General features: G+C 67.6%; 48 protein-coding genes (2 of these 48 running past the window's edge). 14 read left to right on the plus strand and 34 right to left on the minus strand.

The window, feature by feature from the left end; genetic code table 11:
* Both ACEU5R_RS01465 and purN read right to left on the minus strand, forming a co-directional pair.
* On the minus strand, positions 1–35 hold the 5' portion of the coding sequence (locus ACEU5R_RS01465) for an RsmB/NOP family class I SAM-dependent RNA methyltransferase (RefSeq protein ID WP_103275109.1). It extends 1,315 nt beyond the left edge of the window; the window shows 35 of its 1,350 coding nt (coding positions 1–35); it begins with the start codon at positions 33–35; its stop codon lies beyond the left edge, outside the window.
* Between the two features lie 997 nt (positions 36–1,032).
* Positions 1,033–1,698, minus strand: coding sequence for a phosphoribosylglycinamide formyltransferase (purN, locus tag ACEU5R_RS01470; protein ID WP_233772484.1), 666 nt, complete (start codon positions 1,696–1,698; stop codon positions 1,033–1,035).
* A 169-nt stretch (positions 1,699–1,867) separates the two neighbouring features.
* Between purN and ACEU5R_RS01475 the strand changes: the two genes are divergently transcribed.
* From ACEU5R_RS01475 to coaBC, 4 genes are all read left to right on the plus strand, one after another.
* Positions 1,868–2,833, plus strand: a complete 966-nt coding sequence (locus ACEU5R_RS01475; RefSeq protein WP_103275112.1) for a bifunctional riboflavin kinase/FAD synthetase — start codon at positions 1,868–1,870, stop codon at positions 2,831–2,833.
* The gene (gene ileS, locus ACEU5R_RS01480; RefSeq protein ID WP_392408887.1) at positions 2,823–5,684 is read left to right on the plus strand and encodes an isoleucine--tRNA ligase; all 2,862 of its coding nucleotides are present in this window, start codon (positions 2,823–2,825) and stop codon (positions 5,682–5,684) included. Before ACEU5R_RS01475 ends, ileS begins: the two co-directional genes overlap by 11 nt.
* Before the next feature lie 2 nt (positions 5,685–5,686).
* The gene (gene lspA / locus ACEU5R_RS01485) at positions 5,687–6,217 is read left to right on the plus strand and encodes a signal peptidase II (RefSeq protein WP_103275114.1); all 531 of its coding nucleotides are present in this window, start codon (positions 5,687–5,689) and stop codon (positions 6,215–6,217) included.
* 61 nt (positions 6,218–6,278) lie between these two features.
* Positions 6,279–7,475 (plus strand): bifunctional phosphopantothenoylcysteine decarboxylase/phosphopantothenate--cysteine ligase CoaBC, encoded by a 1,197-nt coding sequence (gene coaBC, locus ACEU5R_RS01490; protein WP_392408888.1) that lies wholly within the window; start codon positions 6,279–6,281, stop codon positions 7,473–7,475.
* A 55-nt stretch (positions 7,476–7,530) separates the two neighbouring features.
* On the opposite strand, the gene ACEU5R_RS01495 is transcribed toward coaBC, so the two are convergent.
* The 4 genes from ACEU5R_RS01495 to ACEU5R_RS01510 all read right to left on the minus strand — a co-directional run bounded on the left by ACEU5R_RS01495 (position 7,531) and on the right by ACEU5R_RS01510 (position 10,761).
* On the minus strand, positions 7,531–8,451 hold the full coding sequence (locus ACEU5R_RS01495; RefSeq protein ID WP_103275116.1) for a DUF1177 domain-containing protein: 921 nt from the start codon (positions 8,449–8,451) through the stop codon (positions 7,531–7,533).
* Entirely contained in the window at positions 8,448–9,152 is a 705-nt protein-coding gene (gene pepE / locus ACEU5R_RS01500; protein WP_103275117.1) for a dipeptidase PepE, read from the minus strand. The genes ACEU5R_RS01495 and pepE overlap by 4 nt, the downstream gene beginning before the upstream one ends.
* Positions 9,153–9,255: 103 nt before the next feature.
* Positions 9,256–10,023 (minus strand): IclR family transcriptional regulator, encoded by a 768-nt coding sequence (locus ACEU5R_RS01505; RefSeq protein WP_392408889.1) that lies wholly within the window; start codon positions 10,021–10,023, stop codon positions 9,256–9,258.
* Between the two features lie 171 nt (positions 10,024–10,194).
* Positions 10,195–10,761: a response regulator transcription factor gene (locus ACEU5R_RS01510; RefSeq protein WP_233772485.1), complete on the minus strand. Its 567-nt coding sequence runs from the start codon at positions 10,759–10,761 to the stop codon at positions 10,195–10,197.
* Positions 10,762–10,785: 24 nt separating this feature from the next.
* Here ACEU5R_RS01510 and ACEU5R_RS01515 point away from each other — a divergent pair, with 24 nt between their 5' ends.
* The 3 genes from ACEU5R_RS01515 (at position 10,786) to ACEU5R_RS01525 (ending at position 16,259) form a co-directional block, all read left to right on the plus strand.
* Entirely contained in the window at positions 10,786–11,019 is a 234-nt protein-coding gene (locus tag ACEU5R_RS01515; RefSeq protein ID WP_392408890.1) for a hypothetical protein, read from the plus strand.
* A gap of 277 nt (positions 11,020–11,296) precedes the next feature.
* Positions 11,297–13,042 (plus strand): ShlB/FhaC/HecB family hemolysin secretion/activation protein, encoded by a 1,746-nt coding sequence (locus ACEU5R_RS01520; protein ID WP_392408891.1) that lies wholly within the window; start codon positions 11,297–11,299, stop codon positions 13,040–13,042.
* Positions 13,043–13,115: 73 nt separating this feature from the next.
* Positions 13,116–16,259 (plus strand): GLUG motif-containing protein, encoded by a 3,144-nt coding sequence (locus ACEU5R_RS01525; protein WP_392408892.1) that lies wholly within the window; start codon positions 13,116–13,118, stop codon positions 16,257–16,259.
* Positions 16,260–16,403: 144 nt separating this feature from the next.
* On the opposite strand, the gene ACEU5R_RS01530 is transcribed toward ACEU5R_RS01525, so the two are convergent.
* From ACEU5R_RS01530 to ACEU5R_RS01555, 6 genes are all read right to left on the minus strand, one after another.
* Complete coding sequence (locus ACEU5R_RS01530; protein WP_392408893.1) at positions 16,404–17,663, minus strand: fimbrial protein; 1,260 nt, start codon at positions 17,661–17,663, stop codon at positions 16,404–16,406.
* A 51-nt stretch (positions 17,664–17,714) separates the two neighbouring features.
* The gene (locus ACEU5R_RS01535; RefSeq protein WP_392408894.1) at positions 17,715–18,485 is read right to left on the minus strand and encodes a molecular chaperone; all 771 of its coding nucleotides are present in this window, start codon (positions 18,483–18,485) and stop codon (positions 17,715–17,717) included.
* The gene (locus tag ACEU5R_RS01540; RefSeq protein WP_392408895.1) at positions 18,482–21,037 is read right to left on the minus strand and encodes a fimbria/pilus outer membrane usher protein; all 2,556 of its coding nucleotides are present in this window, start codon (positions 21,035–21,037) and stop codon (positions 18,482–18,484) included. Before ACEU5R_RS01540 ends, ACEU5R_RS01535 begins: the two co-directional genes overlap by 4 nt.
* Before the next feature lie 127 nt (positions 21,038–21,164).
* Positions 21,165–21,914 carry a molecular chaperone gene (locus tag ACEU5R_RS01545; RefSeq protein WP_103275123.1) on the minus strand — a complete coding sequence of 250 codons (750 nt, stop codon included), beginning with the start codon at positions 21,912–21,914 and terminating at the stop codon, positions 21,165–21,167.
* 14 nt (positions 21,915–21,928) lie between these two features.
* Entirely contained in the window at positions 21,929–22,591 is a 663-nt protein-coding gene (locus ACEU5R_RS01550) for a fimbrial protein (protein ID WP_392408896.1), read from the minus strand.
* A gap of 355 nt (positions 22,592–22,946) precedes the next feature.
* The gene (locus tag ACEU5R_RS01555) at positions 22,947–23,987 is read right to left on the minus strand and encodes a metal-dependent hydrolase (RefSeq protein WP_392408898.1); all 1,041 of its coding nucleotides are present in this window, start codon (positions 23,985–23,987) and stop codon (positions 22,947–22,949) included.
* A 104-nt stretch (positions 23,988–24,091) separates the two neighbouring features.
* Here ACEU5R_RS01555 and ACEU5R_RS01560 point away from each other — a divergent pair, with 104 nt between their 5' ends.
* From ACEU5R_RS01560 to ACEU5R_RS01570, 3 genes are all read left to right on the plus strand, one after another.
* On the plus strand, positions 24,092–24,742 hold the full coding sequence (locus ACEU5R_RS01560) for a DedA family protein (RefSeq protein ID WP_103275126.1): 651 nt from the start codon (positions 24,092–24,094) through the stop codon (positions 24,740–24,742).
* Between the two features lie 190 nt (positions 24,743–24,932).
* Positions 24,933–25,436 carry a hypothetical protein gene (locus ACEU5R_RS01565; protein ID WP_103275127.1) on the plus strand — a complete coding sequence of 168 codons (504 nt, stop codon included), beginning with the start codon at positions 24,933–24,935 and terminating at the stop codon, positions 25,434–25,436.
* A gap of 231 nt (positions 25,437–25,667) precedes the next feature.
* Positions 25,668–26,318 (plus strand): dUTP diphosphatase, encoded by a 651-nt coding sequence (locus tag ACEU5R_RS01570; RefSeq protein WP_392408930.1) that lies wholly within the window; start codon positions 25,668–25,670, stop codon positions 26,316–26,318.
* Between the two features lie 80 nt (positions 26,319–26,398).
* On the opposite strand, the gene ACEU5R_RS01575 is transcribed toward ACEU5R_RS01570, so the two are convergent.
* The 7 genes from ACEU5R_RS01575 to ACEU5R_RS01605 all read right to left on the minus strand — a co-directional run bounded on the left by ACEU5R_RS01575 (position 26,399) and on the right by ACEU5R_RS01605 (position 33,157).
* Positions 26,399–27,511 carry an NADH:flavin oxidoreductase/NADH oxidase gene (locus ACEU5R_RS01575; protein WP_103275129.1) on the minus strand — a complete coding sequence of 371 codons (1,113 nt, stop codon included), beginning with the start codon at positions 27,509–27,511 and terminating at the stop codon, positions 26,399–26,401.
* 190 nt (positions 27,512–27,701) lie between these two features.
* A complete protein-coding gene (locus tag ACEU5R_RS01580; RefSeq protein WP_103275130.1) occupies positions 27,702–28,472 on the minus strand; it encodes an amino acid ABC transporter ATP-binding protein in 771 nt (256 codons plus the stop codon).
* Entirely contained in the window at positions 28,469–29,140 is a 672-nt protein-coding gene (gene ehuD / locus ACEU5R_RS01585) for an ectoine/hydroxyectoine ABC transporter permease subunit EhuD (RefSeq protein WP_392408899.1), read from the minus strand. The genes ACEU5R_RS01580 and ehuD overlap by 4 nt, the downstream gene beginning before the upstream one ends.
* A complete protein-coding gene (ehuC, locus tag ACEU5R_RS01590; protein WP_392408900.1) occupies positions 29,137–29,790 on the minus strand; it encodes an ectoine/hydroxyectoine ABC transporter permease subunit EhuC in 654 nt (217 codons plus the stop codon). Before ehuC ends, ehuD begins: the two co-directional genes overlap by 4 nt.
* 10 nt (positions 29,791–29,800) lie before the next feature.
* Positions 29,801–30,685: an ectoine/hydroxyectoine ABC transporter substrate-binding protein EhuB gene (gene ehuB, locus ACEU5R_RS01595; protein WP_103276553.1), complete on the minus strand. Its 885-nt coding sequence runs from the start codon at positions 30,683–30,685 to the stop codon at positions 29,801–29,803.
* A 214-nt stretch (positions 30,686–30,899) separates the two neighbouring features.
* On the minus strand, positions 30,900–32,057 hold the full coding sequence (locus ACEU5R_RS01600) for an ABC transporter substrate-binding protein (protein WP_392408901.1): 1,158 nt from the start codon (positions 32,055–32,057) through the stop codon (positions 30,900–30,902).
* 149 nt (positions 32,058–32,206) lie between these two features.
* Entirely contained in the window at positions 32,207–33,157 is a 951-nt protein-coding gene (locus tag ACEU5R_RS01605; RefSeq protein WP_103275134.1) for an ornithine cyclodeaminase family protein, read from the minus strand.
* A gap of 233 nt (positions 33,158–33,390) precedes the next feature.
* On the opposite strand from ACEU5R_RS01605, the gene ACEU5R_RS01610 reads away from it, so the two are divergent.
* Both ACEU5R_RS01610 and ACEU5R_RS01615 read left to right on the plus strand, forming a co-directional pair.
* The gene (locus ACEU5R_RS01610) at positions 33,391–33,816 is read left to right on the plus strand and encodes an OsmC family protein (RefSeq protein WP_103275135.1); all 426 of its coding nucleotides are present in this window, start codon (positions 33,391–33,393) and stop codon (positions 33,814–33,816) included.
* A 148-nt stretch (positions 33,817–33,964) separates the two neighbouring features.
* The gene (locus ACEU5R_RS01615; RefSeq protein WP_392408902.1) at positions 33,965–35,254 is read left to right on the plus strand and encodes an Nramp family divalent metal transporter; all 1,290 of its coding nucleotides are present in this window, start codon (positions 33,965–33,967) and stop codon (positions 35,252–35,254) included.
* Between the two features lie 67 nt (positions 35,255–35,321).
* On the opposite strand, the gene ACEU5R_RS01620 is transcribed toward ACEU5R_RS01615, so the two are convergent.
* Together ACEU5R_RS01620 and ACEU5R_RS01625 are read right to left on the minus strand one after the other, a co-directional pair.
* A complete protein-coding gene (locus tag ACEU5R_RS01620) occupies positions 35,322–35,567 on the minus strand; it encodes an XRE family transcriptional regulator (protein ID WP_103275137.1) in 246 nt (81 codons plus the stop codon).
* 152 nt (positions 35,568–35,719) lie between these two features.
* Positions 35,720–36,388 carry a TetR/AcrR family transcriptional regulator gene (locus ACEU5R_RS01625; RefSeq protein WP_392408904.1) on the minus strand — a complete coding sequence of 223 codons (669 nt, stop codon included), beginning with the start codon at positions 36,386–36,388 and terminating at the stop codon, positions 35,720–35,722.
* A 108-nt stretch (positions 36,389–36,496) separates the two neighbouring features.
* On the opposite strand from ACEU5R_RS01625, the gene ACEU5R_RS01630 reads away from it, so the two are divergent.
* Entirely contained in the window at positions 36,497–37,780 is a 1,284-nt protein-coding gene (locus ACEU5R_RS01630; RefSeq protein ID WP_103275139.1) for an MFS transporter, read from the plus strand.
* Positions 37,781–37,834: 54 nt separating this feature from the next.
* Here ACEU5R_RS01630 and ACEU5R_RS01635 read toward each other — a convergent pair whose 3' ends face one another.
* Positions 37,835–38,932 (minus strand): SDR family oxidoreductase, encoded by a 1,098-nt coding sequence (locus tag ACEU5R_RS01635; protein ID WP_392408906.1) that lies wholly within the window; start codon positions 38,930–38,932, stop codon positions 37,835–37,837.
* A gap of 138 nt (positions 38,933–39,070) precedes the next feature.
* Here ACEU5R_RS01635 and ACEU5R_RS01640 point away from each other — a divergent pair, with 138 nt between their 5' ends.
* On the plus strand, positions 39,071–39,679 hold the full coding sequence (locus ACEU5R_RS01640) for a TetR/AcrR family transcriptional regulator (protein WP_158658448.1): 609 nt from the start codon (positions 39,071–39,073) through the stop codon (positions 39,677–39,679).
* Between the two features lie 91 nt (positions 39,680–39,770).
* Here the strand turns inward: ACEU5R_RS01640 and ACEU5R_RS01645 are convergent, their stop codons facing one another.
* From ACEU5R_RS01645 to ACEU5R_RS01700, 12 genes are all read right to left on the minus strand, one after another.
* Complete coding sequence (locus ACEU5R_RS01645) at positions 39,771–40,511, minus strand: ABC transporter ATP-binding protein (RefSeq protein WP_103275141.1); 741 nt, start codon at positions 40,509–40,511, stop codon at positions 39,771–39,773.
* Complete coding sequence (locus ACEU5R_RS01650; protein ID WP_103275142.1) at positions 40,508–41,308, minus strand: ABC transporter ATP-binding protein; 801 nt, start codon at positions 41,306–41,308, stop codon at positions 40,508–40,510. Before ACEU5R_RS01650 ends, ACEU5R_RS01645 begins: the two co-directional genes overlap by 4 nt.
* Positions 41,305–42,393 carry an ABC transporter ATP-binding protein gene (locus ACEU5R_RS01655; protein ID WP_103275143.1) on the minus strand — a complete coding sequence of 363 codons (1,089 nt, stop codon included), beginning with the start codon at positions 42,391–42,393 and terminating at the stop codon, positions 41,305–41,307. The genes ACEU5R_RS01650 and ACEU5R_RS01655 overlap by 4 nt, the downstream gene beginning before the upstream one ends.
* Positions 42,390–43,469 (minus strand): branched-chain amino acid ABC transporter permease, encoded by a 1,080-nt coding sequence (locus ACEU5R_RS01660; RefSeq protein ID WP_369869698.1) that lies wholly within the window; start codon positions 43,467–43,469, stop codon positions 42,390–42,392. Before ACEU5R_RS01660 ends, ACEU5R_RS01655 begins: the two co-directional genes overlap by 4 nt.
* A gap of 6 nt (positions 43,470–43,475) precedes the next feature.
* Entirely contained in the window at positions 43,476–44,621 is a 1,146-nt protein-coding gene (locus tag ACEU5R_RS01665) for a branched-chain amino acid ABC transporter substrate-binding protein (protein ID WP_103275145.1), read from the minus strand.
* Positions 44,622–44,861: 240 nt separating this feature from the next.
* A complete protein-coding gene (gene putA, locus ACEU5R_RS01670; RefSeq protein ID WP_392408907.1) occupies positions 44,862–48,683 on the minus strand; it encodes a trifunctional transcriptional regulator/proline dehydrogenase/L-glutamate gamma-semialdehyde dehydrogenase in 3,822 nt (1,273 codons plus the stop codon).
* 167 nt (positions 48,684–48,850) lie between these two features.
* Positions 48,851–49,504: a membrane integrity-associated transporter subunit PqiC gene (locus tag ACEU5R_RS01675; RefSeq protein ID WP_392408908.1), complete on the minus strand. Its 654-nt coding sequence runs from the start codon at positions 49,502–49,504 to the stop codon at positions 48,851–48,853.
* Positions 49,505–49,509: 5 nt separating this feature from the next.
* Positions 49,510–51,174 (minus strand): intermembrane transport protein PqiB, encoded by a 1,665-nt coding sequence (locus tag ACEU5R_RS01680; protein WP_392408909.1) that lies wholly within the window; start codon positions 51,172–51,174, stop codon positions 49,510–49,512.
* Between the two features lie 35 nt (positions 51,175–51,209).
* Positions 51,210–52,532: a paraquat-inducible protein A gene (locus tag ACEU5R_RS01685; protein WP_392408910.1), complete on the minus strand. Its 1,323-nt coding sequence runs from the start codon at positions 52,530–52,532 to the stop codon at positions 51,210–51,212.
* Positions 52,532–54,844, minus strand: a complete 2,313-nt coding sequence (gene clpA / locus ACEU5R_RS01690; RefSeq protein WP_103275149.1) for an ATP-dependent Clp protease ATP-binding subunit ClpA — start codon at positions 54,842–54,844, stop codon at positions 52,532–52,534. Before clpA ends, ACEU5R_RS01685 begins: the two co-directional genes overlap by 1 nt.
* Positions 54,845–54,900: 56 nt before the next feature.
* On the minus strand, positions 54,901–57,156 hold the full coding sequence (gene pbpC / locus ACEU5R_RS01695; protein WP_369869700.1) for a penicillin-binding protein 1C: 2,256 nt from the start codon (positions 57,154–57,156) through the stop codon (positions 54,901–54,903).
* Positions 57,111–57,671, minus strand: the end of a protein-coding gene (locus tag ACEU5R_RS01700; RefSeq protein WP_392408912.1) for an alpha-2-macroglobulin. Its footprint extends 4,683 nt past the window's final position; only the last 561 of its 5,244 coding nucleotides appear in the window; the start codon falls outside the window, past its right edge; it ends in the stop codon at positions 57,111–57,113. The genes pbpC and ACEU5R_RS01700 overlap by 46 nt, the downstream gene beginning before the upstream one ends.

The following is a 57,671-nucleotide window of genomic DNA, read 5'->3' on the forward strand; positions in this document are numbered from 1 at the left end:
GCCGGATAGGTCCATTGCAGGATCTCGCCCAGCACGCGCTGCACCTGGTCGATGCGAATGGCGGCATAGGGCTGGCGTGGGCGCGACGGCTGCGATGCGCGGGCCTGCCCGCCTCGCGGACCGCCGTGGCCGGACGTCGGACGGGAATCCTGGCCCGGGCGTCCATCGCGGCGCTCGGCGCCCGGACGGCCATCACGCTCTCCACGGAAATCGCGGTCGTCGCGGCCGCCGTCGAAACGGGGGCCTTGGCGATTCTGGCCGCTCGGCCCGTCCTGATAGGCGCGCTGGCCGTGGCGTTCATCGCCCCGACCGGCATGGCCCTGCTCGCGACGCCCGTCGAAACGGCCATCGCGGCGATCGTCCCGGGCGTATTCCGGGCGCCCCTGCGAACGACTGTCGCGGCTGTTGTAGTTGTATTCACCACGGCGATCCTGCTGGCGATCGTCACGGCCCGGCTCCCGGCGGCCGTCCTGGCGAGCGCCGCCGGCATATTCCCGGCGCGCATCCTGACGATCATCGCGGGAGTATTCCCGGCGTCCTTCCTGGCCGCGCGGAGCCGGAGCCTCGCGACGGCCGGCATCGCCCTGCCGCTCATTGCGACCATAAGCGCGCGCCCCCTCGCGACCGCCGCCTTGCTCGCGGCGATCCTGGCCGGCGTGCTCACGACGGCCTTCGTGTTCGCGACGGCCCTCCTGGCGCTCGTCGCGGCCGTATTCGCGGCGGCTGGCGCCCGCCCCGTCGTCCCGCCGCCCCGCCGGCGCGTCACGGCGGGCGCGCGGCTCGGCATGGCCGCCACGGCCGCCATCAGGCCCCGAGGCCCGGGCGGGCCGCTCGGAACGCTCGACCGTGGCGCGGGCCTCGCCCTTCGGGCGCGAGAAGAAAGACCGTCCGTCGCGCCCTTCGCCCGCCTTGGCGGCGGCCGGACGGGAACGCGGAGATTGGGGTTTGCTCATGGTGTATTCCAAATAAGGCGGCATCGATCCGCCCTGGTAAATGCGATTGCGGGCCTGAAGGCCGGATGATGGCGGGCCGTCAGGCGGCCGGCGACCAGGTGAACAGGCGCTCGGGATCGCCCTGCACGTCCACCCGGTGGTCAGGCGTCAGCGTAACCCGGCCTTCGGCCAGCCAGCGCACGGCGGCCGGAAAAGCCCGGTGCTCGACTTCCAGCACGCGATTGGCCAGCGAATCCGGCGTGTCGCCGGCCAGCACCGGCACGCAGCCCTGGGCAATGATGGGGCCGTGGTCCAGCACCGGGGTGACGAAATGCACGGTGCAGCCGTGCACGCGCACGCCCGTGGCCAGCGCCTGGGCATGGGTGTGCAGGCCAGGAAAGGCCGGCAGCAGCGAGGGATGGATATTCACCAGCCGACCCGCGAAATGGTTGACGAAGCCCGGCGTCAGCACGCGCATGAAGCCGGCCAGGATGACGTAGTCCGGCGCATGGCGGTCGATTTCCTCGGCCAGCGCGGCGTCGAAGGCCTCGCGGCTGGCGTATTCCTTGTGATGCAGGGCCGAGGCGGCGATGCCCTGGGCGCGCGCCCAGTCCAGTCCGGCGGCGTCCGGCCGGCTGGCGATGACGGCGACGACCTCGGCCGGCCAGCCCTGGTCGCGACAGGCCTGGACCAGCGCCTGCATGTTGCTGCCGCGCCCCGAGATCAGGATGACTAGGCGGCGCTTGATAAGAGAAGAATCCGGCAAGATAGCGATTTCCGAGAAAAACCCCGCGCGGCGCCGGGCGCGCATTCCGCTCCGGCGGGCCATTTTTACCCAGGAGCGGCGGCGGGTTGGGGACCGGTCCGCCACCCTCTGGCGCAAGAATGCGCGGGGTGCGGACTGATCCTGAATCCAAAATTGTAAACTCTCGTCCGTGAAACCTACGCTGCGCATCCACCGATCCCTGCCCCCGCCCGCTCAACGCGCGCCCAGCGCCTTGACCATCGGCAATTTCGACGGCGTCCATCGCGGACACCAGGCCATGCTCGCGCGCGTCTGCCAGGTCGCGCGCGAACGCGGCCTGACGCCCGCCGTGATGACCTTCGAACCGCATCCGCGGGAGTACTTTGCCGCCCTGAACCGCCGGCCTGAACTGGCGCCCACCCGCATCTCCGGCCTGCGCGACAAGCTGGCCGCGCTGGCCCGCTATGGCATTTCCCAGGTGGTGGTGGAGCGCTTCAATTCCCGGCTGGCCGAAATGTCGGCCAACGCCTTCATCGAGAACCTGCTGGTCCAGGGCCTGCAGACGCGCTGGCTGCTGGTGGGCGAGGACTTCCGCTTCGGCCACAAGCGCAGCGGCGACATCGACCTGCTGCGCGAGGCCGGCCTGCGGCACGGCTTCGAGGTGCAGACCCTGGCCGACGTGACCGACCAGCACGGCCATCGCATTTCCAGCTCCGAAGTCCGCACCGCGCTGGCGGTCGGCGACCTGGAGCGCGCGCGCCATCTGCTGGGTCACCCGTTCCATATCAGCGGGCACGTGATCCACGGCCAGAAGCTGGGCCGCACGCTGGGCTTTCCCACGATGAACCTGCGCGTGGCGCCGCGTTGTGCGGCGCGCTCGGGCATTTACGTGGTCCAGGTCTACGGCCTGGGCGACCGCGCCCTGCCGGCCGTGGCCAGCCTGGGCGTGCGCCCGACGGTCGAGGACCACGGCCGGGTGCTGCTGGAGGCCCACCTGCTCGACGAGACCGTCAATGCTTACGGTAAACTCGTGCGAGTCGAATTCCTGCACAAGCTGCGGGACGAAGAAAAATTTCCCGATCTCCCTTCCCTGACTGCCGCCATCGCCGAAGACGCGCGAAACGCGCGCGCCTATTTTGCCGTTCATGGACTATAAAAAATCCCTCAACCTGCCCGACACTCCCTTCCCCATGCGGGGCGACCTCGCCAAGCGCGAGCCCGCCTGGATCACGCAGTGGGAGGAAAACCACGTCTACCAGGCGATCCGCGCCGCCAGCCGCGGCCGTCCGCGCTTCGTGCTGCATGACGGCCCGCCCTACGCGAACGGCGACATCCACATCGGCCACGCGGTCAACAAGATCCTGAAGGACATCATCGTCAAGAGCCGCAACATGGCCGGCTATGACGCGCACTACGTGCCGGGCTGGGACTGCCACGGCATGCCCATCGAGATCCAGATCGAAAAGAAGTACGGCAAGCACCTGCCCGTGGCGGAAGTGCAGTCCAAGGCGCGCGCCTACGCGCTCGAGCAGATCGACCGCCAGCGCAAGGACTTCAAGCGCCTGGGCGTGCTGGGCGAGTGGGACCGCCCCTACATGACCATGAACTTCAGCAATGAGGCCGACGAGATCCGCGCGCTCGGCCGCATTCTGGAAAAAGGCTATGTGTTCCGCGGCCTGAAGCCGGTGAACTGGTGTTTCGACTGTGGCTCGGCGCTGGCCGAGGCCGAGGTCGAGTACGCCGACCGCGTCGATCCGGCCGTGGACGTGGCCTTCCCCTTCGCCGACCGTCCGGCGCTGGCCAAGGCCTTCGGCCTGGATTCGATCGACGATGGCGCCATCGTGATCTGGACCACCACGCCCTGGACCATTCCGTCGAACCAGGCGCTGAACCTGCACCCGGAGATCGAATACGCGCTGATGCGCGTGTCGCCCGCGCCCGTGTCCGGCCCGCTGCTGCTGATCGCCAAGGACCGCGTCGAGGACTGCCTGAAACAATGGCAGCTCGAAGGCGACGTCATCGCCACGGCGCCTGGCGCCGCCCTGTCCGGGATCCGCTTCCGCCACCCGCTGGCCAAGGCCAACCCCGGTTATGACCGCACGGCGCCCGTCTACCTGGGCGACTACGTCACGGCCGATTCGGGCACCGGCGTGGTCCACTCGGCGCCGACCTACGGCATCGAGGACTTCGTGTCGTGCAAGGCGCACGGCATGAAGGACACCGACTTCATCAGCCCGGTCATGGGCGACGGCAAGTACGCCGACAGCCTGCCGCTATTCGGCGGCCTGTCGATCTGGGACGCGAACCCCAAGATCGTCGAGGCCCTGAAGCTGGCGGGCACGCTGATGCACGTGGAAAAGCACAAGCACAGCTACATGCACTGCTGGCGCCACAAGACGCCCATCATCTACCGCGCCACCAGCCAGTGGTTCGCGGGCATGGACGTCACCCCCAAGGACGGCGGCCCGACGCTGCGCGAATCGGCGCTGGCCGGCATCGACGCCACGGCCTTTTATCCGGCCTGGGGCCGCGCCCGCCTGCACGCCATGATCGCCAACCGCCCCGACTGGACGCTGTCGCGCCAGCGGCAATGGGGCACGCCCATGGCCTTCTTCGTGCACAAGGAAACCGGCGAGCTGCACCCGCGCACGGTCGAGCTGCTCGAACAGGTGGCGCTGCGCGTCGAACAGGGCGGCATCGAAGCCTGGCAGACGCTCGATCCGCGCGAGCTGCTGGGCGACGAGGCAGACCAGTATGAAAAGAACCGCGACACGCTGGACGTCTGGTTCGACTCGGGCAGCACCCACGCCACCGTGCTGGGCGGCAAGGACGGCGCCTTCGCCGGCTCGCACGGCGCCGAGCTGGCCTGGCCCGCCGACCTCTATCTGGAAGGTTCCGACCAGCACCGCGGCTGGTTCCATTCCTCGCTGCTGACCGGCTGCATGCTCTATGGCCAGCCGCCCTACAAGGCCCTGCTGACGCACGGCTTCGTGGTGGACGGCCAGGGCCGCAAGATGAGCAAGTCCGTGGGCAACGTGATCGCGCCGCAGAAGGTATCCGATTCGCTCGGCGCCGAGATCCTGCGCCTGTGGGTCGCATCCACCGACTACTCGGGCGAGCTGTCGATCTCCGACGAGATCCTCAAGCGCGTGGTCGAAGGCTACCGCCGCATCCGCAACACGCTGCGCTTCCTGCTGGCCAACCTGGCCGACTTCGACGCCGTGTCGCAGGCCGTACCGCATGGCGAGCTGTTCGAAATCGACCGCTACGCGCTGGCCATGACCGCGCAGATGCAGGCCGAGATCAGCGCGCACTACGAGCGCTACGACTTCCACCCGGCCGTCTCGCGCCTGCAGACCTTCTGCTCCGAGGACCTGGGCGCGTTCTACCTGGACATCCTGAAGGACCGCCTGTACACCACGGCGGCCGGCAGCCTGGCGCGCCGCTCGGCGCAGACCGCGCTGCTGGAGATCACCCAGGCGCTGCTCAAGCTGATGGCCCCGATCCTGTCCTTCACCGCCGAAGAAGCCTGGAAGGAACTGGTCGCCTCGGCGCTGAAGCACCAGGCCGACGCCGCGCGCGTCACCATCTTCACCGAGGTCTTCCACAGCCTGCCGCCCTATGCCGACGCCGAGGCGCTGACGGCCAAGTGGACGCGCCTGCGCGCGATCCGCGCCGAAGTGCAGCGCAAGCTCGAGGAAGTCCGCACGGCCGGCGACATCGGTTCGTCGCTGCAAGCCGAAGTCGATCTGTACGCCGCCAGCGCCGACCAGGCACTTTTGGCCAGCCTAGGCGACGATCTGCGCTTCGTGCTGATCGTGTCGCGCGCCACCGTGCATGCCGGCGAGGGTGAAACGCGCATCGAGGTCACGCCGTCCCAGCACAAGAAGTGCGAGCGCTGCTGGCACTGGCGCCTGGACGTGGGCCAGGACGCGGACCACCCCGAGATCTGCGGCCGTTGCGTGTCCAACCTGTTCGGCGCGGGTGAAGCCCGCAGCAAGGCCTGAGCATGGCCGGCCCCGTCGACCACGGGACGCCGGACCAGCCGTCCGGCCGCGCCGCACCGGCGCGGATCGGCGGCTGGCTGGCGCTGGCGCTGTGCATCATCGTCCTGGACCAGCTGACCAAGATCTATTTCAACACCGCCTTCCAGTACGGCGAACGGCTGCACCTGCTGCCGTTCTTCGACTTCACGCTGGTCTATAACCGAGGCGCGGCGTTCAGTTTCCTGGCGACCGAGGAAGGCTGGCAACGCTGGCTCTTCACCGGCCTGGGCTGCGTGGCGGCGGTGGTCATCGTCTGGATGCTGCGTCGCACGCCCGGCCAGCCGCGCTTCAGCCTGGCGCTGGCGCTGATCCTGGGCGGCGCCGTGGGCAACGTGATCGATCGCGTGGTCTACGGCCACGTGGTGGACTTCCTGCTGTTCTACTGGAATGACTGGCAGTTCCCCGCCTTCAACCTGGCCGACGTGGGCATCAGCTGCGGCGCCGTGTTGCTGGTGCTGGACGAACTGCTGCGCTCGCGCAAGCCGCGCGGCTGAGCGCTGTAGAATCAATATCCATTCCTCGACTACGCGGCGCCCTCCGCGCCGCTCCCGCCCCATGCTCGACCTCGCCCGCAAACGCATCGTCCTCGGCCTGACCGGGGGCATCGCCTGCTACAAAATCGCCGAGCTGGTGCGGCGCATGACCGAACAAGGCGCCACGGTCGACGTGGTCATGACCGAGGCGGCCACGCATTTCATCACGCCTGTCACCATGCAGGCGCTGTCCGGCCGCCCGGTGTTCGTCGATGCCTGGGACGCGCGCGTGCCCAACAACATGGCGCACATCGACCTCACGCGCGGCGCCGACGCCGTGCTGATCGCGCCGGCCAGCGCCGACTTCATGGCCAAGCTGGCGCACGGCATGGCCGACGACCTGCTGTCCACGCTGTGCCTGGCGCGCGCCTGTCCGCTGCTGGTCGCGCCCGCCATGAACCGCGAGATGTGGGCCAACCCGGCCACCCAGCGCAACGTCGAACAGCTGCGCGCCGACGGCATTGCCGTGCTCGGCCCCGCCGCCGGCGAACAGGCCTGCGGCGAGACCGGCGACGGCCGCATGCTGGAAGCGCACGAGCTGCTGACCGACCTGATCGCCTTCTTCCAGCCCAAGTTGCTGGCCGGCCGCCACGTGCTGCTGACCGCCGGCCCCACGTCCGAGCCGGTCGACCCCATCCGCGTGCTGAGCAACCGCTCGTCCGGCAAGACCGGCTACGCGCTGGCGCGCGCCGCGCGCGAAGCCGGCGCCCGCGTCACCCTGGTCACGGGCGCCACCGCGCTGCCCGTGCCGCGCGGCGTCACCTCGCTGTCCGTGACCACGGCGCGGCAGATGCACGATGCTGTCATGGCCAGCGCCATGGATGCCGACATCTTCATCGCCGTGGCCGCCGTGGCCGACTGGCGCGTGAAGAACGTCAGCGTGCAGAAACTCAAGAAGACCAGCGAAGGCGGCGGCGCGCCGCAGATGGAGTTCGAACCCAATCCGGACATCCTCGCCGAAGTGGCCAGGCTGCAAGACGGCCCCTGGTGCGTGGGCTTTGCCGCCGAGACCGAAAAGCTGGCCGAGCACGCCGAGGCCAAGCGCGTGCGCAAGGGCATCCCGCTGCTGGTGGGCAACCTGGCGCAGAAAGTCATGGACGCGGACACCACCGAGCTGGTGCTGTTCGATGCGCAGGGCGTGCATCCCCTGCCCGCAGCCGGCAAGCTGGACGCCGCGCGGCGCCTGATCGCCGAGATCGCGGCGCGCCTGCCGGACTGAAGCCGGCAAGACTGGCGGCTGCCCGGCTATCGGACAGCCGCTGCCCCCAAAGCGCTCAATCGGGCGCGTTCCCCACCGTCTGCAAATGCGCCAGCGAGCCATAGCGCTGTTGCAGCGCGGCCCATTCCGCTTCGTCGTAGAACTTCAGCGCGCCCTGGCCGTAGACCTTGGCGACCTCGATGCAGAAACGCATGGCCACGTCGGCGTCGACCGCATTGGTCACGCCCGTGGCGCAGCCAGGCACCGTGGTCTGCGCCGTCAGCGCCACGCCCACCACCGGCGCATCGGTGGCGATCGCCGGTTGCATCAGCGAATTCACATGCCACAGCCCGTTCTCGTAGGGCGTGATGTCCTGCGTGGTCAAAGGCAGCGTCAGCGGCAATTCGCCGCTCACCCAGCCCAGCAGGTCCAGCATGGTCTCGGGTATGCGCAGCAAATAGCCCTGCTTGGCGACCGGCGTCAGGGCGACGCCGCGCTGGTTGACCAGGCGATTGCCGCGCGTGGTGTCGACCGACAGGATCGCGTCCATGCGCGGGTCGACCTCGTGCGCCATCATCTCGCGCATGGGAAAGGGCGAGCGCATCATCGGCACCGGCTGCTGCGGCCGCGTGCCCGCGCGCGGGCAGATGTGCGTGCGGATTCGCACCGTGCCGGGCAGCACGTCGCCCTGCGCGGCCATCGCCATGAGCTTGAAGGCGACGGCGATGGCCACCACGGCGCCATCGCTGTCCGACACCAATCCCGTGACCGCCGGACGGGCGCCGATGCCGCCCAGGCGACCCACGATGCCCAGCTGGGGCGCGCTGTCGTCCGCGCCCGGAATCACGATGGACAGGAACTCGGTGGCCGCGCCATCCCGCTCCAGCCGCGTGACCGTCACGTCGCAACGGCCAGCCGCGCGCAAGCGCCCGGCGACCGCTTCGCCCGTGACATGCGCGGACGACAACAGCTCGATGGCGTCGATGGCCTGTTTCACGCGGGCAGCTCCAGCGCGCCGGGCGCGTAAACGCGCGGCTCCTGCTGTCCCAGGAACAACGGCGCCTCGTGCGGTCCGAGCAGCGTGACGACATCGCCGCGCACGCGCAACGCCGAGCCTTCGGGCAGTCCCAGCACCGGCATGGACGGATTCAGCACGCAGAACTCGGCCAGGCGCTGGGCCCGCGTTTCGCCGCGATGGCCGGGAGGATGGGCGTTGGTGTAGTGCGGATTGATCTGGAACGACAACAGCCCCAGCGCGTCGAAGCCTTCCGGATCGACGATGGGCATGTCGTTGGTCGTGCAGATGCTCGGGCAGGCCAGGTTCGAACCGGCGCTCCAGCCCAGATAAGGCGTGCCCAGGCGCACGCGCCGCGCCACGGCGTCGAGCAGGCCCTGGCGCCGCAGCTGTCCCAGCAGATTGAAGGTGTTGCCGCCGCCCACGATGATCAGCGCGGCGTTTTCCAGCGCCGCCAGCGGGTCCGCGGCGCGGTGCAGCGGCTGCACGTCCAGGCCGGTATCGGCCAGCGCGGCGCCGACCATGGCGGTGTAGTCGTCCCAGCCGCGGGTCACGCCGGCAAACGGCACGAACACGGCGGGCGCGCCGGCCGGCAGGCCCGCGATCAATTCGCGGATGTCGGCCAGGGCATGCGCCAGATAGCCGGCGTCGCTGCTGGAATTACTGAGAAGCAGAAGATTCATGGAGAGGTTCCGTGATGATGAAGGTCCGGATATCCGGAATGCGATGACTGGAATGCCGCGGACGCCGCGCGCGGCTAGATGGCGGGAAGGCGCGTGTTCGTCGTCAACCCTGCCAGAATGGATCATTGAGTTCACGGCCCAGCGCGCCGACCAGTTCCAGCACCGCCTCGCGCAGTTGCGCCACGCGCGCGGCATCGGCCTGGAACGACACGAACGACAGGCACAGGCCGCGCAGTTCGCCGGAAAGCGGATCGCGCACGGCGGCCGCCACGGCGCCGATGCCAGGCATGGCCTGGTCGATCGCCACGGCGCAGCGCTCGGCGCGCGTCCGGGCCACACGCTCGGCCAACTCGCCGACACTGCCGGGACAATCTCGTCCCTCCATGGGCAGGTGCAAGACCGGATTGGCACCGTACAAATCCGTGAATTCGGCGTCACTCAGGCGAGACAGCAGAGCCCTGCCCATGGCGGTGCCCGATGCGGCGCGGCGCGATCCGGGCGGCGACAGCACCTGCACCGGATGCGAGCCGTCCAGGCGTTGCAACACCACCGTCTCGCGCTGGTTCAACGTCGACAGATAGGCCGTCAGGCCCGAACGTTCGGAAAGCCGGGCCAGCACCTGGCGACAGGCCGAGTCCAGCGGACGGCCAGCCATGCCGGCCCGCGCCGCCATCGACAGCATGAGGCCCGGGCGATAGCGGCGGGAAGAAGCGTCCTGATCCAGCAAACCATGGCGCTGCATCTGGTTGAGCAGGCGCGAAGTAGTGCTTTTAGGCAGAGACAGACGCGTCGCGACGTCGGTGAAGCTCAGTTCGACCGCGCCTTCGGCGTAAAGCGACAGCACGCGTTGAACGCCGTCGAGAATGCTCATGAAAGTTCCTTAAAAAGGAACTCGGTTCCTTATAAAAGAACAAGCATAGTGCAGCCGGAAAGCGGGGGTCAAGCCGGAATGGACGCCGACTAAAGAGTGACCAGGGGAAGAACGACAGGATGCCCGGCGCGACCGCGTCGCGCCGGTGAAAAAAGGCGCACGCAGCGGGACTCAGACTCCGCCGGTGTACATCTTGATCAGGTCCACGTCGCGGCTCACGCCCAGCTTGCGCATGGCGCTGCGCTTCTGGGTGCTGACGGTCTGCACGCTGCGGTGCAGCCGCTCGGCGATTTCGGTGATGGTGCTGCCGGCGCAGAACAGCCGGACGATTTCGGCCTCGCGCGGCGTCAGCCTGTTGGGTTCGGCCACCATCATGCTGTTGAGCAGCATGTCCTTGATGGTCGGCGAGTAATACTGCCGGCCGCCATGCGCGGCATGCACCGCGTCGACCAGATGCGTCAGCGAGTCGGACTTGCTGACCACGCCCGACGTGCCCTGCTTGACGATCGCCAGCAACAGCGCGGGATTGTCCACCATGGTGTACAGCACCAGCCGCAACTCGCGGTAGCGACGCCGCAGATGAGACAACAGCACCAGGCCATCGCCATACCGGCCGCCGGGCATGTTGTAGTCGAGCACCTGCACGTCGCAGGGGTGCTGGTCCAGCAAGGCGACCAGTTCGGTGGAATCGTTTGCCTGCCCGATGATGCGCAGCGACGGATTGCGCTCCAGTTCCATTGCCACGCCGAGAAGCACCACAGGATGATCATCGGCAACCGCTACTTGTATGCTGAGATCGGACACCGCACCTCCCGCTCATCTGGATCGCAAGACAGGAACGCCGCGCGGTTGCGCACGCCCTTTTCCTGCATGGGTGCGGAGAATTCTAAACGACGGGATTCGGCGCAAAGCGTGGCTACATGCCGCTTTCAGGGCACGCTTCGCCTCATGGCCCGCTCGCTGATTGCTTCGGACAACCGCAAGATCCAAGGCTGACAACGGCTCTCGGGGAACTCGTCATACAAGGCTCTGCCAATGAGCCGCAGGTGCGTTTCGTATTAGTCAAAATCAGAATTCGAATAAATACTAAATCTTCCTGTCGAGCCGCTACCTATAGTTCCCTCACCCGCAATCCTGCATTGCGGAACGCGTATTCATAGGCTCCGCCGCCGTATCGCTGTCCGGCCGGCAAGAACAGGAACCGCGGCCTCCGCGGCTAGACCACGTGCAGTCGCTACAAAAGAATGTCCCGGCGGCAACTCCGCCGCATGCAGTGCCCGCATCGATGGCCGCCCGGGCGCCCGGCCGCAATCCCGATCACATATCGACATCGCGCGCGTGGGCGGCCTGCCTGCTGCTGTGCGCGGCCGTGCCCATGGCGGGATTCGCCCAATCGCCCAACGCCAGAATCCCCGAGGTGCCCGACGCCGGACGCAGCCTGCGCGAGATCGAATCGACACAGCCCGAATTCGCGCCCCTGCCCGATCAGGCGCCGCTGGACGACTCGGCGGCGCGGCCCGCGCCGGCACCATCCGGCGATCCCGATGGCGGCGCACGGCTGCATGTGCGCGCCTTCCGGCTGCAGGGCAATCTCCACGTCGACACCGACGCGCTGCAGGCGCAGCTCGCCGACCTGAACGGCAGCGAGCAGGACCTGGCCGGCCTGCGCGCGGCCGCCGACCGTATCACCCGCTACTACCACGATCAGGGCTATCTGCTCGCGCGCGCCTATCTTCCGCCGCAGGAAATCCGCGACGGCGTGGTCGACATCGCCGTACAGGAAGGCGTGTACGACGAGATCCAGCTCGACAACCGGTCGCGCGTGAGCGACGCGGTGTTGCGCCGGGGACTGTCCGTGCTGCGGCCTGGCGATCCCGTGCATATCGACAATCTGGAAAGCCGCCTGCTGCGCCTGAGCGACCTGCCCGGCGCCGCGGTGCAAGGCACGCTACGCGCGGGCGCGCACCCAGGCTCCAGCACGCTGCTGGTCAACGCCGCTCCCACGCCGCTGGTCACCGGCAGCATCGACGCCGACAACTTCGGCGGTTACTACACCGGCGAATACCGCCTGGGCGGCAGCCTGGACGTGAACAGCCCGCTGCGCCTGGGCGACCAGCTCAGCCTGCGCCTGCTGACCAGCGACCGCAAGCAGCGCTACTACTACGCCGCCTACCAGGCGCCGGTCGGCCCCGCCCTCACTCGCCTGGGCCTGAACGTGTCCAACATGCGTTATGCGCTGGGTCGCGACTTCGAAACCCTGGAAGCGCATGGCAGCGCGCGCACCACCGGCATCTTCATGCAGCAGCCGCTGATCACCGGCCGCCACTTCCGCCTGGAAGCGCGCCTGCAATACGAGGACCGCCAGCTGCGCGACGACATAGACATGTTCTCGCAGCGCCACGCCAAGCGCATCCGCCTGGGCACCGCCTCGCTGTCGGCCAACGGCGAGGACAGCCTGTTCGGCGGCGGCCGCAGCGCCGCCTACATTTCCTACAGCCACGGCTCCCTGCGCCTGGAAACCGAAGCCCAGCGCATCCGCGACCGCGCGCTGAACCGCAGCGCGGGCGGCTTCGGCAAGCTCAACCTCACCCTGCTGCGCCTGCAGCACCTGTACGGCCCCTTCACGCTGTACGGGCAGATCAGCGCCCAGCGCGCCACCAAGAACCTCGACAGCTCCGAACAGTTCAGCCTGGGCGGCCCCTACGGCGTGCGCGCCTACGCCAACGGCTCGAGCAGCGGCGACTCGGGCTGGCAGGCCTCGCTTGAATTGCGCTACGTGCCCATGGCGGGCCTGCAGTTCGCGGCCTTCGCCGACGCGGGCCGGGTCCAGCTCAGCCAACGCCCATGGACCGACGAACGCAACCAGCGGCGGCTGTCCGCCGCCGGCCTGAGCATCACGCAGGCCGGCCCGTCGCATCAGGTCATGGCCGCGATGGCCTGGCCCATCCAGCGCGAAAACGAACAAAACGGCCCCAAGCAGGAACCGCGCTTCTGGCTACGCGCCACGCGCTACTTCTGACCGGCCGCCCCCGAGTGCAGCAGCACCGTGCCACGCAGAATCCGGCACGTCATCCAACCCCAGAAGGAATCCCATGAACAAGACTCATACAGTGATATGGAACGCCAGCAAGGCATGCTGGACCGTGGCCAGCGAATGCGCCCGCCGCCGTGGGAAATCCGGCGTCTCCGGCGCCCGCGCGGTGCTGGCCGCCGTCGCGGCCGCCGGACTGAGCGCCCTGGCGCCGCAGGCCCTGGCCGCGCCCACCAACGGCACGGTCACGCACGGCAGCGCCTTCATCTGGCAGGACAATCCCGGCAACGTCGCCGGCCGGCCCACGAACACCGTTATCAGCCAGACCACGTCCAAGGCCGTCATCAACTGGAACACCTTCGGCGTGGCCGCCAACGAATCCGTCACGTTCAACCATATGGATCCCAGCCATATGACGCTGAACAACGTCACGAGCCTGGCCCCCTCCAACATCGCGGGCGCGATCAACGCCGTCGGCAAGGTTTTCCTGGTCAACCCGAACGGCATCGTTTTCAACAACACCGCGCGGGTCAACGTGGGCAGCCTGGTCGCCTCGACGCATGCCACCGATCCCACCGGGTTCTTCAACAACACCAGCGGCGTCTTCAACTTCGACGCGCCGGCCGGCCAGAACAACATGGTCACCAACCTGGGCCGCATCACCTCCAACTCTGGCGGGGATATCGTGCTGCTGGGCCATCGGGCGCGCAACGGTGGGAACATCCAGACCAACGGCGGCTCCGTCGCGCTCGGCGGGGCCGGCTCCTTCACGCTGCGGCTTGGCAATGGCCCGCTCAGCCTGAGCGCGAATACCAGCGGCATGTTCGCCGACGCCCAGAACACGGCCACAGGCACGATCCAGGCGAACGGCGGACAAGTCCTGCTGATGGCCCGCGACTCGCGGCCGGCCAGCCCGCTGCAAGCGGTGGTGAACAACGCCGGCCTCATCGAGGCCGGGACGCTGCAGGCCCGTCAAGGCAGGATCGTGCTTGATGGCGGCTCCGGCACGGTGCAGGCGGGCGGCCGAATGTCGGCCAGCGCCCTTGGCACCTACGGAGACGGCGGTTCGGTATCGATCCGAGGCGGACACGTGAGCGTGCTGGCGGGCGCCCAGGTGGACACGCGCGCGAGCAATGGCAACACCGGCACGCTGGATATCCGCGGCGACGCGCTCAAGGTGAGCGAGTCCGCCGCCATCACGGGCAACCTCCTGGCCAGCACGCTGGCGAATGCCTTGAACACAACGAACGTCAGCCTGGCCAGCAATGCCGGCGACGTCGAAGTGAACGCGCCGGTAAGCTGGAGCAGCGGCCACGCGCTGACGCTGGATGCAAGCCACGGCGGAGGCGGCAAGGTCGTGGTCAACGGCGCCTTGACGGCCAGCGGCGCGGGCACCGCCCTGAATCTGTCGGCAGACCGACTGATCGACATCTCGCAGCGGATCACCCTGAGCGGCGTGTCCAACCAGATCCACCTGCGCACGACCCAGTCCGGCACGCCCGGCCTCGCGCCAACCGCCAATTACGTGCTGAGCGGCCCCGCCGGCCAGGCCGCGATCAGCCTGTCGGGCGCCAATCCGCTGTTCACGTCCAACGGCCTGCGCCACGTGGTGATCCAGAACCTGGCGCAACTGAACGCCGTCAACGGCAACCTGTCCGGCTACTACGTGCTGGGCTCGGACATCCGAGGCGCGGGCACGGTGCAGTCCATCGGCGCCGGACAAGGCGGTTTCAAGGGGCTGTTCGACGGGCTGGGCAACAAGCTGGTCAACCTGACGGTCCAGAATCCGGACAGCGTCGCCGGCCTGTTCAGTGAGTCCACCGGCACGCTGCGCAATCTCATCCTGGACAACGTTCCCGGCACGGGTACGCAACACATGTACACCGGCACCCTGACCGGCCGCAACATGGGCACCATCTCCAACGTCCACGTCGTCAACGGCCGGCGCGGCGGCACCAACGCCCAGGACGGCGCGGTGGGCGGCCTGGTCGGTTTCAACAACGGCGGCACCATTGAGCGATCCAGCTACTCGGGCAGCGTCGACACCTCGTCGCAAACCTATGTCGCGGGAGGGCTGGTAGGCCTGAACGTGAACGGCACGATCAGGGACAGCAGCAGCAAGGGGTCGGTCAACAACTATGCCGGCCATGGCACCAACGTCGCCCATCTCGGCGGACTGGTGGGCATCAACCGGAATGGCATGATCAACAATTCCGCGAGCACGGCCTCGGTCACGACCAAGCAGCAGAGCAACATCGGCGGCCTGGTCGGCACCAACTCCGGCCAGATCATCGCCAGCACCAGCAGCGGCCGTGTCTCCAACACATGGGGCGGAAACGTCGGCGGACTGGTGGGTGAAAACACCGGCATGATTCTCGACTCCTCGCAAGCCGACGGCGAAGTCCAGGGGTCCGGCCTGGCCTCGGTGGGCGGACTGGTCGGCTTGAACGGCAACGGCGGCACGATCAACCGGGCGACCAGCAGCAGCGCCAGGGTATACCTGTCCGGCACGACCGCCAGCGTGGGCGGACTGGTGGGCATGAACGCGGCCGGAGCAACGATCAGCAATAGCGAGGCCCTGGGCAAGGATGTCCACGCCACCTCCACCACCGGCGTGCGGATCGGCGGCCTGGTTGGCGTCAACGACGGCGATATCCAGCAGAGCGCCGCCCGTGTGCGCGAGGTCAAGGGCGGGGGTAGCGCCTCCGCCGGCGGGCTGGTCGGCCGCAACACCGGCAACATCTTCGCATCTGAGTCCTCGACGCTGCTGACGGAAAGCGGGAACAACAGCCACGCGGGCGGAGTGATCGGCTACAACGAAGGCCGCCTCATGGCGACGGTCTCCTCGGGCCGCGTCGCCGCCGGTAGCTATTCGAACGTCGGCGGGCTGGTCGGAACCAACGGCGAACAGGGCAAGGTCCACTACTCGGCGTCGTCGGGCCCCCTGGTCGGCAAGACCGGATGCTCCGCCAGCAACACCAACTGCTCCTGGACTTCCCAACAAGTCACCATGGGCGGCCTGGTCGGGCTGAATCGCGGTCTCGTGTCTGGATCCACCAGCAGCAACTCGTTCCACGTCTACGATGCCTCCAGAACCGGCGGACTGGTGGGCATGAACCAGGGCGTCATGCAGTACAACACCGCGCTGGACGGCGCCGCGCAGCTCCGCCCGGCTGGTACCAATCAGGGCATCATCGAGCCTTGATCTGACAGCAAGCGCACGGGGCCGGTGCGCGCGCCGGCCCCGCGGCCCAGCCCCGGATCCACTGGAGGCGGATCCTAAAAGGCCACGCCCATGCATCAATCCCCGAGCAGCGATCCGCTGCGCGGGGATTTTCTTTCATGAGATTCAGTCGTAGCGCACCTGGAAGCGCACGCTGCTGTTGGCCGGCCCGGGCGTCACGCCCCCTTGGCCTTCATGGTCGGTCCGCACATAATGCGCCGCCAATTCCAAGGTGGTCGTCTCGCCATCCTGCAGCGTCCCATACTGCGGAAACTGGATATAGGGTCCGGCTTCCGGCGCGTCGCCGATGTTCACCTCCTTGCCGGGATCGTCGCGCCGCGTCAGCACGATGCCGAGATTCCTGGCATGGTTGATGTCGCTCTGATCCAGCCGCAATACATTGGGCCAGCCGGGCACCTTGCCCTGGAAGCCCGGAGAAAACGATATCTTGGGCTTGGCCCGCGCCGCGCAGTTGCTCAGCGAGATATCGAACGGCACGCTGCCGGCCCGGTCGCCTCGCCCGGGAAAACTGCCCCGGGTCACGGGTCCCATGGGCACTTCCCTGCCGCTGCCCTGATAGCTGGCATCCACGGCGCACACCGCCGTCACGACGGGAGGCGTCGTGCCGCCCCCACTGATGAGCTGATCGATATTGAAGTCGAAGCTGGTGTTGCAAGAAGGATCCGTGATCGGCCCCAGGTCCGTGCCCTCGGCAGCGGGCTCCGATTTCACTTGCACGACCTTGAAACGCATGCTGGCGCCCTGGTACGCCGTCGCCATTCCCGTCACGGGGAATGCGCCGATTCCAGGCAAGACATCGGAACCCATCTTCACCAGCTCCACGCGCAGGCTTACCTGCAATATATATGGGGCCATTTGCATATTGGCCAGCATGATCAGCTGATCAATATTGCGGACCGCGCGGATCGCCGTCGTCGCCTGCACCTCGCTGGCACTGTCCCCGGGCCCGGCTCGCAACCGGATCCCTATTCCTGAAACGTTCGTAGGAAAGATGGTGCTGCCGTCCGGCCTGACCCCGGTCCACGTCGCTCCGGCCGCCAGGTAGTACCTGTCCGTCGAGGCTGCCGGCACCAGCGTGGCGCTGGACGTCAACGTGACCGACCTGACGGCCAACACGGTGCCGTCCGGGATGACCTGGCTGCCGCCCACATTGCCGATCTGCGGAGGAATCCAGGCGCCCCCTGATGTCTGTCCGGCGCCGAACGACGCAATGCGGCATGTGGTCGCGCGCGCCGGCACGTTCTGGGCCCAGGCATCGACAGCCGGCAACGCGACACCGCCCGCCAGCAACAGCCCGACCAGCAGCCGGCTGGCCGGCCCCTCTTGTGGCGCGCGGGCCGGGCGATGAAACAGACGGTGGAACATGGTTTCTCCTTCTAGCTATGCCCGACCGGCCACGAGGCCAGCCGATGGCGCTCAATCGACGCGCGCGAACTCGGCCTGGGCGCTGCCGCGCTTGGCCGCCCCAAAGTCGTCCACCGACTCATAATCCAGCGACAGCCCGCCCTGATCGCGCGGCGCCGGCCAGCGTCCCACGAAGGACGCGGACGACAGGGGCGGGACGGTCAGCCCCGCCAGGCCATCCCCCTGGCTGCCGCGCACTTTCAGCGTCCGGAACGTAACGCTGTAGGGAGTGGGGTTTTCCGCCAACACGCGCATCGAACCGTTGCCGGCATCGCGCCAGGTCCAGCGCAGCTTGCCCGGCGCATCGCTTGCCTTTCCTTGCAGGCCCTCGGGCCGGAACAAGACCTTCATCGACAGGTGCAGTTGCAGGCGCAGGCTGTTCTGCTCGTCGCTTACGACCGGCACTTCCAGGAAATTCACCCAGAACAGGGACTCGCGATCCTTGGGCAAGGACTCGCCGGTATAGCGCAACTGCACCGCCTTGCGCTCGTTCGGCTCCAGGCGCAGGAGCGGCGGCGTCAACACGAACGGCACCTTCAGCCGCGCCAGATCGTTGGCGTCCCGCGCCTCGCCCCTGTCCAGCCAGGACTGCACCAGGATCGGCTCGGCGCCGATATTGCCGACATAGACGCTGATTGCCTTTTCGCGGGCGGGATAGACGAAGCGCGTGCCATCGACGGACATGTCCGCACGGGCGGCGCCGGCCAGCCCGGCCCATGCCGCCACGATCACCATGCCGGCCAAGCCCGCGTGGCGCAGTGCGAGAATGCGCCGGCCGATCATGGCTTCAACCCCGCCACCGGCATCGGACCGGCGGGTGATGCCGGCTCCGGCTGGCAGACGCTCTCGACCACATCGAAGCCGCTCTGGCCGCGCTCGCGCTCGGACAGCGCGTAGTCGATGCGGCAGCGCTGGTCGGCTTTGGATCCCCAGCGCACGCTGACGCGGCCTTCATCCTTGCGCACGCGCATGACGATGCGGCTGCCCTGGCCAACGCTGCCGATCACCTCGCCATCCTCGAGATCGTAGACCTCGGCGCCGAATGGCAGCGGAGCGCCATCCCGCTGTTTGCCATCGACCAGTACGGGCCTGGACCGGCGGGTGGGATAGGACAGCAGCACCACCGCGCCGGCGCGCGGTGCCACGGTACGCATATTGCTCAGCAGCTCTACGTCATCGGCCATGTCGGCGGAATCCAGTTCCACGTTGTTGCTTCGATACGGCATCAGATAGGGCACCAGGCCATAGCCCCGCCCATCGATGCGGCTGTTGCGGTCGCGGGTGGTCCGCGCGTCCTTGGCGTCCGGCGCATGCAGCAGGCCGATGGTGTCGCCCAGGACCGGCGCCAGCGTGACCCCGCCCGCGTGCGCCAGCACGTTGCCCGAGGCGCGCAGGCTGGTCTGCCGATAGTCGCGCCCCTGCGAGATGCTGGCGCCCACCTGGGCCAGGCTGCCCAGGTAGTCCAGGTTGCCGTTGGCCGATGACATGCCCGAGCGACTGTTGTAGCTGGTGCCGAGCGAATAGTTGAACAGCGAGTCCTCGCCGGCCGATCCGCCCACGCTCAGGCCGGAATTGGTGCCTCCCGCGCCGCTATGGCTGGTGTAGCTGTTGAGCAGGGGCGCGTCGTAGGACTTGCCCAAGGGGATGTTCAGGTTGAGGGTGACCGTGGTCTCGCGCTCGCGTCCCAGCGAATACAAACCGCCGTTGACAGTGCTGCGCTGCACGTTCAGCGCGTAGGACACGCGGCCCCAGTTGTTGTAGTAGCCGCCGCCAAAATTGATGTTGCGGCCCGCGCGCTTCCAGTACTGGATCGCAGAGCCATTCAGGTAAAAGGAGCCCAGCCTGTCACCGAGCGACTGGTTGATGTTGACATCGATGCGGTTGCGCAGCCGGCCGCCGGCATCGTAGTAGCGATCGGACTTCGGAATGTTGCGCTGGGCAACGGCTTCGTTGAAACCGACGAAGCCACTGGTCGAATAGCGATATGCCAGCACCGAGAAATTCGTGCCCGTCTCGGGCAGATTCTTGCTGTATGACAAACGATAGCTGGAGCCTGATGATTTTTCATTGGCCAGCTTGGCGGTCGCCGCCGTGATGTCACCGGCCAACGCGCCCCATTCGGTGTTGAGCACCGCGCCCAGCAACACCGAGCGATAGTTGCCGCTGAGCGCCAGCCCCCCGTAGGCCGTGACCAGATTGCTCAGGCCGCGCCGCACCAAGCCTTCGAACACCGCCGGCCCGCCGCTGCGATAGCCCGAGGCCATGGCCTGCCCCAGCGACATCGAGTAACGCGTTTCGCCGGACTTCAGCAGTTCGACGGTCGTGGCGAAAGGCACCGTGAATCGGCGCGTTTCGCCATTGGCCTCGACGATGCGCACCTCCAGGTCGCCGCCATAGCTGGCCGCCTGCAGATCCTCGATGACGAACGGCCCCGCCGCGACCGTGGTTTCATGGACCAGGAAGCCACGTTGATAGACGCTGACCGTGGCATTGGTCTGGGCGGTGCCGCGTATGGTCGGCACGTAGTTGCGCCGCTCGTCGGGCAGCATGCGTTCGTCGCTGGCCACGCGCACGCCGCGAAACGAAACCGGATCGAAGTACCGCCCATCGGAAGATGTCTCGCCCAACAGCAGCTCGGATTTCCAGGACGGGATGCCGGTCACCGCGTACAGCCGGCCCCGTTGATAGCGCGAGCCTTCTCGCGATCCCCAAGCCACCGAGCCATCGTGCCGCACGCGCCAGGAGGCGACGTTCAGCCCGGCGCTCAAACCCAGGTAGCCTCGGTCGTCGGAACGTCCGCCGCGCACGTACTGCGAATAGTAGTTGCCGGTATAGCCCAGCCGCGCGGCAGTGATGCCACTGTCCGACAAGGCCGGATCCACATAGATGCTGGCGCGTCTCGTACTCAGGTAGATGGTGGGCACGGTCAACAGCAATTGCTGTTCCGCCGCGTCGAACCTGGCCTGTGCGCCGGGAACATGGGTAGCCAGATCGCCGCAATAGGGCGTGTCTCCCAGCGCCGGACGCCCCTGCTCGGCAGCCTGGCGCTCAAGCTTTTCCATGTCGAACCCCGAACTGCGCAACAGTTCGACGGTGTAGCAAGGCGCCGCGCCATCCTGGCCGACGTCGCGGAATTCCACGAACGAGGCCCCGCGCCAGTTTCCGTTCACCAGCACATCGACGCGATACTGACCCGGCAACACGGCGTTAGGCTTTTCGAACCGGGAGAGATCGACGGAATCGTCCGAGACGCCGCGCAACAACATATTGGAATCGAACTGCACGTACTGCTTGGATTTACCCTGCGCCTGCGCATCCGCCACAATGACCAACATGCAAAGGCCCGCTATCCAGACCCGCCGTTGCCGCGACTTGCGCCTGTTTCCAGGACGAGCCGTCACCTGCATCGTCAAATGCATCGTTCTAGCCTTGCGAAAAAAATGGAGCCTTCAGAAGCGCCCGTCAGGGCAATGACAAGGGGCGCTGATACGAGTGCCTGCCGCCAAAATCATTGATGGCCCAGTAGTGGATCTGACTTTGGCCCGGCACGGGATTTCGACCGGCCGAAACAGGAAAACGCAACTTGGAAAATGGCGCCACCATGGCGTCCTGGCCTGCCCGGTCCAGGATCTCGCGACGCCCCGCCGTTTCCAGCTCGACGGACAAGAAGGACACGTGATACGGCGTCGGGTTGTGCACCTCAACGGCGCCTGCGCCTGGGACCAGCGTCCATTTCAAGCTGTCTGGCGCGTCCCCGGCATCTCCGGACAATCCGGTCGGACGAAAGAACAGCTTGACCCGGGTGCGAAACTGCAAGGTCAGCGCATTCTCCTCGCTGCTGCGCGGCGGAGTTTCCATTACGTTCAGGTAAAACAGCGACTCCCTGTCCGTGGGCAATGGCCGTTTGGCGTGGAACACACGCAGCAGCGCACTGCCGTCAGGCTCGACCCTGGTCAGGGCGGGTGACACGATAAAGGGCACCACCATCACTTCGGGCGACAAATCCGGGCGGCCGTCGTCAAGCCAGGACTGAGCGAGTATGGGATAGCTGCCCGGATTCCGCACCCGGATGCTGACATCCTTGGCCTTCTCTGGATAGACGATGCGCGTTCCCTCCAGAACCAGGGTTGCCTGCGCCACGCCAGCGCCGGCAACCCAAGCCATGACGCCCATGCACAACCAACGTACTGCAACACGCTTCATGGGCGTCATGCCTGCACCTCGACTTATCGGTAGGACACCTTGTATGCGATTTGCGAACCGGCGTTACCAGACTCAAGAGTGCCGCTGGCCCTGACATAGCCCGCCTCGAAGGTGAGGTCTCCGGCAAGGATCTGCGTGACGGCCGAATCGTTCGAGAACCTCAACTGAAGCGTCTGTACGTCGCTCGGAGACATGGTGCCTCGGAGGTCAAGCTTGTTGGTCTTGCCATTGCCGGCGTTCCAGATGCCGATCTCGATGCCTTTCGCCGGCTGGAAGCCAGTGACCATCAGATTGCCCGTGGCTCCATTGATGTTCGCCGAACCCTGGTCGAATTCAATGGCGGCGCCTCGCGTTTCGGTTTGTGCGGCGCCCGAGGCCGGGTTGGTAGGCAGAGGCGTGAGCAAGCTGCAATTGGACAGGCTGATCTTGAACGTCTGCTTGGAGCCAATGTTGGCGCCCACGGCCAGCGCCTTCGTCGCCGCATTGGGATCCACGTTGCCAAGCCGCACATCAGTGATGTTGCTCGCAGAACCTTGACCGCCATTGACGGAGCACGTGGTGTCCGACACGCTGCCCGTGAAGCGGATCTGACCGTCCCAGGCGGCCTGCGCGTGCGAAGCCGCCGGCGCCAGAGCCGCCAGCAGCGCGCCGGCAGAAATGAGATACGAGAGAGAACTGCGCTTCATCGTTGTCGTTCCTTATTGATTGGAGAGATGAAACCGGCGCGCCGCGGCGACGCATCCAGGCCTTGCCATCGGCGGAGTACCGGAAACCCGGAATCCTGATGCCGTTCCCTGATGCGGATACAGCCCGTTTGAAGCACCCGGATCAAGGATTCGGGTACTTTGCCAGCGGGCACATTTCGGGTCTCTTGAACGAAAACGAAATCTAGCTAGTAAAAATACGAGTTCCCCCTTCCCCCTTGCACAATGGAAGACAAGAATGCGACGCAGGGTGAAGCGCCATGGCGCGGCCTCGCGCCTGGCGACGACGATGCGGTTGACGGCCGCGCGGCGGTGCGCGGCCGGCATGGGCACGAACCTAGCGCAAGGCCTGGTCCGACCAAGCTCGCAGCGGCAACGGCGGCTGCGCATCCAGAATGCGCGCCAATACCAGTTTCAGCTCCGGCCAGCCCCCGCTGGCGCTGGGCCAGCGGCTGGGCACGACCGCGATCCAGCCGGCCCCCGGCGCGCGCTCGGCCATCTTGAAACGGAAGGTGTAGTGCCCCGCCACGCCCATGCGCAGGTCGGTCACCACCAGCGCATCGCCGATCACGTCATGGCGCAGCCAGTCGCCGGTGAACCAGCGCAGCCGGTCGTGCAGCGCGGATCCGGCCAGGTTGGCTCCAGCATCCGGGTTGAGCGGCAGGCGCAGCCATTCCGGCGACGTCCGATCAAACCAGCCCGATACGGCTTCGTAATAGTGATCGTCCGGCGTCTTGGCGAGCACGCGCCATACCAGCGTATTGAACGGCATGGGCACGGCGCGCAAGGCCGTGACCTCGATGCCTTGCGCGACCATGGCATCGCGCACGCGGTGTTCGGCCGCCACCCTGCCCGCCAGACCGAAACCCAGATAGACCGTGCTGAATGCCAGCGCCGTCGCCAGCAATCCGCGCGCGCGCGCCGTCATGCCCGCGGCGACCGCATACAGCGACGCCGCCAGCAGCGGCACCGTATAGACCGGGTCGATGATGAACACGGCCGCCCAGCTTTCCGGCACCGGCGCCAGCGGCCAGAACAGCTGGGTGCCATAGACGGTGAAGGCGTCCAGCAAAGGATGTGTCACCAAAACCAGCCAGAGCGTCAGGAACAGCCGCCTGCCCCCATAAGGAGCCTGCGGCCAATACCGACGTATCAGCCAGGCCAGCAGCGCCGCCAGGCCGGTCAGGACGAACAGCGAATGGGAAAACCCCCGGTGATAGGTCATCAATGAAACCGGGTCTGGATAGCGCATCAGCACGTCCAGGTCCGGCACGGTCGCCAGCGCGGCCCCCCAGAGCAGCGCCTTGCGCCCCTGGAAACGCCCCAGCAGGGCACCCTGTATGCCGGCGCCCAACACGGCTTGTGTAACGGAATCCATGATCCTCCGACAATCGGCTTCATTCATATGGCCGACGCATGCCGGTCCCACAATGCAGGCGTTAAGATACCCGATTGCATTCAGCTGATATTCAACTTCCGCACATGGATCAATACATAGACCAGATCGGCATGTTCATCGAGGCCAACCAGGTCTGGGCCGGACCGATCACCTTCCTGCTCACGCTGGGAGAATCCCTGGTGCTGGTGGGCCTGTTCATTCCCGCCACGGCGCTGATGCTGTTGACCGGCGGCCTGATCGGCGCCGGCACGCTGGATCCCTGGAACGTGCTGGCCTGGGGTGTCGCCGGCGCCATCGTGGGCGACGCGCTGTCCTACGGGCTGGGCCGCTGGGCCGGCCCCGGCGTGCTGCGCCGCTGGCCGCTCAAACAGCAACGCACAGCGGTGGCGCGCGCCAGGCTGTTCTTCTACCGCTATGGCTTCGCCTCGGTGCTGATCGGCCGGTTCCTCGGGCCGATCCGTTCCACCATCCCCACCGTGGCCGGCGTCATGGGCATGGCGCATGGCCGCTTCCAGCTGGCCAATGTGTCCTCCGCCATCCTGTGGATGCCGCTGATGCTGGCGCCGGGGTATGTCACCGCGCGCAGCCTGGGCTCGGCGGAAAACGCGCAACAGATCGCCATGTTGATCGGCGCCGGCTTTTCGGTGCTGCTGGGCGTCGGGCTGCTGGTCGCCATGCTGCGCAAAAAAGGGAGGCCCCAGCAGCCCCGAAGCGCGACGCGCCCCCCTCTCTAGGGACGCCCTGCGGACCGGAGCATGGATACCCCCGGAAGCGCTTGCGCGCCTCCCCGTTGAGGGGGCGCCGCTGAGGACCAGCGAAGCCGGATCCACGCGGCCCCGCTCTGGGAGAGCTGCGATGCGCTGGACGGGCTGCGGGCTGCGTGGATGGCATATAGTGCTGGAATGACGGAAATGGAGATGGCTGATGGCTCTGGGCGGCGAACCGAAGAATGGCGATTACGCGCGCTATGTCGAAGAACTGAGCCGTTCCGGCGCGTCGGGCTTGCCCAGCGCGCCTTCGCCTGAAGCGACGCGGTCTCCCGGCGCGACATCCGGCAGCGCGTCCTCGTCGGCGAGCCCGCTGTCGTCCGCGCCCTGGGGCAATGGCGGCACGCCGCCCGCGCCGCAGTCCAAGTTGCCCCCCGCACAATCAGATAGCGACGCCGCGACGCTGGCCAAGACCGCCGCCAAGCGCGGCGTCGGCAAGGTGCTGACGGTGGCCGCGACGGTGGTCGGCCTGATCGCGGCGCGCATCGCGCTGCAGGCGCTGAACAGCCCGCAGGCCGGACTGGACGATTTCATGCCCGCGGTGTTCCTGGCCTTCTTCGCCTTCATGCTGTTCAAGGCCGCCGGCGACGCCCGCAAGCCCGGCAAGCCGCCCGCCGGCAAACTGCCGCCGCTGAAGTCCACCTACCGCAAGGATGGCTAGCAGCAGCCAGGCCTGGCGCGTCCCCTGCCGGCATGGCCCCGCCAGATGCGGCCTGCCGGCTGCCGCCGACCGGATACGGCTAGCCAGATGCGGAGTGCGGCCGGCTGCCCGGCCAGCGCCCGGGCACGGCCGGCGCAACGCCACGGAGTGCTAACATCTGCGCCCTGCGCGCGATCCGCGCAGGTATTCCCGCGTCAAACATACGGAGCGAAAGTGAACACACCCGTCGGATTGAACCCGGCCCAAGCGGCCACGATGCTGAAACTGCAGGATCACCTGAACAGCATGATCAATCCCGCCTGGGTGACCAGCGGCTCGCGCTTCCTGCGCGCCGCGTTCGTGGAATCGGCCGAGGCGCTGGAACACCACGGCTGGAAGTGGTGGAAGAAGCAGACCATCGACCTGCCCCAGGTGCAGATGGAACTGGTCGACATCCTGCACTTCTACCTGTCGCACACCATCGTCCAGGCAGGCGGATCGATCGAAGGCGCCGCGGCCGAGCTGATGCGCGACCTAGCCGGTCCTGGCACCGTCACGCTGGACGGCGCCGCGCGCGAGCTGGCCACGCTGGACGTGCCCGAGCTGCTGGAACTGATCGGCGGACTGGCCGTGTGCGGCCGCGCCAGCTTCAAGGTCCTGGAACGCACCATGACCGCCTGCGAGATGGGCTGGAACGACGCCTACACCCAGTACGTGTCCAAGAACGTGCTGAACCTCTTCCGCCAGCGGCACGGCTACAAGGAAGGCACCTACATCAAGATCTGGAATGGCGAGGAAGACAACGTGGTGCTGGCCCGCCTGATGTCCGCGCTGGACCCGGCGCAGGCCGATTTCGCCGACCAGCTGCTGGACCAGTTGGAGCAGGCCTACGCCAAGCTGTAGTTCCTGGTCCGCAGCGGCGGTTCCAGATAAAAAAAGCGCCGCCTTGCCAGCGGCGCTTTTTCTTGCGTGCCGAATCCGCGTCAGCGCTGGCCGAAGCGCGTTTCCCCGAACAGCGCCTTGTGCTCGCGCGGCTGCGAACGCCAGTACTGGCGCGGCGCGTCGACCTGTCCACCGAGCTGCGCGGCCGCATGCCAGGGCCAGCGCGGGTCGTACAGCATGCCGCGCGCCAGCGCCACCATGTCTGCCTGCCCGCTGGCCACGATCTCCTCGGCCTGGGCGGCCTCGGTGATCAGTCCCACCGCGATCGTGGGCATGCCGACGCGGCGCTTGATCTCAGCGGCGAAAGGCACCTGGTAGTTCGGCGCGACCGGGATCTTCTGCTGCGGCGACACGCCGCCGCTGGACACATCGATGAAGTCGCAGCCGCGCGCCTTCAGCGCGTCGGCGAAGGCCGTGGTCTGCTCCAGGTCCCATCCGCCCTCCACCCAGTCCGTGGCGGACACGCGCACGCCCAGCGCGACGGATGCCGGCACCACGTCGCGCAGCGCCTGGAACACTTCCAGCGGGAAGCGCATGCGATTTTCCAGCGAACCGCCATAAGCGTCGTCGCGCCGGTTCGCCAGCGGCGACAGGAACTGGTGCATCAGGTAGCCATGCGCCGCGTGCAACTCGATGGCGTCGAAACCCAGCCGCAACGCGCGTCGGGCGCTGGCCACGAACGCATCGCGCACGCGGGCCAGGCCGGCGGAATCCAGCGCCTGCGGCGCCGGCTCGGATTCATTGTGCGGCAGCGCCGAGGGCGCCCAGCCCTGCCAGCCTCCTTCAGCGGACGGCACCAGCTGCCCGCCATCCCAGGGGGCGTGGCTGGACGCCTTGCGCCCGGCGTGGCCGAGCTGGATGCCCAGCTTGATCGGCGAATAACGGCGCATGGCCGTCACCACGCGGCCCAGCGCGGCCTCGGTTTCATCGGACCACAAGCCCAGATCGCCGGGCGTGATGCGGCCGTCGGGCTCCACCGCCGTCGCTTCGACGAACAGCAGCGCCGCGCCGGACAAGGCCAGATGGCCCAGGTGGATCATGTGCCAGTCGGTGGCACAGCCGGCGTCGGCCGAGTATTCGCACATGGGCGCGATCACGATGCGGTTGGCCAGTCGCAGGGGACCGGCCTGGGTGGGGGTGAACAATTGGCTCATGCGCAAGCGTCTCCGGGCAATGAAGCGCACAGCATAGCGCCGGCGCGCCGCGCACGGGCCGATCCCTGACGCCGCGACAGGGTCAAATCCCGCCGTGCGGCCCTGCGCCCGGCGCACACGACACGGCGCTCCCTGCCCGCCGCCGGACACGCGCGACATGCCTGCCCCCGCCCTCCGCCCCCGCCTCCGTTCACTGCCCTTCGATCACGCTGTCCAGGAACTGCCGCGTACGGGCTTCCCTGGGCTGGCTGAACAGCGTGGCGGACTCCGCGTCCTCGACGATATTGCCTTCGTCGAAGAACAGCGTGCGGTCCGAGCTGCGCTCGGCAAACTTCATCTGGTGGGTGACGATGATCATGGTCATGCTGCGGCGCGCGGACAGGTCGCGCAGGATCTGCAGGATGCCGCCCACCAGCTCGGGATCCAGCGCCGACGTCACCTCGTCGAACAGCATGATCTCCGGACACATGGCCAGGGCCCGCGCAATGCCAACGCGCTGCTTCTGGCCGCCGGACAGCTGCGCGGGATAGGTGTCCAGCTTGTCGCCCAAGCCCACCATCTCCAGGTATTCGACGCCGCGCTCGCGCGCCTGCTCGCGACTCAGGCCCTGTACCCGCAGCGGCGCCTCCATGGCGTTGCCCAGCGCGGTCATGTGGGGAAACAGGTTGAAGTGCTGGAACACCATGCCGATCTTGCCGCGCACCTTGCGCAAGTGAGGCGAATGCAGCCCCGCCGGCTTGCCGCCGGCGTCCGTCCACATGGGCACGCCGTCGATCTCGATCTCGCCGCCGCTGGGCCGCTCCAGCGTCATCAATACGCGCAGCAAGGTCGACTTGCCCGAGCCGGACGGGCCGATCACGGCCACGGTCTGGCCGGACGGGATCTCCAGATTGATGCCCTTGAGCACCTCCAGATCGCCGTAGCGCTTGCGCAGGTCGCGGATGTTCACACTGGCGCTCATCGTTTTCCTCCATGGCGTTGCAGGCGGGTTTCCAGCCCGCGCACGCCCCAGGCCGCCAGCAGGCTCAACGCCAGGAACAGCGCGCCCACCAGGGTCAGGGGCTCGGTGTAGCGGAACGTGGCCGAGCCGAGCATCTTGCTCTGCTGCAACAGCTCCACCACCGTGATGGCCGACAGCAAGGGCGTGTCCTTGAACATGGCGACCAGATAGTTGCCCAATGCAGGCACCACCGGCGGAATCGCCTGCGGCAGCACCACGTCCACCGCCGTGCGCCAGCGCGGCAGGTTCAGAGCGATGGCGGCCTCGGTCTGCCCCCTGGGTACGGCTTCGATGCCGGCGCGGTACACCTCGGCGCAATAGGCGGCGTAGTGCAGGCCCAGCGCCAGCACCCCGGTGGCCAGCGGCGACATGCGCAAGCCGGTCAGCGGCAGGACATAGAACAGGAAGTACATCTGCACCAGCAGCGGCGTGCTGCGCACGAACTCGATCACGAAGGCCGCCGGCCATGACACCAGCCGCAGCCGGGAGCGTCGCAGCAGCGCCAGCGCCAGGCCGAGCGTGACGGCCACCAGCATGCCCAGCACGGTCGCCTGGATCGTGACGACCAGGGCGGCGCCCAGCGTGGGCAGGATTTCAAGCGCGTATGACCAGTCGAATATCGGCGTCATCGGATGCGCAGCCTCCGTTCAAACAGGCGCACGCCCGCGGTGATCAGCAAGGCCACGGCGAAGTACATCAGCAGCATCAGGCTGAAGATCTCGGTGGTGCGCAAGGTCTCGCTGCGCAGCAGCTGGCCTCGGAAGGTCAGGTCGGTGATGGTCACCAGCGACACCAGCGCGGTGTTCTTGAGCAGTTCAATCAACAGATTGCCTGCCGGCGGCAGCATGGCGGGCACGGCCTGCGGCAAGACCAGCCGCCGCAGGATCTGCCCGCGCGTGAAGTTCAGCGCCACGCCCGCCTCGCGCTGGCCCGGCGGCACGGCCCGGATCGCGCCGCGCACCACCTCGGCGCCATAGGCGCCGGCGTTCAGGCCCAGCACCACGATGCCGACCAGCATGGCGGGCAATTGCAGGCCGAACAGCGGCAGCACGAAGTAGAACCAGAACAGCTGCACCAGCGCGGAGGTGCCACGGAATACCTCGACGTAGACGGAGGCCAGCCAGCGCAGCGGGCGCCGCGTCGACAGACGGCCGACGCCCGCGACCACGGCCAGCGGCGCGGCCAACGCGGCGGCGCCCGCCATGACTTGCAGCGTCACGCCCAGCCCGTCCAGCAGCGGCGGCGCCAGCTCGCCCAGGGTATCGATCCAGCTCGTCATGGCGCCACCCTCACTGGCCCGCGCACAGCTTGGCCGCCGTCATGCCCTTGGGCAGCTCCTCGGCCGTGAAGCCGAAGGGCGCGACCAGTTTCTTGTGCTCCTCGGTGCCCAGGAACTTGGCCAGCTCGGCGTTGAACGCGTCGACGAAGGCCTGGTCTTCCTTGCGGAAGGCATAGGCGCCATAGCCGCGCACGCCCTTGCCGTCGATCACCGGATCGGTGAAGGGCTCGGCCTTTTCCAGGCCGCTGTCCTTGCCGGCCTTGCCCATCAGGTCGTTCACGGTCAGCGCGGTGGCGGCATAGGCGTCGGCGCGCCCGGCCTGCACGCCGGCCAGCGCGCTCACCGCGTCGGGAAACACGATGGTGCGGTCAGGCGGCACCTTGAGGCTGGCGGCGTAGTCCGATTCGATCGCGCCCACCACCACGCCCAGCCTGGCGTTGGGGTTCCTGGCCGCGTCCTCGTAGCTGTGCAGGTTCTTGGGATTGCCCTGCTTGACCAACAGGGCCTGGCTCACGCCATAGGTGGGATTGGAGAACGCCGCCTGGCGGCAGCGTTCGGGCGTCACGTACATGCCGGCGGCGATGATGTCGAAACGTTTGGCCTGCAGGCCGGGAATCAACGAGCCGAACTCGGTCAGCACGCCCTCGACCTGGTTGACGCCCATGCGCTTGAGCACAACCCGGGCGATTTCGACGGACTCGCCCGTCACCTCGGCGCGCTGGCTGTCCATGTAGGCGAACGGCGCCTCGTTGGCGTAACCGATGCGGATCTTGCCGGCCGCCTTGGCCGCCTCCAGCGTGCTGACGGCTCCCTTGGCGCCCGCTGAGCCGGCCTGGCTGTCGGAACCGGAGTCCGAGCAGCCTGTCAGCCCGGCTGCGCCCAGGACCAGCAGCATGCCTGCCAGCCAGGCGTGGCGGCGGGAAGCGCGCGGCAGAGTGGTCTCGCTCATCGTTTTCTCCCATGTCGCAATGTCTTCGCTAGAAATCATACGTCAATAAATAATTTCATCACTAATCATATGAACATAAAAAAGCAGGCCGAGGCCTGCTTGGAGAGTCGCCGCCCTGGGCAGCGGCGGCGAATGCGAGGGATCGCTACAAGACGTGTCCTTATTGCCCGGCGTAGGAGAAACGGCCGTTCTTGACCACGCCCATCACGCGGGCACGCTCGTCGAAGCCCTGGTGATCTTCCTTGGAAATGTTGAACACGCCATTGGGCACGGCCAGGTCGCGGGTCGACTCCAACGCGTCGCGCAGCGCCTTGCGGAATTCCGACGTGCCGGGCTTGGCGCCGCCCTTCAGGGCGCGGGCCACGGCCGAATCCAGCAGCATCCATGCGCCGTAGGCGTCGCCGGCGAACTGGGTCAGCGTATGGGCGCCGTACTGGGCTTCATACTTGTCCGCGAACGCGACCGCCACCTGCTTGACCGGATTGGAATCGGGCAACTCGCGCGCCACCACGCCGGGGCCGGTGGGAAACAGCGTGCCTTCCACGTCCTTGCCGCCGACCTGCAGGAATTCCAGCGTACCGATGCCGTGCGTCTGGTAGATGACGCCGCCATAGCCGCGTTCGAGCAGCGTCTTCTGCGGCAGGGCCGAGGGCGTGCCGGCGCCGGCGATCAGCACCGCGTCGGGCTTGGCGGCGATGAGCTTGAGCACCTGGCCCATCACCGACGCGTCGGTGCGCTGGAAGCGTTCCTGCGCCACGATCTTCAGGTCGGCGCCGGCGGCGGCGCTGAATTCCTTCCACCAGCTGTCGCCATAGGAATCGGCGAAGCCGATGAAGGCCACGTTCTTCAGGCCCTTCTTCTTCATGTCCTGGACCAGGGCGGTGGCCATCAGCGAGTCGTTCTGCGGCATCTTGAAGGCCCAGGCGCGCTTGGGATCGGACAGCGGCTCGACAATCACGCTGGAGGCCGCCAACGCGATCATCGGCGTGCCGGTCTCGGCCAGCACATCCAGGCCGGCCAGCGCGGCCGCCGTGATGTTGGGGCCGACGATGGCGTCGACCTTGTCCTCCGAGGTCAGCTTGCGCATGTTCTTCACGGCGCGGCTCACATCGGTGCCGTCGTCCAGCACCACGTAGCGGGCGGGCTGTCCGCCCAGCGTGGCCGGCCACAGCCGGACCGCGTTGTTGGTCTGGATACCGATGGCCGCGGCGGCGCCGGTGGTGGACACATCCACCCCGATCACGATTTCGGCATGGGCGGACAGGGCGGGAACGGACAGGACGGCGACGCAGGCGAGGCGCGCGAGCAGGCGGGACATGACAGCGGATCTCATGAAAAGCAAAGGCCGGTACGGCAAAAACGGGCACGGGGATAGTAGCCCAAACCGGCGGCGTCCCTTGCGCGGCGCGTCAAGGCGCGTGGCGCGGCGCATCCGGGCGCGCGCGGCGTGGCGACTGCCTCGCGTCTTCAGTTCATCGGGTTCGCGCCCGTGCGGTTCTCGTAGACCAGCGCCGCCAGCGTCAGGTCCTCCAGCGCGCTGCCGACCGCCTTGAATACGGTGATCTCGCGCGCGTCGCGGCGGCCCGGCGCCTTGCCCGACACCAGATCCGCCAGCGTGCCGCGCAGGTCTTCGCGCTTCAGCACGCCGGCCTGGAACGCGGCCAGCAGGTCGCCGGCCTTGGTCGGCGCTTCATCGGTATCCACATAGACGGACGTGCCGTCGAAGCAGGCCGTGTCGGTTTCGATCATGTCGGGCTTGAAGCTGCCGATCAGGTCCAGGTGCGTGCCGGGTTGCAGCCAGGCGCCATGCACCAGCGGCACGGTGGACAAGGTGGCGCAGCTGACAATGTCCGCCTGCCGCACCGCCACTTCCAGATCCTCGGTCGCGGCCGCGTCGTACCCCTGCGCGCGCAGCTCCTCGGCCAGCGCCTGCGCGCCGGCCGCCCGCAGGTTCCACACCAGCACCTTGCGGATCGGCCGGACCGCGCGCATCGCCTGCGCCAGCAATCCGGCGATGCGGCCGGAGCCCACGATCAGCAACACGGCGGCGTCCGGCCGCGCCAGGTACGAAGCGCCCAGCGCCGCCGCGCCGGCGGTGCGGAACACCGTGACGATGTCGCCATCGACCTGCGCCAGCGGCACGCCGCTGCGGGCGCTGTACAGGTTATAGGTCGCGTGCAGGCCCGGCAGCGACTGGCGCGTGTTCTCGGGAAAGATATTGATCACCTTCACGCCGAAATAACCGCGTTCGTTCCAGGCCGGCATGATGAGCGAGGTGCCATGCGCGCCACCGGACTCGATCGCGTGCACATGGCGGGCCGGCACGTGAGCGCCTTGCGCGAAGGCCTCGCGCAGCGCGGGAATGGCCTGTTCGAAGGACAGCGCGCCGCGGGTTTGTTCCGTGTCGATCACCAGCATCTTGATTCCGCACCTGTATGTAATTGTTCGAGGGCCAGTGTGACGGCGCGCGCGCCTGCTGGCAAGCGCATCGCCGCGCGCGCACTCGATGTCGATGCAATGGCGCGGGCTTGCGGTTACATCGGCTTGCCCGGGCCCGCGTCCGGTCGCCGTAACATGACTGCCAGGCTTCGCCGCAACGGCGCACCGGCGTGGCGGACGCCTCACCTTTTCCCTGATGAAGGAGTCTACCCATGAAGAAAACCGCAACCGCCGCCTGGTCGGGCGATCTGAAGACCGGCAAGGGCACGATCTCCACGCAAAGCGGCGCGCTCAAGGAACAGCCTTACGGCTTCAACACCCGCTTCGGCGACACGCCCGGCACCAATCCCGAGGAACTGCTGGGCGCGGCCCATGCCGGCTGCTTCACCATGGCGCTGTCCAACATCCTGGCCGAGGCCGGCATGGTTGCCCAGCGACTGGACACCAAGGCGGAGGTCACGCTGGACAAGGCCGACGGCGGCTTCGCCATCACCGCCGTGCACCTGACCGTGGAAGCCGTCATCCCGGGCGCCAGCGCCCAGGCCTTTGAAGACGCGGCCCGCAAGGCCGAGACCGGCTGCCCGGTGTCCAAGGTCCTGAAGGCGAAGATCACCATGGACGCGCGACTGAAGGCCTGAGGCCGGTCCGCCGCCTCGCGCCTGCCCCGGCCAGCCGGGGCGCGCCGCCCGCCGCATCATTGGACCGCCCTATCCCGGGCTTGGCGAAAATCAATTTGACGGGCGTTCTGCCTAAGAGAATAATGAGAACCATTCTCAGGAGTGGTTCATGACCGGACTCATCGTCGCGATGTCGGGCGGCAAATCCGCCCTGGCGCAGAACGCCCAGCTGTCCACCAGCATGCGGCGCATGGTCGGCTCGGGCCTACTGGTCGCCGTCGGCTACATCGACCCGGGCAACTGGGCCACCGACATCGCCGGCGGCAGCGGCTTCGGCTACGGCCTGCTGTCGGTGGTCATCGCATCCGCGCTGCTGGCCCTGGGCTTCCAGGTGCTGGTGTCGCGGCTGGCGCTGGCCACGGGCCAGGATCTGGCCACCCTGACCGCGCGCCACCTCTCCCCCCGCATGGCCAAGGCCGCCTGGCTGGCCGGCGAGGCCGCCATTCTCGCGACCGCGCTGGCCGAGCTGGTCGGCGGCGCCATCGCGCTGCGCCTGCTGTTCGGCCTGCCCCTGCTGGGCGGCGTGGCGGTGACAGGCGTCGGCACCTTCGCCGTACTGGCGCTGACGCGCGGCAACGCCGACCGCCACGAACGCGTCATCGCCGTGCTGCTGGCCATCGTGGCCGCATCGTTCGTGTTTTTGCTGTTCAAGGCCAATCCCGCCTGGACCGAGGTCGCGCAAGGCGTCGCCCGGACCGGCGGCGCGCTGCGCGATCCGCAGGGCTTCCTGATCGCGCTGGGCATCCTGGGCGCGACGCTGATGCCGCACAACCTCTACTTGCATTCGGGCTCGCTGGCCGAACGCGCCCGCAGCCTGCCTGCGGACGCGCGCGACATCGCGATGCGCGTGGCGCGCAATGACACCGCGCTGTCGCTGGGCGTGGCCATGCTGATCAACGCGGCCATCATGATCGTGGCCGCCGCATCCCTGTCCGGCCCCGGCCTCATCGTCTCCAGCCTGGACGACGCCCACGCGGCCATCGGCCACACGCTGGGCGCGGGCGCAGCCATCATCTTCGCGGTGGCGCTGTACGCCGCCGGGCAAAGCTCCACCATCACCGGGGTGCTGGCCGGCCGCATCCTGTCGCGCGGCTTCCAGGCCGGCAGGAACTGGTCCGACCGCCGCCGCGCGCTGGTCACCCGGCTGATCGCGGGCGCGGCCGCGGCGGGCCTGCTCGGCTACTCGGGCGGCCAGGATCCCGACGGGTTGCTGGTGCTGAGCCAGGTGATCCTGAGCCTGGCCCTGCCCTTCGCGCTGGCGCCGCTGGTGCTGCTGGCCTGCCGCAAGTCCATCATGGGCCGGCACGCGCTGCGCGGCGCCTGGGCCTGGGCTGCCATCGCGGCCACCGTCGGCATCATCGCGTTGGATGGCTATCTGCTGGCCGATACCTTGCTGTAACGCGGCATCCGCGCGCAACCGCGTCATGGCAAACAAAAAAGACGCCAGCATCGCGCTGGCGTCTTTTTCACTTGCCCTTGCGGGAGGCGTCCCGATAGGCAGAAATCACCGGATGGTGCCGGCGTCCGGCATCCATGTCATGCAGCATCTCGCCCAAGGCGCCGCCGAAGGCCGCCATGCGCAGCTTCAGCCGCCGCCAGGCCTGGCGTCCGAAGGGCCCGTCCGACAAGGCTTGCGCCTGGATGGCTTCCTGGATCAGGGTCCGTTCCAGCTCGTCGGACATGCGTGCATGCTTCAACGTGGCATCGCTCATGATTCTCTCCCGGAGAACTCACGACTAGGAACCAGCATCAGCCCATGCTAGATCCGCGTGACCCGCGCCGCAATGCAATTTTCCTATCAGATTTTCATCTCTTGCTTAATGCGGACTAGCCCCTAAACCTATCGAACTAGACCGGCCGCGCCTTAATCGCCCGCGCGCCGCGGCGCAACATCCGGCGTCGGACCGACCCAGGCGTCGATCAGCCGTCCGGCGGCCTGGGCCAGTTGCCCGGCGGGTCCGCCCTCGTGGAACAGCTGGCTGGATACGAACGCCCCTTCGAGCAGCAACAGCAGGCCGTCGCCCAGCGCCTGCGGATCGGTCGCGCCCATGCCGCGCGCCATGTCGGCCAGCCGCCGGCGCAGCTCGACCTTGTGCTCGACGGCCACGGCGCGCGCCGGATGCGGATCCTCCGGGTATTCGACGGCGGCGTTGGTCAGGCCGCAACCCCGGTAGCCGGCCTGCACGGCGCGCTGGCTCAGCCCGGTCAGGTAGGCCATCAGCTGCGCCCTCGGATCGCCCGGATGCGCGTCGCAGGCGGCGTTGAAGCGCCCCCAGAACTCGGCGTCGTAGTCGCGCAGATAGGCGGCCGCCAGCTCGTCCTTGGACGCGAAGCTGCGGTACAGGCTGGGCTTGGTCACCCCGGCCTGGGTGACGATGGCGTCCACGCCCACGGCGCGGATGCCGTCGCGATAGAACATTTCCCTGGCGGTGCGGCGTATCCGGTCCGCCGCCAGCAGCGGCTTGTCCGGGGATTGCGCGTCCGCCGCGCCGGCGGCCGGACGCTTGCGCGCAACGGTGGATTTGCTGGCCATGTGTCGCTCCTGTGCAAAGAAGGGCCGCCCGGTCGCGCAAAAACAACTTGACGGCGTTACTAACCGGTACGTACGATTCGCACATCTCAACACGTACCGGTCAGTAACATGAGTATACCCCACCCCCCATTCCCGTTCCGCCGCGCCGGCCAGCGGTACGCCTTCGTGGTCGTCGCGGTGATCTTCCTGTCGCTGCTGGTGTCGGCCGGCCTGCGGTCCACGCCCAGCGTGCTGCTGGTGCCGCTGGAGGAATCCTTCGGCTGGAGCCGCAGCTCGATTTCATTCGCCGCCGCGCTGGGGATCTTCCTCTATGGACTGGTCGGTCCCTTCGCCGCCGCCGCGATGGAACACTTCGGCCTGCGCCGGGTGCTCATTGGCGCGCTGAGCCTGATGGCCGCGTCCAGCGCGGCCAGCGCCTATATGACCGAACCCTGGCACCTGCTGCTGAGCTGGGGCGTGTTCTCGGGCATCAGCTCGGGCGCGGTCGCCATCGTGCTGGGCGCCACGGTCGTGAATCGCTGGTTCAGCGCCCATCGCGGACTGGTGATGGGCCTGCTGACCGCCAGCGCCGCGACCGGCACGCTGGTGTTCCTGCCTGCCCTGGCCGCGCTGGCTTCCTCCGGCGACTGGACCCGCGTGGTCTGGGCCGTGGCCGCGGCCGCGGCGGCCCTGGTGCCGCTGGCCTGGTGGCTGGTGCCGGACCGGCCCGCGCAGGTCGGACTGGTGCCTTACGGCAGCGATCCCGCCTCGCCGCCGGCGCCGGCCGCGCCGCGCACCGGCATGATCGCCGCCACCTTCGGTGCGCTGGGCCGGGCCGCACGCACGCGCACGTTCTGGTTCCTGTTCGCCACGTTCTTCATCTGCGGCTTCACCACCAACGGCCTGGTCGGCACGCACCTGATCGCGCTCTGCGGCGATCATGGCATGCCCGAAGTGCAGGCCGCCGGCCTGCTGGCGCTGATGGGCGTCTTCGATCTGGTCGGCACCACCGCTTCGGGCTGGCTTACCGACCGCTACGATCCGCGCAAGCTGCTGTTCGTGTATTACGGGCTGCGCGGGCTGTCGCTGATCTACCTGCCCTATTCCGACTTCTCGTTCTACAGCCTGTCGATCTTCGCCATCTTCTTCGGCCTGGACTGGATCGCCACCGTGCCGCCCACGCTGCGCCTGACCACCGAAGCCTTCGGCGAGCGCGACGCTTCGATCGTGTTCGGCTGGATCGTCGCCGGCCACCAGCTGGGCGCGGCCAGCGCGGCCTGGATGGCCGGCTTCGTGCGGCAGTCGCAAGGCAGCTACCTGACGGCCTTCGTGCTGGCCGGCATGACCGGCATCGTCGCGGCGTTCATCGCGCTGATGATAGGCAGGAGGCGCATCGCGACGGCGCCCGCCTGAGCATCGCGCTGGCACGCCAGGGCCGCGCCCGGGGGCACGGCCCTGGCTACCCGTTCAGAACCAGCCATGCTGGCGATACCAGCCCACGGTATCGGCCAGCGTCTGCGCCAGCGGACGAAAATGCAGGCCCAGTTCGTGCTCGCTCTTGGCCGGATTGAAGCGGGTCCGCCCCGCCTCGCGCGCCATCAGTCGCACCGTCGCCAGCCCCAGCAGCACCGGCTTGCCCGTGATGCGCGCATAGACTTCCTGAATGGCCGCCAGCGCGTACAGCAAGGACAGCGGCAGCTTGCGCGTCGGCACGGGAATTCCGGCCACCTGCCCCAGCAGCGGGATCAGTTCCCCCATTTCCATGTGGCGCCCGGCCGCCAGATAGCGTTCGCCCCGGCGACCACGTTCGGCCGCGGCAATCTGGGCCAGCGCCACGTCGCGGGCATCGACCACCGAGAAACTGCCGGGCACCAGCCCCGGCAGCTTGCCGCGCGCCACGTCATTGACCAGTTGCCCCGCCGAGGTCGGCCCGATATCGCCCGGCCCCCACATCCAGCCCGGCAGAACGAAACACGCGTGCATATCGGGATGCAGGCGCAGGAACGCGCGCACCGCGTCGTCGGCCAGTATCTTGCTGCGGTAGTAGTCGTCAGCATCGGCGGGCAGGCGGTCGCAGGTTTCATCGATCAGCGTGCCGGGCGGTCCGTCGAGCACGGCAATCGAGGATGTATGCACGAATCGACGCACGCCCGCGGCATGCGCCGCGGCAATCAGCGCCGCCGTGCCGTCCACGTTGATGCGCCGCAGTTCGTCCCAGTGGCGGCCGCCCTTGTAGCTGTCACGGAAATGGGCGGCGGCATGAAACACCACATCGCAGCCGGCCAGCGCGGCAGCGAAGGCGCCGACCTCGCCCATGTCGCCCTTCACCACCTGCACCTGCGGCAGATCCGCGAACTGCTGGCGCGCCTTGTCCACGGATCTGGCCAGCGCCCGCACCGCGATGCCGCGCGCCGCCAGTTCGCGCACCAGGTTGTTGCCCAGCAGGCCCGTGGCGCCGGTGACGAAGGCCTGCCGGATGGGCCGGGCCCGGGGCTCCTGTGCCTGGACACCCTGGTTGCGCACGGCGCCAGCCTGTGACGGCGCCTGATGGTCTTGGTGGTGCATGTAGCGATCTCTCCGGGGTGATTGGGCGCGCGCCCAGGTCCAGGATGCGCCCTTTTCAGATATCAAATGATATTTAAATAGCAGATGGTATCCTCATCCGGCAAAATCAGTCAATCCAGATATCTATCGATATTTAAAATGCCACACCCCCGCCTGACACGTGAAGAAAGCCAGGAACAGACGCGCCAGCGCCTGATCGCCGCGGCCTGCAAGCAAGTCGCCGAGCGCGGCTTCGCATCCACCACCGTGCGCGATATCGCCAGGGAGGCCGGCTATACCCAAGGCGCCTTCTACTCCAATTTCCAGAGCAAGGAAGACCTGCTGCTGGACCTGCTGCGCCAGCACAAGGCGCAGGAAGCCGAACGCATCACAGGCTCGGTGGCCACGGCGGGCCAGGACTTCGGCAAGGCCTTCGAGGCGCTGGAGCACTGGGCGCGCGATTTCGGCATGGATGCCTCCCAGGCCCTGCTCGCGACCGAGCTGCAACTGCTGGCCGCGCGCAATCCGGAATTCGGCCGGGCCTACGCCGCGCTGATGGCGGACCAGCGACGGATCTACGCGCAATTGCTGGAACGATTGTTCGCGCTCGCAGGACGGACGCCGCCCGTTCCCGCCGAGGAATTGGCCGGCAGCCTCATGGCCCTGGCGCGCAGCCAGGCCATCGATCATGCGCTGTATGGCGCGGCGTCCGCCGGCGACATCCTGATCGCCGTGCTGCGCGGTCTGTTCCAGCCCCCGCCGGCATGAGTCCGGGCATCCGCCCTCTCCCCGCCTGGCGATGAAAAAAAAGCCGGCGCGATCCTCTCGCGCCGGCTTTTTCACGCACCGAACCTCGGGCTCAGGCGTGTTCTTCGACTTCACCCAGGTAGGCCGCCCGCACCTTGGGATCGTGCAGCATGTCGCCCGACTTGCCGGACAGGATGATCTCGCCCGATTCCATCACGTAGCCGCGATGACTGTTCTCCAGCGCCAGGCGCGCGTTCTGCTCGATCAGCAGGATGGTGACGCCTTCGCTGGCGATGGTGCGCACCACCTCGAAGACCTTTTCCACCATCAGCGGCGCCAGTCCCATCGAGGGTTCGTCCAGCAACAGCAGCTTGGGACGCGCGATCATCGCGCGGCCCATGGCCACCATCTGCTGCTCGCCGCCGGACAAGGTGCCGGCCGCCTGCTTGCGGCGCTCGGCCAGGCGCGGGAACAGCGTGAAGACGCGGTCCGTGTCCTGGCGGATCTGGGCCGCGTCGCGGCGCACGTAGCCGCCCATGGCGAGGTTTTCCTCGATGGTCAGCTGGCCGAAGATGCCCCGGCCTTCCGGCACCATCACCAGTCCCTGGCGCACCAGCTCGTGCGACTTCTGGCCGCCGATGGACTTGCCGCCATAGACGACTTCGCCGCCGGCCAGCGGCACCAGTCCGCAGATGGCGCGCAACGTGGTGCTCTTGCCGGCGCCGTTGGCGCCGATCAGGCAGACCAGCTCGCCTTCGTCGACCCGCAGGTCGATGCCGCGCACCGCGCGGATGCCGCCATAGGCGACCTGCAGGCCGCGCAATTCGAGTAGGGGTTGGGATACCGTCGTCATGCCTGGCGCTCCTGATGAATCAGCGGATCCTGGGCCGCGCCCGCGCCCAGATACGCTTCGATGACCTTGGGATCGCGCTGCACCTGGGCGGGCTTGCCCATGGCCAGCACCTTGCCGTATTCCAGCACCAGCACGCGGTCGCACAGGCCCATGACCAGCTTCATGTCGTGCTCGATCAGCAACACGGTGATGCCGTCGTCGCGGATCTTCTCGATCAGCTTGCGCAGCACCACCGTTTCCGAGGCGTTCATGCCGGCGGCGGGTTCGTCCAGCGCCAGCAGCTTCGGCTCGGTGGCCAACGCGCGCGCGATCTCCAGGCGGCGCTGGTCGCCGTAGGGCAGCGAACGCGCCACGTCGTTGGCGCGATGGCCGATGCCCACGTATTCCAGCAGTTCCTGGGCGCGCGCCTCGATGGCGGCCTCTTCGGCGCGCGCGCCGCGAGTGCGCAGCACGGCGCCGAGCACGCCGGCGCGGGTACGCATGTGGCGGCCGATCATGACGTTCTCGATCGCGCTCAGGTTGGCGAACAGGCGGATGTTCTGGAACGTGCGCGCCAGGCCGGCATAGGCCACTTCATGCGGCTTCTTGCCCGACATGGACTGACCATTGAAGGTGCAGGAGCCGTCCTCCGGGATATACAGGCCGGTCAGCACGTTGAACAGCGTGGTCTTGCCCGCGCCGTTGGGGCCGATCAGGCCGTAGATCTCGCCCTGCTCGATGTCGAAGCTGACGTCCGACAAGGCTTGCAGGCCGCCGAAGCGTTTGCCCAGTCCCTGGGCTTGCAGCAGTTTGCTCATGCGGCATCTCCTTGGGCCTTGCTGGACAGTTCGCGCTTGCGCACGGCGGACGGCCACAGGCCGGCCGGGCGGAACAGCATCACGCAGACCATGGCCAGGCCGAACAACAGCATGCGGATGCCTTCCGGATCCAGCACCACGGCGCCGAACAGCATGTGCTGCGCCGGTTCGACCACAGCGCGCAGGAACTCGGGCAGGCCCGCCAGGATGATGGCGCCCAGGATCACGCCCGGGATATGGCCCATGCCGCCCAGCACGACCATGCACAGGATGGAGATGGATTCCATCAGCGAGAAGCTCTCGGGACTGACGAAGCCCTGCATCGAGGCGAACAGCGCGCCGGCCACGCCGCCGAAGGACGCGCCCATGGCGAAGGCCAGCAGCTTGATGTTGCGGGTGTTGATGCCCATGGCCTTGGCCGCGATCTCGTCCTCGCGGATGGCTTCCCAGGCGCGGCCGATGCGCGAGTTCTGCAGGCGCAGGCACACCACCACGATGATCAGCGTCAGCGCCAGCAGCAGGTAGTAGTACTTTTCCGGGCCGGTGAAGCGTATGCCCATCAGCGTTTCGGTGCGACCGAACGCGAACTCGCCCACCTTGAAGGTGTCGATGCGGTTGATGCCCTGCGGACCGTTGGTGATGTTGACCGGCGAGTTCAGGTTGTTCAGGAAGATGCGGATGATCTCGCCGAAGCCCAAGGTCACGATGGCCAGGTAGTCGCCGCGCAGCTTGAGGGTGGGCGCCCCCAGCAGCACGCCGAACAGGCAGGCCACCGCCAGCGCGATCGGCAGGATCGCCCAGAACGGCAGGTGCAGGCCGAAGTGCGGCGAGGCCAGCATGGCCCAGGCATAGGCGCCTACCGCGTAGAACGCGATATAGCCCAGGTCCAGCAGGCCGGCGAAGCCCACCACGATGTTCAGGCCCAGCGACAGCATCACGTACAGCAGCGCGAAGTTCAGGATGCGTACCCAGCTCTGGCCGGCCATGCCGATCACGAAGGGCAGCACCGCCAGCACGATGCCGATCAGCGCGATGCCGATCAGGTTGCGGGTGGAAAGCCCGCTCTTTTTCATGGTCGCGTTCATGCGCGGTCCCCCACGCGCTCGCCCAGGAGGCCGGAGGGGCGGAAGATCAGCACCAGCACCAGCACGAAGAAAGCGAACACGTCTTGATAGTGGCTGCCCAGGAAGCCGCCGGTCAGGTCGCCGATATAGCCGGCGCCCAGCGATTCGATGATGCCCAGCAACAGGCCGCCGGCCATCGCGCCGACCAGGTTGCCGATGCCGCCCAGCACGGCCGCGGTGAAAGCCTTCAGGCCCAGCATGAAGCCCATGGTGTACTGCGACACGCCGTAATACGTGGCGACCATCATGCCAGCCACGGCGGCCAGCGCCGAACCGATCAGGAAGGCGGCCGAGATGACGGTGTTGATGTTCACGCCCATCAGGCCGGCCACTTCGCGGTTCTGCGCGGTGGCGCGCATGGCCGTGCCCAGGCGGGTCTTGTGCACCACGGCCAGCAGCCCGCCCATGATGAGCGCGGCGATGACCACGATGGCGATCTGCAGCGTGCTGATGCGCGCGCCGAAGATCTCGAACACCCGCGGCGCGAGCACTTGCGGGAAGTTCAGGTAATTGCGGCCCCAGCCCATCATCGCCACGTTCTGCAGGATGATGGACACGCCGATGGCGGTGATCAGCGCCGCCAGGCGCGGCGCGCGGCGCAGCGGCCGGTAGGCCACGCGTTCGGCGGTCCAGCCGATCGCCATGCACAGCGGCACCGACACCAGCAGGCCCAGGCCCAGCACCACGAAGGCCGAGGCCGAGGGATCGCCGCCGACCAGCGAGATCGCGATCGTCGTCGCCGCCATGGCGCCGATCATGACCACGTCGCCGTGCGCGAAGTTGATCAGCCCGATGATGCCGTACACCATGGTGTAGCCCAGGGCGACCAAAGCGTACACGCTGCCCAGCGTGACGCCGTTAATCAGTTGTTGAATGAAGATATCCATAGGGGCCGCAGAATAAGCCTGGAAAAAATCGCGCGAGCCGCGCGGGAGGAGCATTGGAAGCCCCGTGCCGGGCTGCGCGCGGCAGCGCCTGGCGGCGCTGCCGGTGCAAAGCGGGCGGAGGGCGCGGGGAGCGCCTTCCGCCTCGATCATCCGGCCTTAGTTGGCCTGGCTGACCATCGTTTCAACCATCTCCCACTTGCCGTTCTTGACTTCGTAGATGGTGACCGAGATTTCCTTCAGATCGCCGTTCTTGTCGTAGGCGATGTTCTCGCTGGTGGCGCCCTTGCGGCTCAGCTTGGCCAGCGCCGGCAGGTACTTCTCGGGCTTGGCCGAACCGGCCTGTTCGATGGCGGTGATCATGTTCCACGCGCCGTCATAGGCGTAGGGCGCGTAGACGCCAGGCGCCTTCTTGAAGCGGGCCTGATAGCGCTGCTCGAAGTCCTTGCCCGCGGCCATCTTGTCCAGCGGCACGCCGGCCAGCGAGGCGTAGGTGCCGTCGGCGGCGTCGCCGGCCAGCTTGATGAAGGTGTCGCTGCGGGTCATTTCACCCGAGACCAGCGGCGCCTTCAGGCCGAGCGTGGCCAGCTGGCGCTTCATCGGGCCGGACTGCGCATCCAGGCCGCCGTAGAAGATGGCGTCGGGCGCCGAGCCCTTGATGTTGGTCAGGATGGCCGTGAAGTCGTTGGCCTTGTCGGTGGTGTACTCGCGGCGCACGATCTGGCCGCCGGCGGCCTTGACGGCCTTCTCGACCTCGTCGGCCAAGCCCTGGCCGTAGGCGGTGCGGTCGTCGATGATGGCGACCTTCTTGGCCTTCAGGCTCTGCACCATGAACTTGCCGACCGCGGCGCCCTGCTGGGTGTCGCTGGTCATCATGCGGAAGGTGGTTTCGTAGCCCTGCTTGGTGTACTCGGGCGAGGTCGCCATGGCGATCTGCGGCAGGCCGGCTTCGTGGTAGACGCGCGAAGCGGGAATGGTGGTGCCCGAGTTGAAGTGGCCCAGGATGCCGACGACGCTTTCGTCGACCAGTTGCTGCGCGACCTGCACGCCCACGCGCGGGTCGGCCTGGTCATCGCGCGACACCAGCACGAACTTGGCGGGCTTGCCGTCGATCTGGATGCCCTTCTGGTTGGCTTCTTCCAGCGCCAGGTTCAGGCCGTTCTGCATGTCCTCGCCGTAATGCGACTGCGGACCGGTCAGCGGCGCGGCAAAGCCGAGCTTGATGTCGGCGGCCTGCGCGGCGGCGGCCATGCCGACGGCGGCGATGCTGGCCGAGAGAAGCTTCAAAGTGGTGCGGAACTTCATATGGGTCCTCCGGTATGTCGGATTTATGGCCTGTTATAACCTGGGCCGATAGCCCGGCTTTCGTTTTTTCACTTCCACGCCGGCCGGGTTCTCCGGAATCGGCGCCTGCAGCTTTCTACAGAAAGGGGATGCCGGTTTGCGGCATCCCCATTTGAGGTGCGACCGGATTTTGCTTCGAGTGCAACCTCATTCGATATTGGAGATAACCCTTGGTCCCCCAAAGGTTACCCACCAGTCACCTCAACCGATCGTCATCAGGCTGGCGTTGCCGCCGGCAGCGGCCGTGTTGACGCTGACGGAACGCTCGGCGAGCAGGCGCTCCGGCGCATAGGCCGCGCCCGCGGCCAGCGCGTCCGAAGTCAGTCCGTGCACGGCCAGGATCGGACCGGCGCGCTGGGCGATGCGCTGGTTCAGCGCGCGCAGCGCGTCGCCATCCCCCTCGAACAGCACCGCCTGGAAATCAGCGTGGTCGACGTCGGCATCGGCCAGGATGCCCGCCTGCCCCTGCTGCTCGGCATCCAGCCCGGACAGCAGCGCCTGCGCGGCCGGCGTATCGGCGAACCAGGCATGGTTGCCGGTCTGCCGGGCCACCGCCCATTGCGCGCGCGCTCCGGCCTCGCTGGCTGCCACGCAATACACGGCGCCGCGCGGCTCGACCAGATAGGTGTTGGTCTCGCCCGTGGGACCGGGCAGCGCGATGCGCTGCGGCAGCGGCGCGGCCGGATCCAGCGCCGGCGGCAGGCCCGCCGGGCGCGTGCCCAGCAGACGGTACATGTACAGCGGGCCGCCGGCCTTGGGGCCGGTGCCGGACAGGCATTCGCCGCCGAAGGGCTGCACGCCCACCACCGCGCCGACGATGTTGCGGTTGACGTAGACGTTGCCGGCATGCACCTGGCCCGTCACGTGCGCGATGGTTTCATCGATGCGGGTATGCACGCCGAAGGTCAGGCCGTAGCCGGTGCCGTTCACGGCCTCCAGCAGCGCATCCAGTTCCTCGCGCTTGTAGCGCACCACATGCAGCACCGGACCGAAGATCTCGCGCTTCAGTTCGCTGATATGGCCGATCTCGATAATGGTCGGCGGCACGAAAGTGCCGTGGCGGCATTCGCCATTGAGTTCGAGCTGGTCCACGCGACGGCCGGCGGTGCGCATGGCGTCGATGTGGCGCACGATGCCATTGCGGGCCTCGGCGTCGATCACCGGCCCCACGTCGACCGACAGGCGATCGGGATTGCCCACGCTGAGTTCGCGCATGGCGCCGCGCAGCATCGTCAGCACATGGTCGGCGCTGTCTTCCTGGATGCACAGCACGCGCAGCGCCGAGCAGCGCTGGCCGGCCGAATCGAAGGCCGAGCTGAGCACGTCGAACACGACCTGCTCGGCCAGCGCCGACGAATCCACCACCATCGCGTTCTGGCCGCCGGTCTCGGCGATCAGCGGAATGGTGTGGCCGTCGTCGTCCAGGCGATCGGCCAGCGCGCGGGCGATGATGCGCGCCACGTCGGTCGAGCCGGTGAACATGACGCCGCGCACGCCAGGGCTGGCCACCAGCTGCGCGCCGACGGTCTCGCCACGGCCGGGCAGCAGTTGCACGGCGCCAGCCGGCACGCCGGCGGCGCGCAGGATCTCGATGGCCTGGGCCGCGATCAGCGGCGTCTGCTCGGCGGGCTTGGCCAGCACGGTATTGCCGGCCGCCAGCGCGGCGGCGACCTGGCCGGTGAAGATGGCCAGCGGGAAGTTCCAGGGGCTGATGCACAGCACGGTGCCCAGCGGGCGGTGCGTGTCGTTGCCGAACTCGCGCGACGCCTGATCGGCGTAGTAGCGCAGGAAGTCGACGGCCTCGCGCACCTCGGCGATGGCGTTGGGCAACGACTTGCCGGCTTCGCGCACGATCAGGCCCAGCAGCGTCTGCATCTGCTCTTCCAGCAGTTGCGCGGCGCGGCGCAGGCATTGCGCGCGCTCGGCCACTGGCGTCGATTGCCAGATGGGCGCGGCATTGGCCGCGATGCGCAGCGCGGCCTCGGCTTCCTCGCCATTGGCCTCGACGACGTGGCCGACCAGGTCGCGCAGATTGGCCGGGTTGCGCACTTCGACGGCGCGCGCCGCATCCCAGGCCTGGGCGCCCTCGCCCAGCATGGGGCCGGCGCGCCAGGTCATGCCGGCGCTGGCCAGCAGCGCGGCCGACAGCGATCCCAGGCGATGCTCGTTGCTCAGGTCCAGGCCGGCGGAGTTGGCGCGCGCGCCTTCCTGCGGGTTGCCGAAGAGTTCGCGCGGCAGCGGGATCTTCTCGTGCGGCGCGCCCAGCGGCACGACGCGCGAGGCGGCGTCCACCGGATCGGACACCAGCTGCTCGACCGGAATGCTCTCGTCGCCGATCAGGTTCACGAACGAGGTGTTGGCGCCATTCTCCAGCAGGCGGCGCACCAGATAGGCCAGCAGCGTCTCGTGCGTGCCCACCGGCGCATAGATGCGACACGGGCGGTTCAGCTTGCCCTGCGCCAACGGGCCGACCACTTCGTCGTACAGCGGCTCGCCCATGCCGTGCAGGCACTGGAACTCGTACTGACCGGGGTAGTAGTTCTGGCCGGCCAGCTGATAGATGGCCGACAGCGTGTAGGCGTTGTGCGTGGCGAACTGCGGATACACGGCCTCGGGCGCGCCCAGCAGCTTGCGGGCGCAAGCCAGGTAGGCCACGTCGGTGTAGATCTTGCGGGTATAGACCGGATAGCCTTCCAGGCCATCGACCTGGGCGCGCTTGATCTCGCTGTCCCAGTAGGCGCCCTTGACCAGCCGCACCATCACGCGATGGCGGCTGCGGCGCGCCAGGTCGATCACGTAATCGATCACGAAGGGCGCGCGCTTCTGGTAGGCCTGGATCACGAAGCCGATGCCGTTCCAGCCGTCCAGCTCGGGCGCGAAGCACAGCGCCTCCAGCAGGTCCAGCGAGATCTCCAGGCGGTCGGCTTCCTCGGCGTCGATGTTCAGGCCGATGTCGTAGCTGCGCGCCAGCGCGGTCAGCGCCTTCACGCGCGGCAGCAGCTCGGCCATGACGCGTTCGCGCTGGGCGCGCGAATAGCGCGGATGCAGCGCCGACAGCTTGATGGAAATGCCCGGGCCTTCATAGATACCCCGGCCGGCGGCGGCCTTGCCGATGGCATGGATGGCCTGCTCGTAGGAAGCGTAATAGCGGTCGGCGTCCTCGGCCGTGGTGGCCGCCTCGCCCAGCATGTCGTAGGAATAGCGGAAGCCGCGCGCTTCCATCTTGCGATTGTTGGCCAGCGCCTCGGAAATCGTCTGGCCCGACACGAACTGCTCGCCCATCATGCGCATGGCCATGTTCACGCCCTTGCGCACCAGCGGCTCGCCGCCCTTGCCGATCAGGCGCGTCAGCGCCTTGGACAGCGACTGCTCGCTGTTCACGGCCACGAGCTTGCCGGTGATCATCAGGCCCCAGGTGGCGGCGTTGACGAACAGGGACTGCGAGCCGCCCATGTGCGACTTCCAGTCGCCGCGCGACACCTTGTCGCGGATCAGCGCGTCACGCGTGGCGCGGTCGGGAATACGCAGCAGCGCTTCGGCCAGGCACATCAGCGCCACGCCTTCCTGGCTGGACAGCGAGAATTCCTGGATCAGGCCCTCGACGCCCCCGCCCGTGCGCTTGCCGCGCAGCTTCTTCACCAGGTCGGTGGCCATGGCGCGGATCTTGTCCAGGTTCGGCATGCGGGCCTGGCCCAGCAGCAGCGGCACGCATTCCGGCTCGGGCCGGCGATAGGCGGCGGTGATGGCGGCGCGCAGCACCGATTGCGGCTGCACATCCTGGCCGAACTCGTAGAACGGCGGCGTGACGATGGCCTGGCCTTCGCCAGCCTCGTCCTCGGCGCCCTCTTCGCCGCCCAGGTGCGACATCTCGGCGGGCAGGTGGCCGCGCTCGATCCTGTCCAGATAGGCGAGGATCGCCTGCTTGTGCAGCCAATGCGGCGTGCAGTTGAGCTTTTGCGCGGCCGCCTTGAGGCGGTCGCGCAGTGCGTCATCGACTTTGACGCCGAGGGTCGTGCTGGCCATAAGAGATTGCTTCCTGTCGCATGGCAAGGGTCACCAGGCCCCTGCTGGAGCCCGGAAAATGGTTGGACCGTATGCTAATCAGGTTGCAACCTGTCAGATATTAAGGTTAACCCTAGGTTAACTATCTGAGATTGCGACAGTTTCCGGGCCGCGATCCGGCCCCGGATTCACTCTTTCAGCGGCGCGCAGCCCACACTGCGCACGCCTTCGCCGTCCGGCGCCTGGCGACCGCGGATGGCCGACGCCATCACGCCCGCCAGCTTGGACAAGGCGCGCTGCTGCGCGGCGACCAGCGCCGAGGCGCCCTGCCCCGATGCCGGCTCGTCGACCACCGTGCGGCAGATCAGCCCGCTGCCCTTCAGGTTGACGGGACGGACGCGCCAGGTGGCGTCCAATTGGGCCGCGCCGGGCGACAGATCGAACCGCTGCACATCGGTCTGCACCCGCCACACCGCCGCGCTGGACGCGGGTTTCACCACGCGCACGTCCAGCGCGCCCAGCTCGCGCTGCAGCGCGTCCGACAGCGCGCCCCGGACCTCGTCGGCCAGCGGCGCGGTCCAGCGCTCGGAATACAGCGCCGAGACGCTGCCGTCGCCATTGCGCACCATGAGCTGGGGCTGGTCGGCCGGCGTGGGCACGCTGACCGGCAACACGTCGATCATGTACGCCGCCTGCGCGCCAGCCGGCGCAGATGCAGTGCCAGCCGGCGCGGACAGCGTGTAGTAATGCACGGGCGCCGAGGCGCAACCCGCCAAAGCGGCGGCCAGCGCCAGGGCGGACGTGGCGATGCGCGGGAAGAACGGCATGGGCGTCATGTTCATGATCTTCAGTTCTTGACCGGACCAGAGCCCGGGATGGGATCGGCGCCGCGGCCTCGCAGCAGCGCTTCAGGATTGGCCTGCAGGAAGTCCGCCAGCGAGCGCAGCGAACGCGCCGCGCGGTTCAGTTCCTGCAGCGCGCGCTCGGTGCTGACCGGCAGCGAGCCGTCGGAGGCCAGCAGCTCGTTGATGCGGGCCATGGAGTCCCTGGCCTGCTTCAGCATGCCTTGCGCCTCGGGCGCGACCTGCTTGTCCAGGCGGTTCATCAGCCTGGAGGTGCTGGCCAGCGTGGTGCGCAGGTCCTCGCCGATTTTGTCGAACGGAATCTTCTCGATCTTGTTGACGATGTTGCTGAGCTGTTGCTGCAGCTGGTCCAGGTTACCCGGCACGGTCGGAATGATCGCCGGCACGGACGGGTTGAACGTCACCGGCTTGGCATTGGGGAACACATCCAGGTTCACATACAACTGGCCCGTCAACAGGTTCGCCGGACGCAGCTGCGCGCGCAGCCCGTGCTTGATCATGCCGCCCAGCAGCCGGTTGCCGGCCACGTCACCATCCTTATCGGCCAGCTCGCGGACGTCTTCGTAGACGCTGCCCAGGCGTTCCGGATAGAGCGTGGCGTCGACCACCGAGTAGAAGCGCTTGGTCTCCGGGTCGAAATCCAGGTTGATGCCGGTGACATTGCCCAGCGTGATGCCGCTGAAATCGACCAGCGCGCCCACGGCCAGGCCGCGGATCGACTGGTCAAAACGCATGCGTATATCGAAGGCCTCGCCATCCGGATTGGCCTTGGCCTGCGCCTCGGTCGAATAGAGTTCGAATTCGGCGTCAGCCGGCGCCGGCTTGTTGGCGCCGCGCGCCGTGTAGACCGGCTCGAACGCCACGCCGCCCACCAGCAGCGACACCACCGACTGCGTGCGCACCTTCAGCCCGTCCGCATTGACGCTGAAATCCACGCCGCTGGAATTCCAGAAGCGCGTGCCACTGGTCACGAACGCATCGTTCGGCGCGTCGACGAAGACCTCGATATTCACCGAATCACCGCTCTTGTCGAGCTCGTACCCGATGACCCGGCCGACGTTGATACGGCGGTAGTAGACCGGCGAACCGACATCCAGCGAGCCCAGGTTATCCGCCTTGAGCTTGAAACGCTTGCCGGTCCGGTCGTGCGTGACGGCGGGCGGGATCTCCAGCCCTTCGAACGTCAGCTTGGTGGCCTTGCTGGCCTTGCCCTTGCCTTCGATGGCGTCCACGCCGATATAGGCGCCGGACAGCAAGGTGCCCAGCCCGGATACGCCGCTCACGTCCAGGCGCGGCTTGACCACCCAGAAATTGGTGCCGTCGCGCGCCAGATCGGAGACTTCCTTGGCCAGCTCGGCCGTCACGACCACCTTGCTGCGATCTTCATTGAAGCCGATGGACTTCACCGTGCCGACGTTCACGTCCTTGTAGCGCAAGCGGGTCTTGCCGACTTCCAGCCCGTCGGCCGAATTGAAGGTGATGGAAATGTCGGTGCCGGCCTGCAACCAGGTCCGCACGACCAGCGACAGGCCCATCAGGGCCGCGACCACGGGCACCAGCCAGATCCACGAAATCCGGTTCTGGCGCTTGCGCGTGATCGTGGGCGCGGCGATCTGCGGGTCGCCCTTGCCGGGAGTTTGCTCGGACATCGATTCTTCCTATTGTGTTGCGCGCCGCGCCGGGACTATGCCTGGCGCTCGGCTGCCGCCGCCGGCGGCTTGTGGCCACCCGCGACCTGCGGTACATCATCCAGCTCCGCATGACCTTCCAGGTCCCAGCTGCGGCGCAGATCGAAGCTCATGGCCGACAGCATGGTCAGGATGACCACGACGCCGAAGGCCGCCGCTCCGCCGCCCGCGCTGATTTCCATCAATCCCTGGAAATCGGCCAACGCGGCCAGCAATATAACGACAAAAACGTCCAGCATCGACCACTGCCCGATGAATTCAACCATCTGATACAGGCGCGTGCGCGGCCGCAAGTTGGTGGAACTGCCCCACTGCTCGGTGAGCAACAGCAGCACCAGCGCCAGCAGCTTGGTCAGCGGCACCGCCACGCTGGCGATGAAGACGATAAGCGCGATATCCCAGGAGCCCATGGCCCAGAGTTCAACCACTCCGCCCAGGATCGTGTGCGCGCCGCCCCCCAGCACCGAGCGCACCTGCATCACCGGCAGCACGTTGGCGGGAATGTAGAACACCACGGCGGCCAGCAGCAGCGCCCAGCTGCGCGCCCGATGATCCGGCTTGCGGTAGTGGACCAACGCATGGCAGCGCACGCAGTGATGGTCGGCCTCGGGATCACCATCGCGCGGCAGCGCCTGGACCTGTCCACAGACATGACAGCCGGTCAGCACGTTGTCGGGCCCGGTCCGCGGCACATGCACCGGCACCACGCCAGCCGTCTCGGCGTACCGCCAGATCACATGGGGCGACAGGCGGCCCAAAATGGTGAGCAGGACGGTCAGGAGGCCGAAACCGGCCAGGCCGATGCCAGGCGAAACATCGGCCATGCCGGCCAGTTTCACCACCGCCACCAGCACGCCCAGCAGGAACACCGGCACCATGCACCAGGGCCGCAGCAGGCCCAGCAGGCGCATGGCTTGATGGAACCCGCGCGGTTCGCGCCCTTGCGACAAGGGGCCCAGCACCCACAGCAGCACGGACAGCTGCAACAAGGGGAGCACGAAACCGGACAATCCGGTCATCACGGCGACGATCTCGTGGCCCTGCCGCCAGGTGATGGCGACAGCGTCGAGCAAGGAGGCCTGCTGCACCATGCCCTGGACGGACATGGATGCGACGGGATAGGCGTTGGCGATGCCGAAGATGATCAGCGCGGTGATGGCCAGCGCCAACCAATTGGACAGGGTCAGCCCGCTGTAGCGCCACAAGGTGGAGCCGCAGCGGGTGCAACTGGCGGTTTCGCCGTGTTCGAGCTCATGCCTGCGATAGATACTGGCACAGTGTTCGCACTCGATCAGCGGCTGGCTGCTGTCCGCGGCCATCAGTCAACCAGCTCGACTTCCTGCTTGTCGGGCGCGTCCGAGGAGGGCGGCTTGCCGCTGTCCTCGAAATCCAGCGTGACCTTGCCCGACTCGTCCAGATCCACCGTGACCGAACCGCCGTCGACCAGCTTGCCGAACAGCAACTCGTCGGCCAGCGCGCGCCGGATGGTGTCCTGGATGAGGCGCTGCATGGGCCGCGCGCCCATGAGCGGATCGAAGCCTTCCTTGGCCAGGTGCTCGCGCAGGCGCGTGGTGAACACGGCCTCGACGCGACGCTCGTGCAACTGGTCTTCCAGCTGCATGAGGAACTTGTCGACCACGCGCAGGATGATTTCGCGGTCCAGCGCGGCGAAGGGGATGATCGCGTCCAGGCGGTTGCGGAACTCGGGCGTGAACATACGGCGGATTTCCGCCATTTCGTCGCCCACCACCCGCGAATTGGCGAAGCCGATGGAAGGACGGTTCAGGGTCTCGGCGCCCGCGTTGGTCGTCATGATGAGGATGACGTTGCGGAAGTCCGCCTTGCGGCCGTTGTTGTCGGTCAACGTGCCATGGTCCATCACCTGCAGCAGGATGTTGAAGACATCCGGGTGCGCCTTCTCGATTTCATCGAGCAGCAGCACGCAATGCGGCTGCTTGGTGATGGCCTCGGTCAGCAGGCCGCCCTGGTCGAAGCCCACGTATCCCGGCGGCGCGCCGATCAGGCGCGACACGGCATGGCGCTCCATGTATTCCGACATGTCGAAGCGCAGCAGCTCCACGCCCAGCGTGAAGGCCAGCTGACGTGCGACCTCGGTCTTGCCCACGCCGGTGGGGCCGGAGAACAGGAAGGCGCCGATCGGCTTTTCCGGCTTGCCCAGGCCCGAGCGCGCCATCTTGATCGCGGCCGACAGCGCCTCGATGGCGTTGTCCTGGCCGAACACCACGGTCTTGAGGTCGCGGTCCAGCGTGGCGAGCTTGCTGCGGTCGTCGTTGGAGACGGACTGCGGCGGAATGCGCGCGATCTTGGAAACGATGTTTTCGATGTCGACCTTGCCGATCACCTTCTTCTGGCGCGAGCGCGGCAGCAGGCGCTGCGCGGCGCCGGCCTCGTCGATCACGTCGATGGCCTTGTCCGGCAGGTGGCGGTCGTTGATGTAGCGCGCCGACAGTTCGGCGGCGGCCGACAGCGCGGCCGACGAATAGCGGACGTTGTGATGCTCTTCGAAGCGGCTCTTCAGGCCGCGCAGGATCTGCACGGTCTGCTCGACGCTGGGCTCGGGCACGTCGATCTTCTGGAATCGACGCGACAGCGCGTGGTCTTTCTCGAAGACGCCGCGGTATTCGGTGTAGGTGGTCGCGCCGATGCACTTGAGCTGGCCCGAGGACAGCGCCGGCTTGAGCAGATTGGACGCGTCCAGCGTGCCGCCCGAGGCCGAGCCGGCGCCGATCAGCGTGTGGATTTCGTCGATGAACAGGATGGCGTCGGGATTGCCGCGGATCTGCTTGAGCACGCCCTTCAGGCGCTGCTCGAAATCGCCGCGGTACTTGGTGCCGGCCAGCAGCGCGCCCATGTCCAGCGCGTAGACCTGCGAGGCCTGCAGGATCTCGGGCACTTCGCCGCGCGTGATGCGCCAGGCCAGGCCCTCGGCGATGGCGGTCTTGCCCACGCCGGCCTCGCCGACCAGCAGCGGGTTGTTCTTGCGGCGGCGGCACAGCACCTGGATGACACGCTCGACCTCGTGCTCGCGTCCGATCAGGGGATCGATGCGGCCGGCCAGCGCGGCGGCGTTCAGGTCATTGGCATACTGATCCAGCGGCGACTGACGCGATTCGCCCTGGTCTTCCCCGTTGCTCTGCTGCTCTTTCTGCACGGCGGCGGACTCCACCTGTGGCTGTTTGGTAATGCCATGCGACAGGAAATTGACCACATCCAGGCGCGTCACGCCCTGCTGTTGCAGGTAATAGACGGCGTGCGAGTCCTTTTCGCCGAAAATGGCGACGAGCACATTGGCGCCCGTGACGGGTTTCTTGCCGGTGCCGCCCGCCGACACATGCATGATCGCGCGCTGGATCACGCGCTGGAAACCCAGCGTGGGCTGCGTGTCGACTTCCGCGCCGCTGGGAATCACGGGCGTGTTTTCCGAGACGAACTGGCGCAGGTTGCGGCGCAGGTCGTCCAGGTTCGCGGCGCAGGCGCGCAGAACCTCGACGGCCGAAGCATTGTCGAGCAAGGACAACAGCAGATGCTCGACGGTGATGAATTCGTGCCGGGCCGAACGGGCCTCGACGAAAGCCATATGCAGGCTGACTTCAAGCTCTTGAGAAATCACGCTTCCTCCGATGACGCATCGAAGCGGTCAAATACACGATTCATATTCTATGCCGATCATGGCGTAACACCAGAGATTTCAAAAACCACACTATCGTGGCGCCCCTTGGTATCCATGACCGTAAGCGTATACCGGCCGTCCTGCGCCAACACTAATTTAAACGGATGAGCCGCCGCGCCATGATTAACGACCCGGCCATCCAGCATCCACCATACCTCACCTTCGGCGCCCTGCGCGTCCACGTCCAGCGCCACCTGCCGGCTGCCCGGCACGGGCCGCAGCACCGCCCCGGCCGACACGCCGCCCAGGCGCAGCGGCCCCTGGGTGACGTCGGCGTAGCCGGCGAAGGACGGCGGCACCGTGTCGTTCAGGGCCCAGGCCGCGCGCTGCTCGGGGCAGGCGTCGGTCGGGCCGCTGCCCAACCGGTAGCCCAGCGGCCAGCACGTCACGACGGCTTGCACCGTGGCGGGCCGGATCCGGGGTTGCGGCGCGCCTTCCGGCAAGGCCGCGACGATGTCCTGCAGCAACGGCGCCGCCACATTGGCGCCGAAAAAGCCCGGATTGGGGGTGCCGTCCGGACGACCGACCCACACGCCTATCGTCCATCTGTCGGTCACGCCGACCGACCAGGCATCGCGGAAACCGAAACTGGTGCCGGTCTTCCAGGCCAGCCGCCGCCCCTGATTGCCCGATTCATAGAACGGGCGGTCGGGGTGGCCGCCGCTTTCCAGGATGTCCCGGACAATCCAGGCGGCTCCGGCGCTCATCATACGGGACTCCACCCGGGGCTGCTCCGGCCGCAACCGGGGACGCCCCGACAGGCCGCCGCGCGCCAGCGCCCGGTAGGCGCCCACCAACTCTTCCAATGTGGTGCCGCCTCCGCCCAAAATCAAGCTCAGGTTGGGCTCGGCGCCGGCCGGCAGGCGCAGACGCACCCCGCCCGCCAGCATAACCGAGGCGAAACTGACCGGTCCGACACGGTCCAGCAGGTCCACGGCCGGCACATTCAGGGACCGCTGCAGCGCCTGCGCCACGCTGATCGGCCCCGAGAAGGCGGCCTGGAAATTGCCCGGCGCATAGCCGCCAAAGGACAGCGGCGCGTCGATCAGCAGGCTTTCCGAATGGATCAGCCCTTCGTCCAGCGCCTGCGCATACAGGAAGGGCTTGAGCGTGGAACCCGGCGAACGCACGCCGCGCACCATATCCACGTGCGCGTATCGGGAATCATCGGAAAAATCCGCCGACCCCGCGTAGGCCTTGATTTCCAGGCTGTCGTTGTCCATGACCAACACCGCCATGGACACCTTGGGCGGCAGATTGTCGACCCGGTCCAGCAGCATGCGTTCGACCGAAGCCTGCATGTCCGCGTCCAGCGTGGACGCGACCAGCGGCGGACGCTCGCCGGGACGCCGGCGCGGGCCGCCCGCCTCCAGCAACAGGCGCTGGGCGGCCAGCGGCGCCAGCCAGCGCGCCCGCAGCGGCGGCGCGATGACGTTCTCGATCTTGGCGTCGGCGACCGCTTCAGCCGTCCAGCGTCCGCGCTCGACCATGCGGTCCAGTACCTTGTCGCGCGCCACCTGCGCCGCCTGCGGATGGCGGTCGGGACGCAGCCGCGACGGCGCCTGCGGCAAGGCGGTCAGCATGGCCGCCTCGGCCGGGCTCAGGTCGCTGGCGGGCTTGCCCAGCCATAGACGGGATCCCATTTCCACGCCTTCGACGATGCCGCCCATGGGCGCATGCGTCAGATACAGGGACAGGATCTCGTCCTTGCTGTAGTGCATTTCCAGCTGCACGGCGCGCCAGGCCTGGCGCAGCTTGGCCGAGATCGTGCGCGACGGCTTGCCGGCCAGCTGCGGGTCTATCAAGCGGGCCGTCTGCATGGTCAGCGTCGAGCCGCCGGACACGATGCGCCGGTTGGTGGCCCACTGCCAGCCGGCGCGCGCCAGCGCCACCGGGTTGACGCCGGGGTGCCAATAGAACCAGCGATCCTCGTAGGTCAGCAGGGTTTCGAGGTAGCGCGGCGACACCTGGGCCGGCGTGACCGGATAGCGCCAGATGCCGTCGCGGCTGGGATAGTTGCGCAGCGGCGTGCCGTCGGCCGAGACGACCACGGCGGCGCCGCCGGAATCGATCGGCGGCAGCGGGAACAGGCGGTCCAGCGCGAATAACAACGCGGCCAGCGTCAGGAGGACGCTGGCCGCGAGGATGCCGCGCCGCCGCCAGCGGCGGGCGCGCGCGGCGCCCGCCGTGGAGGTGGCCGGGGCGGTCAAGGACGCTTCGCGCCGCGATCGCGGATTTCCACGGTGCTCCATTGTTCGCCCACGCCACGGATTTCCGGCCGGTACATGTCTTCCGCCACTGTCGACGGCACCGCGTAGCGGCCCGGCGTCACGACGCGCACCAGGTAGAACACGTCCACCTTGCCTCGGCCCAGCGCCACCGCCGCCACATACCGGTCATCGCGGAATTCGCGGTGCTTGATGTTGGGATTGGACATCGCGTCGGCCACGCGCACGCCGCCGATGGTCCATTCCTGCATCTCGGGGCTTTGCGACAGGTTCATGTTCTCGACCTCGAAGCCGGCCGGCACACGATCCACCAGCAGCGCATCCGGGATGTTCTGGTTGGAGGATGCCTGCACCCAGACCACCAGCATGTCGCCGGTCTGCAGCGTGCCGCCGTCCCATGCGCGGCCATCCGGACGGTACCAGCCGCGCTTGAGCTGGATCACATCGCTGCGCGGAGACGGCGTCACGGTCGGGCTGCCCTGGATGTCATACTCCACGAACAGGGACTGGCTGCCGCTGTTGGTCAGCTGCGTCGAGGC

The organism is Achromobacter sp. 413638, assembly GCF_043119405.1.
Classification (GTDB): Bacteria; Pseudomonadota; Gammaproteobacteria; order Burkholderiales; family Burkholderiaceae_B; genus Achromobacter.

Coding starts and splice junctions, on each gene's coding strand:
- ileS (WP_392408887.1), top strand. CDS start 2,823: ATGGACTATAAAAAATCCCTCAACCTGCCCGACACTCCCTTCCCCATG.
- lspA (WP_103275114.1), top strand. CDS start 5,687: ATGGCCGGCCCCGTCGACCACGGGACGCCGGACCAGCCGTCCGGCCGC.
- coaBC (WP_392408888.1), top strand. CDS start 6,279: ATGCTCGACCTCGCCCGCAAACGCATCGTCCTCGGCCTGACCGGGGGC.
- pepE (WP_103275117.1), bottom strand. CDS start 9,152: ATGAATCTTCTGCTTCTCAGTAATTCCAGCAGCGACGCCGGCTATCTG.
- ACEU5R_RS01505 (WP_392408889.1), bottom strand. CDS start 10,023: ATGAGCATTCTCGACGGCGTTCAACGCGTGCTGTCGCTTTACGCCGAA.
- ACEU5R_RS01510 (WP_233772485.1), bottom strand. CDS start 10,761: ATGGAACTGGAGCGCAATCCGTCGCTGCGCATCATCGGGCAGGCAAAC.
- ACEU5R_RS01515 (WP_392408890.1), top strand. CDS start 10,786: ATGATCATCGGCAACCGCTACTTGTATGCTGAGATCGGACACCGCACC.
- ACEU5R_RS01525 (WP_392408892.1), top strand. CDS start 13,116: ATGAACAAGACTCATACAGTGATATGGAACGCCAGCAAGGCATGCTGG.
- ACEU5R_RS01530 (WP_392408893.1), bottom strand. CDS start 17,663: ATGTTCCACCGTCTGTTTCATCGCCCGGCCCGCGCGCCACAAGAGGGG.
- ACEU5R_RS01535 (WP_392408894.1), bottom strand. CDS start 18,485: ATGATCGGCCGGCGCATTCTCGCACTGCGCCACGCGGGCTTGGCCGGC.
- ACEU5R_RS01540 (WP_392408895.1), bottom strand. CDS start 21,037: ATGTTGGTCATTGTGGCGGATGCGCAGGCGCAGGGTAAATCCAAGCAG.
- ACEU5R_RS01545 (WP_103275123.1), bottom strand. CDS start 21,914: ATGACGCCCATGAAGCGTGTTGCAGTACGTTGGTTGTGCATGGGCGTC.
- ACEU5R_RS01550 (WP_392408896.1), bottom strand. CDS start 22,591: ATGAAGCGCAGTTCTCTCTCGTATCTCATTTCTGCCGGCGCGCTGCTG.
- ACEU5R_RS01555 (WP_392408898.1), bottom strand. CDS start 23,987: ATGGATTCCGTTACACAAGCCGTGTTGGGCGCCGGCATACAGGGTGCC.
- ACEU5R_RS01560 (WP_103275126.1), top strand. CDS start 24,092: ATGGATCAATACATAGACCAGATCGGCATGTTCATCGAGGCCAACCAG.
- ACEU5R_RS01565 (WP_103275127.1), top strand. CDS start 24,933: ATGGCTCTGGGCGGCGAACCGAAGAATGGCGATTACGCGCGCTATGTC.
- ACEU5R_RS01575 (WP_103275129.1), bottom strand. CDS start 27,511: ATGAGCCAATTGTTCACCCCCACCCAGGCCGGTCCCCTGCGACTGGCC.
- ACEU5R_RS01580 (WP_103275130.1), bottom strand. CDS start 28,472: ATGAGCGCCAGTGTGAACATCCGCGACCTGCGCAAGCGCTACGGCGAT.
- ehuD (WP_392408899.1), bottom strand. CDS start 29,140: ATGACGCCGATATTCGACTGGTCATACGCGCTTGAAATCCTGCCCACG.
- ehuC (WP_392408900.1), bottom strand. CDS start 29,790: ATGACGAGCTGGATCGATACCCTGGGCGAGCTGGCGCCGCCGCTGCTG.
- ehuB (WP_103276553.1), bottom strand. CDS start 30,685: ATGCTGCTGGTCCTGGGCGCAGCCGGGCTGACAGGCTGCTCGGACTCC.
- ACEU5R_RS01600 (WP_392408901.1), bottom strand. CDS start 32,057: ATGTCCCGCCTGCTCGCGCGCCTCGCCTGCGTCGCCGTCCTGTCCGTT.
- ACEU5R_RS01605 (WP_103275134.1), bottom strand. CDS start 33,157: ATGCTGGTGATCGACACGGAACAAACCCGCGGCGCGCTGTCCTTCGAA.
- ACEU5R_RS01610 (WP_103275135.1), top strand. CDS start 33,391: ATGAAGAAAACCGCAACCGCCGCCTGGTCGGGCGATCTGAAGACCGGC.
- ACEU5R_RS01615 (WP_392408902.1), top strand. CDS start 33,965: ATGACCGGACTCATCGTCGCGATGTCGGGCGGCAAATCCGCCCTGGCG.
- ACEU5R_RS01620 (WP_103275137.1), bottom strand. CDS start 35,567: ATGAGCGATGCCACGTTGAAGCATGCACGCATGTCCGACGAGCTGGAA.
- ACEU5R_RS01625 (WP_392408904.1), bottom strand. CDS start 36,388: ATGGCCAGCAAATCCACCGTTGCGCGCAAGCGTCCGGCCGCCGGCGCG.
- ACEU5R_RS01630 (WP_103275139.1), top strand. CDS start 36,497: ATGAGTATACCCCACCCCCCATTCCCGTTCCGCCGCGCCGGCCAGCGG.
- ACEU5R_RS01635 (WP_392408906.1), bottom strand. CDS start 38,932: ATGCACCACCAAGACCATCAGGCGCCGTCACAGGCTGGCGCCGTGCGC.
- ACEU5R_RS01640 (WP_158658448.1), top strand. CDS start 39,071: ATGCCACACCCCCGCCTGACACGTGAAGAAAGCCAGGAACAGACGCGC.
- ACEU5R_RS01645 (WP_103275141.1), bottom strand. CDS start 40,511: ATGACGACGGTATCCCAACCCCTACTCGAATTGCGCGGCCTGCAGGTC.
- ACEU5R_RS01650 (WP_103275142.1), bottom strand. CDS start 41,308: ATGAGCAAACTGCTGCAAGCCCAGGGACTGGGCAAACGCTTCGGCGGC.
- ACEU5R_RS01655 (WP_103275143.1), bottom strand. CDS start 42,393: ATGAACGCGACCATGAAAAAGAGCGGGCTTTCCACCCGCAACCTGATC.
- ACEU5R_RS01660 (WP_369869698.1), bottom strand. CDS start 43,469: ATGATCGAGGCGGAAGGCGCTCCCCGCGCCCTCCGCCCGCTTTGCACC.
- ACEU5R_RS01665 (WP_103275145.1), bottom strand. CDS start 44,621: ATGAAGTTCCGCACCACTTTGAAGCTTCTCTCGGCCAGCATCGCCGCC.
- putA (WP_392408907.1), bottom strand. CDS start 48,683: ATGGCCAGCACGACCCTCGGCGTCAAAGTCGATGACGCACTGCGCGAC.
- ACEU5R_RS01675 (WP_392408908.1), bottom strand. CDS start 49,504: ATGAACATGACGCCCATGCCGTTCTTCCCGCGCATCGCCACGTCCGCC.
- ACEU5R_RS01680 (WP_392408909.1), bottom strand. CDS start 51,174: ATGTCCGAGCAAACTCCCGGCAAGGGCGACCCGCAGATCGCCGCGCCC.
- ACEU5R_RS01685 (WP_392408910.1), bottom strand. CDS start 52,532: ATGGCCGCGGACAGCAGCCAGCCGCTGATCGAGTGCGAACACTGTGCC.
- pbpC (WP_369869700.1), bottom strand. CDS start 57,156: ATGGAGCACCGTGGAAATCCGCGATCGCGGCGCGAAGCGTCCTTGACC.